The following is a 56,669-nucleotide window of genomic DNA, read 5'->3' on the forward strand; positions in this document are numbered from 1 at the left end:
CGGCGAAGACGGTTTCGAAATCTCGGTGCCGGCGGCAAACGCCGAAACCCTGGCCCGTGCCCTGCTGGCCGAACCGGAAGTGGCCGCCATCGGCCTCGGCGCGCGCGATTCGCTGCGCCTGGAAGCCGGCCTGTGCCTGTATGGCCATGACATGAACAGCCAGACCACGCCGATCGAGGCCAGCCTGCTGTGGGCCATCTCCAAGCCACGTCGCGCCGATGGCGCACGGGCCGGCGGCTTCCCGGGCGCCGAGCGGGTGTTCGCCCAGCAGCTCAATGGCGTCAGCCGCAAACGGGTAGGCCTGCTGCCCCAGGAACGTACCCCGGTGCGGGAAGGCGCCGAGATCGTCAACGAGGCTGGCGAGGTGATCGGTAGCGTATGCAGCGGCGGTTTTGGCCCGACCCTGGGCGGTCCGTTGGCGATGGGTTACCTCGATAGCGCTTATGTCGCTCTCGATACGCCAGTTTGGGCAATTGTTCGTGGGAAAAAGGTACCAATGCTTGTAAGCAAAATGCCATTCGTTGCACAACGCTACTATCGCGGTTGATCGATTGTTTCTATAAGTAACGCGGTTGCGTTAAAAGTGCACTAATCTGTAACGCAACCGCCATAAAACAGTGCATATTTTCGATATTGAACTTGCCTTATAACAGTTGAAAACAATTGAACAACTCTATCGAATAAGCCTGCGCGGCTAGTATCGGCAAACAGCGCCGAGCTGAGGAAAACCGGGCTTTCGCAGGGCTTGTTTTTTCTCCCGTAGTTGGCGTAGAGTTTCCCCACTGTGTTTGCATGGGTCGCTTGGAATCGTGACCTGGGCAGTAGCTAACAAGTTTGCTACAACCCGTTCGACGTCTCTTACTTTCCTGCAACCCAGCCCAGTACTCTTTCACGAGAAAGAGACTGTCATTAATTTTTTAGCGTCAAAGGAAATAAGAAATGTCCCAACGTCAGAGCGGTACCGTCAAGTGGTTTAACGACGAGAAAGGTTTTGGTTTTATCACTCCAGAAAGCGGTCCGGATCTGTTCGTACATTTCCGCGCTATTCAGGGCAACGGCTTCAAGAGCCTGAAAGAAGGCCAGAAAGTGACCTTCATCGCCGTGCAGGGCCAAAAAGGCATGCAGGCTGACGAAGTACAAGCCGAAGGCTGATCGTCGGTAAACTAAAAGCCCCTGATGCTGACATCAGGGGCTTTTTTGTGCGCGCAATTCCGTAAAATGGCTTCTTTTTTCAATCGAGAGGCCTGTGATGCCCAAGCACCTGCTAACCCCCCAGGGTGATTACCCCGCCGCTGGCCTGGGCCGTCGTCTGGCAGCGATGTTCTACGACTTCCTGCTGTGCACCGCATTGCTGATCGTCACGGGCGGCATCTACAAGTTCATCCAGTTGCAGATCCTCGGCGAAACCCGGATGCGCACGCTGACCGAGTCCGGCGCGCTGGACGGCGACCCGCTTTACTCGACGATCCTGCTGTTTGTGTTGTTCGCCTTCTTCGCCAAGTTCTGGACCCATTCCGGGCAGACATTGGGCATGCAGGTCTGGGGCATTCGCGTGCAGAACGCCGATGGCAGCAGCATCAGCCTGTGGCAGGCTCTGCTGCGCTTCATGGTGTCGATCGCTTCGTGGCTGTGCGCCGGGCTGGGTTTTATCTGGATCCTGGTGGACAAGCACAAGCGCAGCTGGCACGACATCTACTCTTCCAGCCAGATCGTGCGCATCCCCAAACAGAAAAAATAATCCGCCACACACAAAAACGCCCCGGATGTCGGGGCGTTTTTGTCTGCGCGCAAAGGCGATCAGGCATTGCCCGCCAGCTTCATCCGCGCGGCCTGGGTGAAATCCAGCATGCGCTTGAGCGGACGAATGGCCTGGGGAATCAGCGCCGGGTCGACGAATATCTCGTTGCTGCCCTCTCGCAGGCACTGCAAGGTGCGCTCCAGCGTATTCATGGCCATCCATGGGCAGTGGGCGCAGCTACGGCACGCCGCGCCGTTACCGGCCGTTGGCGCCTCGATAAACACCTTGTCCGGGCACAGCTGCTGCATCTTGTAGAAAATGCCGCGGTCAGTGGCCACGATCAGCGTCTTGTTCGGCAAGCGCTGCGCAGCGGCGATCAGCTGGCTGGTCGAACCCACCGCATCGGCCAGTTCGATGACCGACGTCGGCGACTCCGGATGCACCAGAATGGCCGCATCGGGATAAAGCGCCTTCATGTCTTCCAGCTGCTTGGACTTGAACTCTTCGTGGACGATGCACGCGCCGTCCCACATCAGCATATCGGCACCGGTCTGGCGCTGAATGTAGGTCCCCAGGTGCTTGTCCGGCCCCCAGATAATGGTTTCGCCGTTATCCATCAGGCTTTCGACGATTTCCAGCGCGCAACTGGAGGTCACCACCCAGTCGGCACGGGCTTTGACCGCCGCCGAGGTATTGGCGTAGACCACCACGGTGCGTTCCGGATGCTGGTCGCAGAATGCCGAGAACTCTTCTACCGGGCAGCCCAGATCGAGGGAGCAAGTGGCTTCCAGCGTGGGCATCAGAATCCGCTTCTCGGGGTTGAGGATCTTTGCGGTCTCGCCCATGAACCTGACACCGGCGACCACCACGGTCTTGGCCGGATGAGCGTTGCCGAAGCGGGCCATCTCCAGGGAGTCGGAGACACAGCCGCCCGTTTCTTCGGCCAGGGCCTGAATCACCGGGTCACAGTAGAAGTGAGCCACCAGCACGGCGTCCTGAGCCTTGAGCTCGGCAGCGATTGCGGCACGGTAATGGGATTCCTCTGCGGCCGTCAGCGGCTTGGGCTGCTTGGCGTCGAGGTGGGCCTGAACCAGAAGGCGTTCGGAAATTTGCGTCATGTTCGCAAGACCTGCGGGCGCTTATGCGCGAAAGTCGAGTATACACCCGGCTCCGGACCCGTTGAGGGTACCGCCGGGAGAGTGAGTATTCATCAGGTAGGTGCAGCATTGAAGCTGCGCAAGGCTACAGAATATCCCCTTGATGTAAAAGATGATTCTGACCTGTGTCATGCCCGTTCGCCCTGTCTTGGAGCAGGCCCCCGCCAAGGGCATGAAGCCGCGGATCGAAGCCTCTGCGCATAGCAAAGAATTCAATGGTGCGCCAGGCGAAAACGCACCATTGATGGGCATTCGCGTACAGAGCGAGCCTTGCCCCGCTGGCTCGCCCTCGATCGGCCGAAGGTTTTTTTACACTTCATAGCAATTTTATCTTTCTGCGCTAACGTCATTTACAGAAACAGCTAACTGCTGGTTGGTTGCAGCAACACTTGGCGGGTTCTGGCTCAGGTGACGAAAAGATGCCCCCTGTTGGCCGGACCTCGCGGTTTCCCCAGCCCAAACAAGGAAGCAGTGCATGAACAGTGATTGTGTACAGGTGCTCAGGCGAGTGGCATGGACATTGATTATCGCTGGCCTTCCCACCGGGATCGCCGTGGCGGCATCAAATAACTGCGCAGGATTGCAACCCTTGCCGCCCACGGTGGAAGTGGGCGAAGGCCAGCAGACGGTCATGCACTCAACCGTTGCCATTACGCGATTGGCGGTTGGCGATCCCAAAATTGCCGACGTGTATCTCAATGGACGGGATTCCTACCTGCTGACGGGCATTGCGCCCGGCGCGACCAGCCTGATGGTCTGGACGGCCTGCGACAAGGAACCTCGCCAAAGCATGGTATTTGTCCAGGGCAAAGGCCCCCATTCGATGGTGAGTTCGCTGCTGCCTCCTTCCGACGACCCGGGACTGGCCAGCCAGGTGCAGACGGATATCCGCTTTGTCGAAGTCAGCCGCACCAAGCTGAAAGAGGCCGGTACCTCGATCTTCGGCAAGAGCGGCAACTTTTTGTTCACCTCCCCGGGCACCACCCCGTTTGGGACGACGGTGACGCCCGGCAATATCGGTGGCCTCAGACCGAACATACCGCTCAACAACGGCATGTTTAATATCGGCATTGGCGGCGGTAACGTCCTTGGGCTGATCAACGCCCTGGAAGGCAGTGGGTTTGCCTATACCCTGGCGCGTCCGAGCCTGGTGGCACTGAGCGGACAGAGCGCAAGCTTCCTGGCCGGTGGTGAAGTGCCGATCCCGGTCCCCAGCAGCGGCAGCGACAGTATTACCATCCAGTACAAGGAATTCGGTATTCGCCTGACCCTGACCCCCACAATCGTCGGAAATAACCGCATCTCCTTGAAGGTCGCCCCGGAAGTCAGCGAACTGGACTTCACCAACGGGATTACCGTCAACGATATCTCGGTGCCAGCCCTGGTTGTGCGTCGCACCGACACCAGCATCTCCCTGGCCGACGGCGAGAGTTTCGTGATCAGCGGCCTGATCAGCACCACCAATACCACGGCCGTGAGCAAGTTCCCCGGCCTGGGAGAGATCCCGATCCTGGGGGCATTCTTCCGCGATTCTTCGATCAGGCGCGAAGAGAAAGAACTGCTGATGATCGTCACTCCGCATCTGGTGCAACCGCTGGCGGTCAATGCCAAGCTGCCAGTACTGCCTGGCGAGCCACTGCGCAACTACGACCCGAACTGGTTCCGTCTGTACTTCCTGGAAAACGGCAATTTTGACCAGGCCGCCAGCGGGCTTTCGCAATGAACCAGACGCCTGGTTCGTTGCTCGCCACGCTCAGGCTCAATCACACCGGACTCGGCAAGTCCGGTGTTAGCCATTCCTCGACAATCGGATTGTTCCAGGAGGGAAAAATGAAAGTAGTCATTGCGGCGTTAGGGCTGCTCATGCTCAGCGGCTGCGCCACGAATGGCGGCGGTAGCTGGTCGAAGCAGGCCTGCAGCAAGCTGGATTCGGATCAGGAACTGTCGCTGAGCCTGGCCGACGACATGATCGACGAAGGCAAGCTGCACGCCGGCCTGGCCAATCTGCAACGCCTGCCGGAAGACCTGCCACAGGTGCGCATGCGCAAGGCCAAGATCTATCGCCAGCTCGGCCAAAGCGAGGCCGAACCGCTGTACCGCAGCCTGCTCAGCACCTGCCTGGTCGCCGAAGGCGAGCATGGCCTGGGCCAACTGGCAGCCTCACGCAACAATAACGCGCTGGCCCTGGAACACCTGACACGAGCGGCGCGCCTATCCCCCACCGACGAGAAAATCCGCAACGATCTGGGGGTGGTCTACCTCAACCAGGGGAATACCAACCAGGCCCGCTTTGAGTTCCTCACGGCCATGGAGCTGAAACAGGACAACCAGCTGGCAACCCTCAACCTGGTGACCTTGCTGATTTATCAAGGCAACTGGAAACAGGCCTCGGACCTGGTCAATCGCGCCGGGCTGAAGCCTGAGCAAGTCACCAGTGCGCGGGAGCGGGCCGAAAGGCTCAGGGGCGCGGCGAAGAGCAAGGCCCCTGCCGGCCAGGCAGTATCAGCAACGGATTCGTCGCCATCGAGTGTCAACCCACCAATAACGCAGAGGTAGTGATGAAACACCAAACGCTTAGCTGCCTGGGGCTCTTGCTTCTTCCGCTCATGGCCCAAGCCATCGAACCCGGCCCGGCATCGCTGTCACAACAATCGACCGAAACCTGGCTGCTGCTGCAGAGCCGTAACCAGGTCAAGTCGCCTATCCCGCAGAATGCCTCGCCCAGCGAACGGGAACTTGCCCTGCAACGCTGGCTGGACAACTACAAACACCCGATCCCCGAGTACTACAAGGAGTACGTAGGTTCGGGTGGCGGTGGTTCCCAGGGGCAATAGATCGCGATCAACTCAGAGGGGGCGATGCCATTCATGCAAATGGCTCTGCCCCCCTCCCCCCTCTTATATCTTCCCGAATACTTTGAACACGCCGATGATCGCCGGGCCTATGGCTACCAGGAAGAAGCTTGGCCACAGGCAGAAGATCAGCGGAAACACCAGTTTGGTGCCGATCTTCGCGGCTTTCTCTTCGGCCTGCTGCGTGCGCCGGTCGCGAAACTCCTCGGCATAGATGCGCAAGGTCGTACCGACACTCGTACCGAAGCGAATACTCTGCGCCAGCAAGCTCACCAACCCGCGAATATCCTCCAGCCCGGTGCGCTCGGCCAGGTGCTTGAGCGCTTCAGTGCTGGGCACCCCGGCACGGACCTCGGAGTTGACCAGCGCCAGCTCCGTGGCCAGCTCAGGCTGGCTGACGGCGATCTCTTCCGACACCCGCTCGATGGCCTGGGGCAAGGCAAGGCCTGACTCCACGCAGACCACCATCAAGTCCAGCGCATCCGGAAAGGCCACGAGCAAGCGGGTCATCCGCGCGTTCTTGCGCGCGTCGACGTAGATGGCCGGCACCAGCCAGCCCACCCCCAGCGCCAGGAGCACCAGGCCCATGCCCAGCATCAGTGAGACCTTGGACATCAGCGGCAGCGCCAGGATCGCCAGCGCCATCAAGGCCAGCGGCGTCAGCAAGCGCACGGCCCAATACATCTGCACCGCCGCCGGGGAGCGAAAGCCCGCATGGGTCAGCAGGGTCCGGGTTGCGGAAGCTTGCTCCTGCTCGCCAGAGACAAAGCGCTGGCCAACCTGCTCCAGCATCAATTGCAGATTGCTGGGCGTGCCCTGCCTGCGACCGTCGCCATGGCCGCGCTTGATCAGCATGAGACGGCGCTGTACCGGGTCCTGCAGCCCTTGCAGCAGCAACACCAGGGTCGCCACGGCCAGCACCACGCTGAGGCCAATGGCCGCGGCGAACAGCAGGCGCGCCAGTTCTTCGTTACCGACCAGACGATTGATCAGACTCAGTAGATATTCCATGACCTCACCCCCTACGAGTGATTGTGCTCAGACCTGGATGCGGATGATTTTGCGTATCCAGAAAATCCCTATCAGCATCGCCATAAACGCGCCCAGGACCATCTTCTGCCCCAATGGCTCATTGATGAGCAGCGGCAGGTAGGTGGGGCTCGACAACACAATCCCCGCAGCCAGTACAAACGGCATCGCCACCAGGATCCAGCCCGACAGGCGACCTTCGGCCGAGAGCGTCTTGACCTTGCGCTGAAAGCGGAAACGACCGCGAATCAGGCTGCTCAAGCGCTCCAGCACTTCTGTCAGGTTGCCGCCCGTCTCGCGATGGATCAGCACGGAAGTCACCAGCATCATCACGGTCATGCTCGGCATGCGCTCCAGCAGGCCGAGCATGGCCCGACGCACATCGTTGCCGTAGTTGATGTCGGAAAAGGTCAGGCCGAACTCGTGGGCCACCGGCCCCTTATGCTCGTCGGCCACCAGTTGCAGGGTCTCGTTGAACGGATGCCCGGCCCGTAGCGCCCGGCACATGGCGTCCAGTGCATCGGGCAATTGCTCCTCGAACTTGGCAAAGCGCTGGGTACGGTCCCGGGAGATTTTCAGCACCGGCAGCCAGAACGCCACAACCGCCGCCGGCAGCGCCACCCACCACAATTGGGTGAATATCCACAGCGTCATGCCCGTCCCCAGCATCAGGACCAGGCTGAGCATCAGCACCCGATAAGCGCGGTATTCATGCCCGGCCTGCTCGATCATCTGCGCCAGGGCTTCCATCGCTGGCAACTGCTCCAGGCGCGCCTCCAGCGGCGACAGGCGGCGCAGGTATTTCTGGCGCAGAACCGACTGCATGTTCTCCAGGTTACTGGCCCGCTCCAGCAGGTCGAGGCGGCTGCGAATACGCTTGCGCACCTTGCCCGCTTCGCCGAACACCGGCACCGTCAGGCTCTGGCTGAGCAGGAATATGGCGGTGAACACCATCCCGAGAAATGCCAGGATAAATTCACTGGGGATCTGGTTCATGGCTAGCCCTCCATCCAGTCAGGCCGGAACAGGCTGAGCGGCAGCTCGATGCCTCGCTTGGCCAGCACATCGCGAAACGCCGGCACCATGCCGGTGGGGCGGAATTCGCCGATGACTTCGCCTTTCTCGCCCAGGCCGCTGCGCACGAAAGAGAAGATCTCGGTCATGGTGATGATTTCACCTTCCATGCCGTTGATTTCCTGCACGCTGACCAGCCGGCGCGTGCCGTCTTCCTGCCGCTCCAGCTGGATCACCACGCCGATGGCCGACGCGATCTGCTGGCGCAGGGCCTTGATCGGAAAGGTCGCCCCCGTCATCGACACCATGTTCTCGATCCGGCCCAGGGCATCGCGGGCGGTGTTGGCGTGGATGGTGGTCAAGGAGCCGTCGTGGCCGGTGTTCATCGCCGTCAGCATGTCCAGCGCCTCGGCGCCACGCACCTCACCGATCACGATGCGGTCCGGGCGCATGCGCAGGCTGTTGCGCACCAGCTCCCGCTGGCCCACTTCGCCACGGCCCTCGATGTTCGACGGACGGGTTTCCAGGCGTACCACATGCGGTTGCTGCAGTTGCAGCTCGGCCGAGTCCTCGATCGTCACGATCCGCTCGTTGTGCGGAATGAAACTGGACAACACGTTGAGCATGGTGGTCTTGCCGCTGCCGGTCCCGCCGGAGATCAGCACATTCAGCCGGCCGCGGACGATGGCCTTGAGCATCAGGGCGATGGCCGGGGTCAGGGTGCCCATTTGCACCAGGCTCCCGGTGTTGAGCAAATCCACGGCGAAACGGCGGATCGACATGCTCGGCCCGTCGATGGCCAGCGGTGGAATGATCGCGTTGACCCGCGAACCGTCCTTCAGGCGGGCGTCTACCAGCGGCGAGGACTCATCAATGCGCCGCCCCAGGCTGGAAACGATGCGGTCGATGATGTTCAGCAAGTGGTGGTCGTCGCGAAAATGCACGTCCGTCCTTTGCAGCTTGCCGAAACGCTCGACGTACACCGAGGCATGGCCGTTGACCAGGATGTCGGACACGCTCGAGTCGTTCAGCAGTGGTTCCAGGGGCCCGAGACCAAGCACCTCGTCGGTGATCTGCTTGAGGATCAGCTGGCGGCTGCTGGCATTGATCGGCGCCGAATGTTCGTCGAGCAGGCGCTGGCAAATGTCACGGATCTGCCGCCCGGCCTCGGCGGGTTCCAGGGAGTCGAGCAGCGACAGGTCCATGACCTTGAGCAACTGCTGGTAGATCCTCTCCCGCCACTCGACCTCCATCGAGCCGAGCTTGGTTTTGGTTTCATAGAGCAGGTCCGGCACGCTGGCCTCCCAGGCCATGAGTACGTTGGCGCACTCTTCACTGGCGCCGGATGCGTCTTGTTTCTCTGCCGGTGCCTGTTTGCCGGGTTGCTGGCGCAGGCGATTACGAAAGTCGCTGAGCATGATCTAGCCTCCGAACAGACGATTGAAAGTACGTTTGAACAGACTCTTCTCGGCGACCTCGATCCCGATCAGGTTCTGGGTCACTTCGCGCAGGGCCAGGGTCACGCCCGAACGGGGCGCGTGCAGCTCCAGCGGCACGCCGGTGTTCTGGCTTTCGCTGACCCCCGCGTAGTCGTTGGGCAGGGCTTGCAGGGTCGGGCAGCGCAGGGCATCGGAGATGTCCTTGAGGCTCACCGGCGAGGTCTTGTTGTAGCGGTTGACCACCACCTGTATCCGGTTGCCATGCACATTCAGGTCTTCGCGCAGGATACGGGTCAGGCGGGTGCCGTCCTTCAAGTGGCTCAGGCTCTGCTGCAACACGACGTAGATGCGGTCGGCCTGCTCGAGCGTGACACCGCTGAGGTGATCGATCTGCCGCGGCAGATCCACCACCACCCAGTCGTAGGTACCACGGGCCAGGCGCAGCAGCTTTTCCAGCTGGTCGTGGTGCACATCCTGCGTCAGGCACAGCTCACCGGTGCGCCCGCCCAGCACATGCAGGGTCGGGCTGAAATGGTTGCAGTAGCCACGCAGGGCGATGCTGTCCAGGGACTCGACCTGCTTCAGCACATCCACATGACTGTGCGCCGGCACCACGTCCAGGCAATGCGCCACGCTGCCGAACTGCAGGTCCAGGTCCAGCAGCAGGGTCCTGCCCCCGCGGGTGGAGAGCTGATGGGCCAGGTTGCACGCCAGCATCGAGGCGCCCGAACCGCCCTTGGCGTTCATGACCGCAATCAGCTTGCCACCGGTGCCCTGCTCGGCATTGGCTTCCATGAGCATCCGGCCGATCGCCGCTTGCAGGTCTTCCGCCGCCACCGGTTCGGGCAGGAAGTCCCGGGCGCCGGCCTGCATCGCCAGGCGCATGCCTTCACGCTCGTCCAGCGGGCCGCACACCAGCAGCGGTGGGCGCTCCTTGAGCGGATGCTGCAACAAGGCCGCCAGCTCTTCGCGCCACAGGTGGCTGACGCGCAACAGCAGGAAGTCGGGCATCTGCTCCAGGCCGTACAGCGGATCGGTATGGCCGTTGCTGACCAGGCGAGTGCTTACCTGCAGGTTCGGCAAACCCTGGCTCAACGCTTTCAGATAGTTCAAGGTCGTCACGTCGCGCCCACTGATCAGCAGGCGTTTGCCTTGCTTTTCAGTAGCAGCGGCGACGGGCGCTTCTCGTGTACTTAGCATGGCGTGATCTCCGGAGTGACTGCTGCCTGGGGATGCCGACCGAGGCTTTCACGCGGCACGGTCGCCCTGAATACCGGCAGGACAAACACCCCGCCGAACCCAGGAATCAGAAAGTTGAAGTTGAAATTGGATACCTGCAGCTGGACATAGCGAATGGCGACGAACCCGCCGGTGCCGCTCAAATCGTTGGGGCTGGCGACGTTCGCACCGTTGGCGTCCAGATAGACCAGGTTCAGGTTGGCGGTGGTCAGGTTATTGAGCAGGCTGCTCGCGCCGCTGTCGGCGGCTGTGTTGAACATCGCGCGACGCAGGATCACCGGGTCGTTGATGTCGCACACCGCCGCCAGGCGGGCGCCGCGGCGCACCGTTTCATTCAGGGCATTGACCGTGAAATACAGCCGCCCCATTTCCAGCACGCCAAACAACATGACGAACAGCACCAGGCTGGTGATCGCGAATTCGACGGTGTACAGCCCGCGCATACCTTTGACATTCATCACAAGGCCCTCATCACGACAGTGGAAGTCAACGCCAGGCCCAGCGGTACGCTGCTGCCATACAAGGCCGGCAAGGCGCTGCCGATCACCGGCACGTAGGTGTAGGTAATGCTGACCTGGACATGGTTGGTACCGACCGCGGAGACCGCGACATTCGCCGGCGTCAGCCCCGACACCACCGCCGGGTAGCCATTGGGATTGGACGGCACGCCATAGACCGCGACGTTCTTGGTCTGCGTCTGCAGCGTGCCGCTCAGTTCAAGCGTGCCCAGGGTGGCGTTCCACGCCTGGCTGGCGACAAAGCGCCCGGCGTCGCGACTGGCCTGCATCAGGCTGTTGTACTGGAACAGCATGCGGCCGAACTCGGCGAAGGCCAGCATCAGCAACAGCAACAACGGCAGCGTCAACACCAGCTCCACCAACGCCAATCCGCCTTGACGCCGCGGCGACCTGAATCCTGTGCGTCCCATAAAGCCTCCTAAGAGTCGGTGCTGGGGGTCTGGTTGTTATCGATGTAGGTCTTGTACAGCTGGATGATCTGCGGTCCGGTGGTAGTGGTCGGGGTCGGGCCGGGGACGTTGTCGCCCTCGCATACGCTCTGGAACTGGCCGAATATCTGCGCCGAGTTGCCCTGTTGCGAGGCCGGTTGCAGGACGAAGTAGCAGCCGAAACCCAGCACCGGTATCGAGGACGTCCCGTCGTTCTTGCCGCTGCAGTCACCGATCACGATCTTGATGATCCGCCGCTCGAACGCCCCGCCGTTCTGGCAGCTGCCACCGCCGCCGGCGACGCAGTTGGCGGCGTCCTGTACCCAGTCGTTGTAGTCGTACAAGGCATTGCCACCCGCGGACAGGTTGCCGCTGTTGGACGTAACCAACTGATTTTCGTACTGGATCTGCGCCAGCGTATTGTCGTAGGTGAACGACTTGGAATTGACCGTCACCACCAGGTCCGGTGGATAGTCCGCCGAGCTGAGACCGCCGGAATACTGGTTGAAGCGCGTGTTGAGCCCCTGCGAGGCAGGCCCGACGGTATTCCCCGGCTTGGTCTGGACATTCGAACCGACGTTGTTGCACTGGTTGATACCGCCCGCCAGCCCCTGCCTGACGGTGTTGCCGCCGGAACCGAAATCGAGCAGCTGAAAGTTGCCCGGGCCAATCGGCGAGCTGTTGCCTGCGGCGGTTTTCAATACCTGCGGATCGCCGAACCTGAACCCCCAGAACATCCCGGTGGCCGGGCTGTTTTGCGTTGGATCGCCACACACCATCAGCGGTGTGAGGTCGCAAGGGCTGGTGGGGCTAGGCCCGGCGGTGGCAACGGCGGTCACGAACTTGTTGCCGACGCCGTTGCCCAGGGTCTGGAACACGCCCCAGAAGAATCCGGCCAGGGAATAGTTCGAAACCGTCACTCGCACATAGCTCGCGTTAGCGGGCCCCGGGAAGGAAAACGGTCCATAGACGCTGGACGCCAACTCCACCGTGGCAAAAGCACCGGGATTGTTGCCGATGGCGGTGGCCAGTTCCTGATTGCCGGTGGCATTGGCGTTGAGGCTCAGGGTGTTGAGCGCAGCGGTTTGCGTCAGGCTCGCGGAGCCGGTCGTGCCCATGACCATGCTGAGGGTCTTGGCACCGCTCAGCGCCGCCGCGTCCACCGCATTCTGCAAGCGGGACTTGTTCACCAGCATATGGCTGCCATCCAGCGCCAGGGCCCCCATTAACAGCATCGAAGCCAGGGCAATCACCACCAGTACGAGCATGGCTCCGCGCTGCTGCTGTGGAAATGCACTCAATGGCTGTTGGATACGCATGCTCATCATCAAGCCCTCATGGTTGGCCTTTGTGCTGCCCGAGCATTTACAGCTGGGACTTCACGACGTTGACCTCGATGCCACGGATTACGGTGATACCGCTATCGCCGCTGGCGCGCTGGCGCACAATCGGCCGGGCCACCGGAGGCACCGGCACCTCCTGGACCATCGCCACCGGCTCGACCAGCGCGGCGGGTTGCTTCTGGTTGTCCAGCGGGTTGCGCAGGGCCAGTTGCAGCTTGCCGGCGGTCATGCCCTTGACCAGTGCCTCGGCCTGGAACGGGGTCATTTCCAGGGTGACGGCCCGCACGACTACCGGCTGGGTCTTGTCGGTACTGGCCGTCTGGTCCACCGCCAGCACCCGCAGGTCCTCGAGAATGGTCTTGGATTCGGCAGTGCCATTGCCGGTCTGCCGCGTGGCCAGTACGTCGACCCGGTTGCCCGGCAACAGGAACCCGCCCACGCCGACCACGTCGTCCACCCTTACCGAGATGGCACGCTTGCTGGGCTCGATCAGCGAGGCCAGGGTGCTGCCGCCCAGGTGTTCGGCCAGGCGCGCACCGCGCAGGATGTCGCCGCGCAGCATGGAGAACGTGGCGATCTTGCCCACCACCTTCTCGGTCGCGTCGAAAGCATCCTCGGGCACGGTCTCCTTGGGCATGCGGACCAGTGCGACCTGCTGTGGCTCGACCATTTGCCCGAAGGCGATCTCCACGGTCGCCACCACCACGTTCTGCTGGTTGTCGTCGGGGCTGGCATTGAGCCTTGCGTTGAGCCAGTTGTTGGCCATCCAGGCTGCGCCCAGGCCCAGGACCACGGACAAGGCGACCAGAGTGAAAGTACGAGAACTCATGTCGATATCTCCTTACTCAAAGAAAATCGAGCTGGACGAAATAGCTGTGCCAAGCCCATTCCAGTTCCAGGGGTGACAGCGGTCCGCTGGCGCCCAGGTAGCGCTGGCGATCGAGCGCCATGCTCAAGAGATCCCGTGGGTGGCAAGGCACCAGCGGCATGTTCTCGGCGCCATAGAGTTCCTCCACGACGTAGCGCAACAGCTGCGGGTCATACGGGATGTTCAAACGCTCGGTCTCTTGAATCCAGATGCGTTCGTACTCCTCGGGCTTGAGGTAGCCGAACTGCAGCTTGTAGCCGATACGCCGCAGGAACGCCTCGTCGGCCAGTTCCAGCGGGTTCAAGTTGGTGGAAAACACCAGGATCAGGTCGAACGGCAATTCGCAGTGCCGCCCGCCGCCCAGGTTGAGGAAGTCACGCTTCTCTTCCATCGGTACGATCCAGCGGTTGAGCAGCTCCGCGGGGGCCATGCGCTGGCGCCCCATGTCGTCGATGACGAACAGGCCATTGCTGGCCTTGAGCTGCAAAGGTGCCTGGTACTGGCGGGTGAAAGGGTCGTAGCGGATGTCCAGCTGTTCCATGGTCAGCTCGCCGCCGGTGATCACGATCGGCCGCTCGCAGCACAGCAGACGGCGGTCGATTCCCTCATTGAGCAGTAAGCTGTTCTGCTGGTCGCCGGCCTCCGTACGCCGATGGACTTGAGGGTCGTAGACCTCGATCACCGCATCGTTGATCGCAATGGCATGGGGAATCCAGATGGACTCGGAGAACAGCCGGATCAAGCGGCTGCTGACATAGGTCTTGCCCGTGCCCGCCGGCCCGTAAATCATGATTGCGCGCCCGGAGTTCAGGGCCACGCCCAGTTGGTCGAGCATGTTTTGCGCCAGCACCATGGAGCCGAAAGAAGCCTGCATGTCGCGGGCACTGATCCGCCCATGGTGAATGGTCTGGACCTTGAGCAGCGCGCGGTAAGCGCTCACCGGAAAGGGCGCGGCGCCGATATAGCCACTGCGCGACAACGCATCGCGGGCGGCATTGCGGCCACGCTCGGTCAGCCCATAGCGCAAGCCCTGGCCGCTGGATTGGCCAAGGATCTCGACCCGATGATCCTGGCGCAGGAAACTGAGGATTTCTTCAATGACCGCCCCCGTCAGCGCCAGGCGCTCGACCAGTCGAGGCATGTCCAGCACGCCGGCATCGTGCAAGTGCTTGCAGACCAGGTCGCCGAGGAAGTTCTCCGCCAGGCCGGTCTCAAGGATCGTGCGCGGCTGTGGAGCCAATTGCTGCACTGCTTTGCGGTCATTGCCGGCCAGGCGGCTATTGCTAATGGCGTACATAACGTTCTCCTGAGCTACTGGCCAAGGGGCAACCAGAGGTAAAAGCTGGCCAATGTGCCGAGCAGGATCGCAATCGAATAGGGAAAGGGTTTGCCGGCCACTTCGTCATCCGCCGGAGACAAATAGGCCCTGGCTCTCATCATTTGCCAGTAACGCCCCATGGTCTGTTGCACCTGGCCACGTACCAGCACAAACAGCGCCCCGCATACGCCACCGGCAATCAGGCTGAAAAACGCTGCCCAGAGAGCGTGCTGCGGGGTAAGAAAGGCCCCCACCATGGCCATCAGCTTGACGTCGCCGGCCGCCATTCCTCCCAAGGCGTACAAGGGAAGAAAAACGCTAAAACCGATCAACATGCCCAACAGCCCATGACCCAGCCCGGCAACGCCGGAGGAAACGACCTGGCCGGCAATCCCCAGCCCCAGCCCCACCACAATCAGGAGATTGGGAATACGGTTGCGGCGAAGGTCACTGACCACCGCTATTCCCAGCAGTCCCAGCATCAATGCAACAGCGAGTAATTGCTCTTTGCCCATGACTGCGGCCCTCGGCAGAAGTTGGCGTACCAGCAGGTTTACCTGGACAGCGCATCCCGGGCGGGCGATGGCTGTTTTCATTAGTAACCGGGTATAAACGCGGCGACAGCGCCTGAAGTGAACAAACCACCTGTCATTGCATATTCGACAATAACCAGGCCATCGCAGATTTATTTCCCACTAACTGTTTTGTTTTAGATCAGCACTTTCGTACTGCCTGTTGAAACATTAGTCAGGTGACCCTTGAAGGGGTTAGGAGTTTTTTGCCGATCGTTAGGACTTTATTGCCGTTGTTAAAACAATAAAAACACTAACAACAATATTCCAATTAATAGAGCGGCTTATCTCCGGAAGGAATAATAGAAAAGTCTCTTTTGAAATCGTCTCATTCTCACCAAGAAACATCCGTTCCCAAAGCAATGGCAAAAACCCGCTTTTATTCGCTACGCAGGGCATAGTGCGCATCGAACTAAACAGAGGTTTTGATATCAGGATTTGATCTTCAGGCGGGCCATACAACGACAATACTGCTGAAGCTGGAAAGAGATTCTGGAGGGCACGCCAGCGCGGTGAAAAGCTGCCTGGGCAAAGGGGCATTCAACGATTCGATCTCGTTCCAGAGCAGGTGCTAGAGCCTCCCTCATGCATGCGCTCTCGCTGCAAATGCTGATGGAAAGGCTTCACCTCATCGGCGTGAGATCAAACGGAAAACGGTAGAACGCATATGCAGTTTGATCCTGACGACAGGCACAACCCCAGCCTGAGGGGAACCGCTCATCGGTGCCTGGCCCGAGAAATCCGGCCAGTAAGGGGTAATGAGCTGCTCCTGCCCAGGACTGGGAACTCAGCGCAACGCTCGCCGTTAGCACACCACGCCCGTAACAGCGCAACCCAGGCTGGTAATGGCAGCGGAAACGTTGCCTCCCAGGGTTACGAATGCAGCGACGGCGCCGAGCGTAATCAGACCACCTGCGACGGCATATTCAACGATGGTCAGACCGTCTTCATCTTTAATGAACGCCACCACCAAAGTTTTGATCGATTGCAGTTTCATGTCACCACCTCACATAAATAAAGTTGTCTTAAGGCGATCAGTATTTATGCCGCCTGAGGTGAATCCTAGTCAGTAGCTAGCAGAGAGAGTTAGGAGTTTATTGCCGAACCCTAGGATTTTTTTGCGGCCCGTGGCCAGGTAGGAAAAACACTAATGAAAACGCCCGGCAGATGGGGACTTTCTAGAAGGGAGCTATCCTCAGATAGCGCAAGAACTGACTCTGGCGTGTCCGCCGGGGCAACAAAGGCGATCGCAACTGCAAGGGAGCTGCAGGTCGATTTAAATTTTCGCTGTCAGCCATAGAAGGTAATCAAGAGAATCCTATGAAGCGTTATCAGAACTTGATCCTTCGCCCGCACGGCACAGTGACAATACTGACAGCTCAGGAAGTGACAGTGAGACACCAGGAAGGAATAGGGAAATGAAATCCGAGTCGACCCCCAAACCCTCTCTTTTATGGTTCGACCTCACCCGCAATCGATCATCCGAAGAACTGATCGAGCTGTTTCGTCCAGCCTGCGATTGCCGGATGGCGAAAGAGCCGTCGCTGTCGGAAAAGGAGGTTGCTCCTCCACCCGACATGATCTGCATGCACTATGACCGCCCGGACATGCGCGGGCTCAATCTGCTGCTGGAGATCAAGCACAAGCTTCCCTCCATTCCCATCGCCATGTTCACGGTGCAGCATTCCGAAGAACTCGCCGTCTGGGCAATGCGCTCGCGCGTCTGGGAATACATGGTGCTGCCCCTCTCGAGCGCCGAGATCCGGCGTTTCCTGCATGCGCTGAAACAGCTCTACGACTTGCGCCACAGCAGCGGCTCCAGCGGTAAAACCTTGCAGATCGAACATGGCCCGTCCCTGCCCGACAGCATCCGCCTGACCACCGAGCACCAGAAACACCAGGCGCTCAGCGATGTGCTGCTGTACATCGAGCAGAATTTTCGTGAAAACATCGACCAGAAAGAGTTGGCTAAACGTTGCGGCATGACCACGTTTCGCTTCAGCCGCCTGTTCAAGGAAGTCCATGGCCTGGGCTTCATGGATTACATCCTGAGCAAACGCATGGACAGCGCCAAGAACCTGCTCGACAACAGCCAGATGCCCATCACCAGCATCGGTTACGAGGTCGGCTTCAAGGACCCGTCTTACTTTGCCCGTGCCTTCAAGCAATTCACCGGTTCCAGCCCCAGCGAATTCCGACAACGCCGAAGAAGCGCGGAACCGCTGAAAGAGGAGCAGGAACTGGAGCAAACGCTGTCCCAGGTGATCGACAGCCTGCCACTGCGCATCGAGGGCCGATGAACAGCATTGGCAAAAAGTGGCGGTGCGCAGTGCGCGAGTGATCCGATCATTTTTGATCGGCTCGCCTCTTCAAAATCGGCGCTGGATGAAGTCGGCGGCGGACTGATCAGGCGCAAAAGAACGTGCGCCAAAACCTTCTTTTATAGCGAATACCTTTGCACTTCAGGATGTTAATTCGGAAACGGAATTTGCATCGCTTTTCCGGCAGTCTAGAGTCTCTAACAGCACATTGATGTGCCTCTTGCATGGATGCACGAAGACTGGCGGCCTCCCCTCGTCACAGGCGGCCCGCCTTTGAAACAAGGAGTGTTATGAACAAGCCGATCAAGAATATCGTCATCGTGGGCGGCGGCACTGCGGGCTGGATGGCCGCCTCGTACCTCGTCCGGGCCCTCCAACAGCAGGCGAACATTACGCTCATCGAATCTGCGGCGATCCCGCGGATCGGCGTGGGCGAAGCGACCATCCCAAGTTTGCAGAAGGTGTTCTTCGATTTCCTCGGGATACCGGAGCGGGAATGGATGCCCCAAGTGAACGGCGCGTTCAAGGCCGCGATCAAGTTCGTGAATTGGAGAAAGTCTCCCGCCCCCTCGCGCGACGATCACTTCTACCATTTGTTCGGCAACGTGCCGAACTGCGACGGCGTGCCGCTTACCCACTACTGGCTGCGCAAGCGCGAACAGGGCTTCCAGCAGCCGATGGAGTACGCGTGCTACCCGCAGCCCGGGGCACTCGACGGCAAGCTGGCACCGTGCCTGTCCGACGGCACCCGCCAGATGTCCCACGCGTGGCACTTCGACGCGCACCTGGTGGCCGACTTCTTGAAACGCTGGGCCGTCGAGCGCGGGGTGAACCGCGTGGTCGATGAAGTCGTGGACGTTCGCCTGAACAACCGCGGCTACATCTCCAACCTGCTCACCAAGGAGGGGCGGACGCTGGAGGCGGACCTGTTCATCGACTGCTCCGGCATGCGGGGGCTCCTGATCAATCAGGCGCTGAAGGAACCCTTCATCGACATGTCCGACTACCTGCTGTGCGACAGCGCGGTCGCCAGCGCCGTGCCCAACGACGACGCGCGCGATGGGGTCGAGCCGTACACCTCCTCGATCGCCATGAACTCGGGATGGACCTGGAAGATTCCGATGCTGGGCCGGTTCGGCAGCGGCTACGTCTTCTCGAGCCATTTCACCTCGCGCGACCAGGCCACCGCCGACTTCCTCAAACTCTGGGGCCTCTCGGACAATCAGCCGCTCAACCAGATCAAGTTCCGGGTCGGGCGCAACAAGCGGGCATGGGTCAACAACTGCGTCTCGATCGGGCTGTCGTCGTGCTTTCTGGAGCCCCTGGAATCGACGGGGATCTACTTCATCTACGCGGCGCTTTACCAGCTCGTGAAGCACTTCCCCGACACCTCGTTCGACCCGCGGCTGAGCGACGCTTTCAACGCCGAGATCGTCCACATGTTCGACGACTGCCGGGATTTCGTCCAAGCGCACTATTTCACCACGTCGCGCGATGACACGCCGTTCTGGCTCGCGAACCGGCACGACCTGCGGCTCTCGGACGCCATCAAAGAGAAGGTTCAGCGCTACAAGGCGGGGCTGCCGCTGACCACCACGTCGTTCGACGATTCCACGTACTACGAGACCTTCGACTACGAATTCAAGAATTTCTGGTTGAACGGCAACTACTACTGCATCTTTGCCGGCTTGGGCATGCTGCCCGACCGGTCGCTGCCGCTGTTGCAGCACCGACCGGAGTCGATCGAGAAAGCCGAGGCGATGTTCGCCAACATCCGGCGCGAGGCCGAGCGTCTGCGCACCAGCCTGCCGACGAACTACGACTACCTGCGGTCGCTGCGTGACGGCGACGCGGGGCTGTCGCGCGGCCAGCGTGGGCCGAAGTTCGCAGCGCAGGAAAGCCTGTAGTGGAACGCACCTTGGACCGGGTAGGCGTATTCGCGGCCACCCACGCTGCCGTGGCGGCCTGCGATCCGCTGCAGGCGCGCGCGCTCGTTCTGCAACTGCCGGGCCTGAACCGTAACAAGGACGTGCCCGGCATCGTCGGCCTGCTGCGCGAGTTCCTCCCGTTGCGCGGCCTGCCCTGCGGCTGGGGTTTCGTCGAAGCCGCCGCCGCGATGCGGGACATCGGGTTCTTCCTGGGGTCGCTCAAGCGCCACGGACATGAGCCCGCGGACGTGGTGCCCGGGCTTGAGCCGGTGCTGCTCGACCTGGCACGCGCGACCAACCTGCCGCCGCGCGAGACGCTCCTGCATGTGACGGTCTGGAACCCCACGGCGGCCGACGCGCAGCGCAGCTACACCGGGCTGCCCGACGAAGCGCACCTGCTCGAGAGCGTGCGCATCTCGATGGCGGCCCTCGAGGCGGCCATCGCGTTGACCGTCGAGCTGTTCGATGTGTCCCTGCGGTCGCCCGAGTTCGCGCAAAGGTGCGACGAGCTGGAAGCCTATCTGCAGAAAATGGTCGAATCGATCGTCTACGCGTACCGCTTCATCTCGCCGCAGGTCTTCTACGATGAGCTGCGCCCCTTCTACGAACCGATTCGAGTCGGGGGCCAGAGCTACCTCGGCCCCGGTGCCGTAGAAATGCCCCTCTTCGTGCTGGAGCACGTCCTGTGGGGCTCGCAATCGGACGACCAAACTTATCGAGAATTCAAAGAGACGTACCTGCCCTATGTGCTTCCCGCGTACAGGGCGGTCTACGCTCGGTTCTCCGGGGAGCCGGCGCTCATCGACCGCGCGCTCGACGAGGCGCGAGCGGTCGGTACGCGGGACGAGCACGTGCGGGCTGGGCTGACAGCCCTCGAGCGGGTCTTCAAGGTCCTGCTGCGCTTTCGGGCGCCTCACCTCAAATTGGCGGAGCGGGCGTACGAAGTCGGGCAAAGCGGCCCTGAAATCGGCAGCGGGGGGTACGCGCCCAGCATGCTCGGTGAGCTGCTCACGCTGACGTATGCCGCGCGGTCCCGCGTCCGCGCCGCGCTCGACGAATCCTGATGCGCGCGACCCAGTGTTATCTCACAAGGAGAGTTTGCCCCCATGACTCAGAAGAGCCCCGCGAACGAACACGATAGCAATCACTTCGACGTAATCATCCTCGGCTCGGGCATGTCCGGCACCCAGATGGGGGCCATCTTGGCCAAACAACAGTTTCGCGTGCTGATCATCGAGGAGTCGTCGCACCCGCGGTTCACGATCGGCGAATCGTCGATCCCCGAGACGTCTCTTATGAACCGCATCATCGCTGATCGCTACGGCATTCCGGAGCTCGACCACATCACGTCGTTCTATTCGACGCAACGTTACGTCGCGTCGAGCACGGGCATTAAGCGCAACTTCGGCTTCGTGTTCCACAAGCCCGGCCAGGAGCACGACCCGAAGGAGTTCACCCAGTGCGTCATTCCCGAGCTGCCGTGGGGGCCGGAGAGCCATTATTACCGGCAAGACGTCGACGCCTACTTGTTGCAAGCCGCCATTAAATACGGCTGCAAGGTCCACCAGAAGACTACCGTGACCGAATACCACGCCGATAAAGACGGCGTCGCGGTGACCACCGCCCAGGGCGAACGGTTCACCGGCCGGTACATGATCGACTGCGGAGGACCTCGCGCGCCGCTCGCGACCAAGTTCAAGCTCCGCGAAGAACCGTGTCGCTTCAAGACGCACTCGCGCAGCCTCTACACGCACATGCTCGGGGTCAAGCCGTTCGACGACATCTTCAAGGTCAAGGGGCAGCGCTGGCGCTGGCACGAGGGGACCTTGCACCACATGTTCGAGGGCGGCTGGCTCTGGGTGATTCCGTTCAACAACCACCCGCGGTCGACCAACAACCTGGTGAGCGTCGGCCTGCAGCTCGACCCCCGTGTTTACCCGAAAACCGACATCTCCGCACAGCAGGAATTCGATGAGTTCCTCGCGCGGTTCCCGAGCATCGGGGCTCAGTTCCGGGACGCCGTGCCGGTGCGCGACTGGGTCAAGACCGACCGCCTGCAATTCTCGTCGAACGCCTGCGTCGGCGACCGCTACTGCCTGATGCTGCACGCGAACGGCTTCATCGACCCGCTCTTCTCCCGGGGGCTGGAAAACACCGCGGTGACCATCCACGCGCTCGCGGCGCGCCTCATCAAGGCGCTGCGCGACGACGACTTCTCCCCCGAGCGCTTCGAGTACATCGAGCGCCTGCAGCAAAAGCTTTTGGACCACAACGACGACTTCGTCAGCTGCTGCTACACGGCGTTCTCGGACTTCCGCCTATGGGACGCGTTCCACAGGCTGTGGGCGGTCGGCACCATCCTCGGGCAGTTCCGGCTCGTGCAGGCCCACGCGAGGTTCCGCGCGTCGCGCAACGAGGGCGACCTCGATCACCTCGACAACGACCCTCCGTACCTCGGATACCTGTGCGCGGACATGGAGGAGTACTACCAGTTGTTCAACGACGCCAAAGCCGAGGTCGAGGCCGTGAGCGCCGGGCGCAAGCCGGCCGATGAGGCCGCGGCGCGGATTCACGCCCTCATCGACGAACGAGACTTCGCCAAGCCGATGTTCGGCTTCGGGTACTGCATCACCGGGGACAAGCCGCAGCTCAACAACTCGAAGTACAGCCTGCTGCCGGCGATGCGGCTGATGTACTGGACGCAAACCCGCGCGCCGGCAGAGGTGAAAAAGTACTTCGACTACAACCCGATGTTCGCGCTGCTCAAGGCGTACATCACGACCCGCATCGGCTTGGCGCTGAAGAAGTAGCCGCTCGACGACGACATAAAAACGATGAACGACATTCAATTGGATCAAGCGAGCGTCAAGAAGCGTCCCTCGGGCGCGTACGACGCAACCACACGCCTGGCCGCGAGCTGGTACGTCGCGATGCGCTCCAACGAGCTCAAGGACAAGCCGACCGAGTTGACGCTCTTCGGCCGTCCGTGCGTGGCGTGGCGCGGAGCGACGGGGCGGGCCGTGGTGATGGACCGCCACTGCTCGCACCTGGGCGCGAACCTGGCTGACGGGCGGATCAAGGACGGGTGCATCCAGTGCCCGTTTCACCACTGGCGGTACGACGAACAGGGCCAGTGCGTTCACATCCCCGGCCACAGCCAGGCGGTGCGCCAGCTGGAGCCGGTGCCGCGCGGGGCGCGTCAGCCGACGTTGGTCACCGCCGAGCGATACGGCTACGTGTGGGTCTGGTACGGCTCCCCGCAGCCGCTGCACCCGCTGCCCGAAATCTCCGCGGCCGATGTCGACAACAGCGACTTTATGCACCTGCACTTCGCGTTCGAGACGACCACGGCGGTCTTGCGGATCGTCGAGAACTTCTACGACGCGCAGCACGCAACCCCGGTGCACGCGCTCCCGATCTCGGCCTTCGAACTCAAGCTCTTCGACGATTGGCGCCAGTGGCCGGAGGTTGAGTCGCTGGCCCTGGCGGGCGCGTGGTTCGGTGCCGGGATCGACTTCACCGTGGACCGGTACTTCGGCCCCCTCGGCATGCTGTCACGCGCGCTCGGCCTGAACATGTCGCAGATGAACCTGCACTTCGATGGCTACCCCGGCGGGTGTGTCATGACCGTCGCCCTGGACGGAGACGTCAAATACAAGCTGCTCCAGTGTGTGACGCCGGTAAGCGATGGCAAGAACGTCATGCACATGCTCATCTCGATCAAGAAGGTGGGCGGCATCCTGCGCCGCGCGACCGACTTCGTGCTGTTCGGGCTGCAGACCAGGCAGGCCGCGGGGTACGACGTCAAAATCTGGAACGGAATGAAGCCGGACGGCGGCGGCGCGTACAGCAAATACGACAAGCTCGTGCTCAAGTACCGGGCGTTCTATCGAGGCTGGGTCGACCGCGTCGCAAGTGAGCGGTGATACGTGAAGCCGAGCCGCTCTCGACCGCGTCGCTCGGCCTGGCGCTCGCGAACCTGGCGAGCGGCGTGACGATCACGGCCTACGGCGCGCCGGGTCCGCTTGGGCTCGCGGCCACCAGCTTCGTGTCGGAGTCGCTCTTTGCGAGGTATTCATGACTATCTGGCTGTTGCAACTCGTGCTGGTGATCGCGCTCTGCAACGTCTGCGGCCGCATTGCCGAACGGCTCGGCCAGTGCGCGGTCATCGGCGAGATCGCGGCCGGTTTGCTGCTGGGGCCATCGCTGTTCGGCGTGATCGCACCGAGTTTCTACGACCTGTTGTTCGGCCCCCAGGTGCTGTCAGCGATGGCGCAGGTCAGCGAAGTCGGCCTGGTACTGCTGATGTTCCAGGTCGGCCTGCATATGGAGTTGGGCGAGACGCTGCGCGACAAGCGCTGGCGCATGCCCGTCGCGATCGCAGCGGGCGGGCTCGTCGCACCGGCCGCGATCGGCATGATCGTCGCCATCGTTTCGAAAGGCACGCTCGCCAGCGACGCGCCGACGCTGCCCTATGTGCTCTTCTGCGGTGTCGCACTTGCGGTATCGGCGGTGCCGGTGATGGCGCGCATCATCGACGACCTGGAGCTCAGCGCCATGGTGGGCGCGCGGCACGCAATGTCTGCCGCGATGCTGACGGATGCGCTCGGGTGGATGCTGCTTGCAACGATTGCCTCGCTATCGAGCGGGCCCGGCTGGGCATTTGCGCGCATGCTCGTCAGCCTGCTCGCGTATCTGGTGCTGTGCGCGCTGCTGGTGCGCTTCGTGGTTCGACCGACGCTTGCGCGGCTCGCATCGACTGCGCATGCGACGCGCGACCGCTTGGCCGTGTTGTTCTGCTTCGTAATGGTGTCGGCACTCGCGACGTCGCTGATCGGATTCCATAGCGCTTTTGGCGCACTTGCCGCAGCGCTGTTCGTGCGCCGCGTGCCCGGCGTCGCGAAGGAGTGGCGCGACAACGTCGAAGGTTTCGTCAAGCTTGTGCTGATGCCGGTGTTTTTCGCGTATGCGGGGCTGCATGCGTCGATCGGCACGATCGACGACGCGGCATCATGGATGTGGTTCGGTGTATTCCTCGCGGGCGGATTCATCGGCAAGTTCGGCGGCAGCTATCTGGGCGCGCGTGCCACCGGGCTTGCGCCACCCGATGCGATGCTGGTGAGCTCGTTGATGAATACGCGCGGCTTGATGGAGCTAATCGTCCTGTCAATCGGTCTGCAGATGCAGATCCTTCCGCCAAAGGTCTACACGATCCTCGTGGTGTTCGCGCTGGTGACGACGGCGCTGACCGCCCCGCTGGTTCGATTCACGCTGCGCGTGCAATCGCGCGCAATGAGCCAACAGGCTGCCTGAGCCAGCTTGAGGGGAGAGATCACCATGAATGCCGCCACCAAAACCAAGGCTCACCCTTTGCTCGATGCCGAGGGCCGCGATGTCCGCGAACTGCGCAACTTGCTGGGGCAGTTCGCTACCGGTGTGACCGTGATCACCACGCGCACCGCTGACGGCCGCAACGTCGGAGTGACCGCCAACTCGTTCTCCTCACTGTCGCTGTCGCCGGCGCTGGTGCTCTGGAGCCTGGCACGCACGGCACCGAGCCTGAAGGTTTTTTGCTCGGCGAGCCACTTCGCCATCAACGTGCTGGGGGCGCACCAGTACCACTTGTCGGAGCAGTTCGCACGGGCTGCAGCTGACAAGTTCGCCGGTGTAGCCCATTCCTATGGCAAGGCGGGAGCCCCGGTGCTGGACGATGTGGTGGCAGTGCTGGTGTGCCGCAACGTCACCCAGTACGAAGGCGGTGACCACCTGATCTTCATTGGCGAGATCGAGCAATACCGCTACAACGGTGCAGAACCGCTGGTCTTCCATGCCGGCCAGTACCGGGTTACCGCCGCGCATCCGGCACTGGCCGGCTGACACTGCCGATCGTTTGCCGCAAAAGGGGGGAGACTGCCAAAGGCCCAGTCAAGGGCCGGGTGGTGTGCAGCGATCGCTTCCGCGAGATAGCTACTCTTCCACGTCTTCCTCATGGATAAGCCCCTGGACGAACGCCATAAAGTCCGAGCAGATCGGCGTCTGGGATTTCGTTTGGTTGTTTCTTCAGCATCAACTGATAGGAAACCCGGGGCGATTCAAAGCGCTTATTTCATCGAGGCCCACCAAGGCACCGGCATGAGATGGTTTGCCGATCGAAAGAAGGCATTTATTCGCGACTAGTTCTCATTTACACTCTCCCCACTTCTTCGGAGTCAAGCTCTCTTCCTAGGTGCATCGTGTCGTCCGATCCCGCCAAACCGACGCTGCTGTCCACATTGGTCCGACATTACGACGAGCTGGTGGACCACATTCGCCGACGCTTCGGCGACAGGGGCATGGCGCGCGATGTAGTGCATGACGTATGCGTGCAGTTGCTCGAACGCGGTGAGACAGAAGACGTTCGGACTCCACTGGCCCTGCTGCGAAAAATCTCCAACGACACCGCCATCAGTCGCTATCGTAGCGATCGCCGCCGAGCTGTCTGGGTGCAGACAATCTCCGAATTGCCCGAGGTAGCCTGTACAGCAGCCACCCCCATGAGCAGGTATGACGCCGAGCGTGAATTTCAACTGCTCGTCGACGCCATCGCAGGTCTCCCGCCTCGCTGCCAGGCCGTTTTTGTCATGCACAAAATTCACGAAATCCCTCAGGTGGAAGTCGCCGAGCGTCTCGGTATTTCCATCAAGACAGTGGAAAAGCACCTGCGCCTGGGGTTGGCGGCGTGCAGGAAACGACTTGGACGTGAGCAGGTGAATACATGACGAATAAGGCCGAACAGCCGCCACTGGACGAGGCTCTAGGGCGACATCGTGAAGAGCTGAAGCAGCTGTTTCCTGTCCCTCCGTCCAAGCCAGCACCTCGGAAACCGGCAAAGACAGCAGGTATCACACTAGTGGTTGCGATCGCCTTTGGAGCCCTGGCCTGGCTGAACCCCGCCTACAAGAGCGAGCATTTCGCTACCGCCATTGGTGAGCGGCGTGCTGTGGTACTGAGCGATGGAAGCGAACTGCTGCTCGACAGTGGCAGCCAGGTCGATATCAACTGGCGTTTGCTTAGCCGCGAGGTCGACCTGCGCTCTGGGCAGGCCCTCTTCGAGGTGTCCTCGGCCGTGTATCGCCCCTTCGTGGTGTCGGCGGGCTCTGCGAAAGTTCAGGTGCTCGGCACGCTGTTCAATGTTCGTCGCCTGGATAACGACGACGTTCGTGTGACGTTGGCCCGTGGACGCGTGGAAGTTGACGCAACGGCCGCACCGCAAACGTCTGTCCTCCTCATGCCAGGGCAACAGGTCGACTTGATTCGCGGGCAACTGATGCCGGTCGCCAAGGCCGACGCCTCCAAGGCGATGGCCTGGAAAAATGATCGCATCGTGTTCGAGCAGACGCCGCTGGACGAAGTGGTCTCTTTGCTGCGCCACTATCGAAAGGCGCCTATTCATCTGAGCAACCCAAGCTTGGCCGCGCTCAAGGTGACAGGGGTCTTCGAGGCGCACAATGTCGACTTGCTGCTGGATCTGCTCCCGAGCATCCTGCCCGTTTCCGTGCTGCGGCAAGAGGATGGCAGCGTCCAGATCCAACGCAAACCGACAAGAAAATAATTCTCAGGCGCAGGTAGGGTTTCTTGACTCCCATGACGGCTATTGAAAAAAGCCCACCCAAAAAGGATTCGAGAAGTGCATTTTTCCCTCCGCAGTCGTCATCTACGCGTGTCATTGCTTGCCAGCAGCCTGCTCATCGCAGTGTCGGCCCAAGGCAGGGAAAAAGTGAGCGTGGACTTGCCAGCCGCCCCGCTGGGTGAGGCCATCAACGCCCTTGCGCAACAGTCTTCAGTACAGATCATCTTTGCCGGCGACCTCGGTGCAGGCCGGAAAACCCCTGCGGTGAAGGGCCGTTTCACGCCGCAGGAAGCACTTCAGAAGCTACTCAAGGACAGTGGCCTGCAAGCGCAAGCCAAGGACGAGCGCACGTTCATCATCGTCCCGTCCAGCGCCGCTCAGCCTGCCCCGATGCCCACTCCCGAGCGCGCCCCCGTGGAAATGGAGCAGTTGGAAATCACCGCTTCACGCACCAGCAGCAGCCTGGTCTCCGCGACGCGGCAATCCACCGTTATCGAACACGAACAACTCCAGGAGCTGCGCCAGGGCTCCGAGAGCCTGGCCACGGTGCTGGCCAAGGCGATTCCGGGGATGTCCGATTCCAGCCGTACAGTCACCGAGTACGGGCAGACCCTGCGCGGGCGCAGCCTGTTGGTCATGGTCGACGGGGTGCCGCTCAACACCAACCGCGATTCCTCGCGCAACCTGGCCAATATCGACCCGGCACTGATCGAGCGGGTCGAAGTCATCCGTGGCAGCAGCGCCATTTATGGTAGCGGCGCCACGGGCGGCATCATCTCCATCACCACACGGCCCGCTGGCGGTGAAAACCGTGCCGAAACCAGCCTGAGCGCCACCTCGCCGCTTACCCGCCTGGGCAGTGATGGCCTGGGTGGCCAGGTCCAGCAGCACTTCGCAGGCTCCAAGGGAGCGGTGGACTACTCGTTCGACTTCGGTACCCGCCACATCGGCGCCTCGTACGATGCGCATGGCGACCGCATCGCGCCGGAGCCCAGCCAGGGTGACCTGTTCGATTCGAACATCTACAACATTGGCGGGAAGCTCGGGCTTCACATCGACGAAAACCAGCGTGTGCAGCTTGCGCTCAGCCACTACGACGCCCGCCAGGACACCGACTACGCCACGGACCCACGCGTAGCCAGACTCCCGGCAGGCTCGGTGCCGGCCAATGCGATCAAGGGCTTGGATCTCGAGGAGCAGAACCGCATTCGCAACACGTTGGTGAATCTGGAATACGAGAACCTCGACATTCTCGGAAGCCGACTCTCTGCACAAATGTATTACCGGGACTACTTCACCCGCTTCACGCCTTTCGACGCCCGCGCCGTTTCCACCCGCGGCGGCAACGTGGACCAGATCATGCAAAACAGCGAAGTGTTCGGCAGCCGACTGACCTTGCGCACGCCACTTGGCGACAGCGGTGATACCGAATTGGTCTGGGGTGGCGACTACAATCAAGAGCGCAGCGACATGCCGCTCGATGTGTTCGACCCGGCCGCTTACGACGCCAGTGGCGGCCTGGTCTTCGACAAGACCGGCAAACTCACCTACATGCCGCCGCTCAAGACCCGTAGCGCCGGTGCGTTCGCACAACTGCAGCATCGCTTCGATGAGCATTGGTCGATCGACGGCGGCCTGCGCTACGAGTATTCCACCGCTGAATTCGACGACTTCGTTCCGTTGTCCGAATCCAAGGCTGCCTCCCCCGTGGCGGTGAAGGGGGGCGAGATCCACTACGACGCGGTGCTGTCGAACCTTGGCATCGTCTATTCGCCGGTGCTCGGCCAGGAAATCTATGCTTCCTTCAGCCAGGGGTTCCAATTGCCCGACGTGGGCATTCAGCTGCGAAATGCGCGCCGGGGCTTCGACCTCGGCGCTTCGAACCTGGAGCCGGTCAAGACCAACAATTATGAGCTTGGCTGGCGAGGAGAGCTGGGTAGCAACACGCTAGGCACCCTGGCGCTGTTCTACACCACTTCCAAGCTGGGCGACGTGCAAAGCTTCAACAATGGCCTGATTCTCACCCGAACCAAGGAGCGCATTTACGGCGTTGAAGCCAGTGCCGACTGGCTTTCTGACGATGCAGTGTGGGGCACAGGTGGTAGTGCGACCTGGATGCGCGGTCGCGAGAAGCCGGAAGACAAGGGCTGGCAAGACATGACGGGCTATCGCGTCCCACCGCTGAAACTGACTGCGTATATCCAGTACAAGCCGACTGTGGATTGGAACAACCGCCTGCAAGCCACGTTCTTTGACTCCAAGGACTATCGACTCAATGGCGTCGACAGCTTCGGCCGCCATGAGGTGAGCACCTACACCACGGTGGACCTGATCAGCCAGTACCAGGTCTCCCCTGACGACAAGGTGAGTGTCGGCATCCAGAACCTGTTCAACCGCGACTATTACCCGCTCTACAGCCAACTGTTGCGCAATAACAACAACACCAGCCACCTTCCAGCACCGGGGACCGTGGTGACTGCCAGCTATACGCACAATTGGTAAGGCCGAGAAGAGCCGCTAGCTCGTGCTTGCCACAGGTTACGGCTGCAGCGCCGTAGTAATGGCATCTAGGTTCGGTGCTGGCCGACTGCGGCCACCGAGGGCTTGTCATGGTTCGACAGGCCCTGCGGCGCATTGAACTGCAGTTGCCAGGCGTGACCGAAGTAGCTGAAGGCGCCATGGCTGGTCACGACCTTGCGCTGGCTCGCAGCGCTGGAGGCGTAGTCGAACCATGGTTCGCCACAGACGGCTGCATGTCTATACGTGATAAAGCGCTAAGCCCCTTCCAGGCCAGCGCCCACACGTTTCTGCAGGCAAAAAAAAACCCGAAAATCCTCACTTTCGTGGGCCTTTCGGATTTTAAATACTGCTAGAAAATGGTGGGTCGTGTGGGATTCGAACCTACGACCAATTGGTTAAAAGCCAACTGCTCTACCAACTGAGCTAACGACCCGCTGTGTGGTGGCGCGTATAATACTGATTTATAAAAAGAATTCAACACCCAATATGAAAAAAATCAAAAATAAGCTGTTGGGTCACTAACACCGGCCGCGGCAAAACCTTCTGCACGCAGGCGGCAGCTGTCGCATTTGCCGCAAGCACGCCCTTGATCATCGGCCTGGTAGCAGGACACGGTCAGGCTGTAATCAACCCCGAGCTTGACGCCCGCCTTGACGATATCGGCCTTGCTCAGGTTCTGCAGCGGTGCCTGGATACGGAACCCCTGCCCCTCTACCCCAGCCTTTGTCGCCAGGTTGGCCATGCACTCGAAGGCCTCGACGAATTCCGGACGGCAATCCGGATACCCCGAGTAGTCCACGGCGTTGACACCAATAAAAATGTCCCGCGCGCCCAGCACTTCCGCCCAGCCCAGCGCCAGGGACAGGAACACGGTGTTACGCGCCGGCACGTAGGTGACCGGAATGCCTTCGCTGGGGGCCTCAGGCACGTCGATCGAGCTGTCTGTCAGAGCAGAGCCACCGATTCCGTTGAGGTTGAGACCGATCACCTTGTGCTCGACCACACCCAGGTCACGAGCGACACGTTCGGCCGCCTGCAATTCGGCACGATGACGCTGGCCGTAATCGAAGCTCATGGTGTAGCAGCTGTAGCCTTCGGCGCGGGCCATGGCCACCACGGTGGCCGAATCCAGGCCGCCGGACAGCAAAATTACCGCACGCTTTTCAGTGGAGCCCTGGTTCTGTGCTTGTTCGGTCATATCAGCGCCCCGGCTCGTCATTCCAAAGATATTTATGCAGCTGTAATTGCAGGCGCACCGGCAGGTTGTCCGCAACGATCCAATCGGCCAGGTCGCGCGCATTCAAGTCGTGATGGCTTGGCGAAAACAGCACCTCGCCGGCCCGTCGCTCCAGACCGTACTGAATCAGCTTGGAAACCGCCCAGTCATAATCCTCACGGGAACAGATGACAAACTTGACCTGGTCATTGGGTGTCAACAGCTCAATGTTTTCATAACGATTGCGCTGGACCTCCTCCGAACCCGGGGTCTTCAAGTCGAGGACACGACTGACGCGCGGATCGACCGCGGAAATATCCAACGCCCCGCTGGTTTCCAGCGAGACCTCGTAACCGGCGTCACACAGCTGCTTGAGCAAGGGGATGGCGTTAGGTTGCGCCAGGGGCTCGCCCCCGGTCACACAGACATAACGCGGGCGGAAGCCGGCAACCTGCTCGAGAATGCTCTCGAGGGAGCGGATGGTGCCGCCGCTGAAGGCATAGGCACTGTCGCAATATTGGCAACGCAACGGACAACCGGTCAGGCGCACAAATACCGTGGGCAGGCCGGCAGTCCGAGTTTCACCCTGCAACGAGTAGAAAACTTCGGTAATTCTCAATGTGTCTTGCATAGTCGCCACGGGCGTAACAGCTAAACAGGCTGTCCGCCTCCGTCAGGCACCTCAAGGAATCCCGCAAACGCGATAATCCCAGGAAGCGTGTTTCATAAAAAGGGCATGGATTCTAACGAAAAAACCCGCGGCAAGCGCGGGTTTCTTCAAAACAGCTCAATTCGACTACATGCGTTGCAGATCGCGCTGAGCCAGCTGGGCAGCGGAGGTACCCGGATATTGGGCCACCACCTGCTGCAGAATGCCCTTGACCTTGTCAGTGTGGCCCAGGCGGCGCTCCACGTCAGCCAGCTTGTACAGCGAGTCCGGGACCTTGGCATGCTTCGGGTACAGCTGGGAAACCTTGGCAAATGCCTGGCCGGCACCCTGCAGGTCACCTTTGGCCAGGTTCACTTCGCCCAACCAGTACTGGGCATTACCTGCGTACTGGCTGTTCGGGTACTTACGCAGGAACGCGGCGAAAGCCTGGCTGGCCTTGTCGAAGTCCTTGGCCTTGATCAGGTCGAAGGCAGCGTCGTAATACAGCTTTTCCTTCGCCGGATCGCCCGGTTCACTGCTTGCCACTGGAGCTTGCGAGGCAGCCCCGGCAGCTGCACCGGCGGCACTTGCGTCGCCACCGGCAGAAGAATTATCAGGAGTCGCGGCAGGTGCACCGCCCGCTCCAATGCGCCGATCAAGATCCTGGTAACGCTCCAGGCTTTCCTGCTTCATGCGCGCAACATCGTTTTGCAGAACTTCAATCACACCTTGTTGCCGTGCGATTTGCTCCTGCATTTGCTGCAGTTGCTGGAACAGCTCGCCCTGTGCCGAGACAGGGGTCGAAACCCCTCCCCCGGCATAGGCGCCGTTCGTGCCATAACCCGCTGGCGGATAACTGCCTCCGCTATTGTTATAGCCCGAGTTGTTATCGACCACAGGAACCGCAGCCCACGCCGAGAGCGGCGCGAGGCTGAGAGCCAAGACAGTTAGAGCACGACGGCACGTTCGCATGACGAATTACTTACGCAGTTCGACGCGACGGTTTTGAGCCCAGGACTGCTCGTCGTTGCCGGTAGCAACTGGACGCTCTTCGCCGTAGGAAACCAGTTCCAGCTGAGCTGGGGAAACACCTTGCAGAACCAGGTAGCGCTGAACGGCTTTCGCACGACGCTCGCCCAGAGCCATGTTGTACTCACGAGTACCACGTTCGTCGGTGTTGCCTTCCAGAACAACGCGAGCGCCGTTTGCTTTCAGGTCTTTGGCGTGAACGTCCAGAGCGCGCATGGCTTCTGGCTTCAGGTCCGAGCTGTCGTATTCGAAGTAGAAGGTGGTGATTGCGCGCAGAGCTGCTTCTTCGCTCAGGGAGCCGTCAACTGCACCGGTGTTAGCGCCGTAACCAGCGTTTGGATCAACAGCGCCTTCACCAGCGTTGTCGCCGCCTTTGGAGGAGCAACCTACTGCTACAGCCATGGCCAGAGCCAGCGCAGCAAACTTACCAAACTTCAGCATTTCCATCGTGAAACTCCTAATGAACCCCAATGTGTTAAGTAAAACGTAAAGCGCCGCGTCAGTTCAGGTAAGGGGACCAGGACGGTTCTCTGACTTCGCCTTGAGCGGTAGGAAGCGGGAGCCTCACGCGTCCATTAATGGACACGAGCATCAAGACTCCCCGGCCCTGCTGGCGGGTGGCGTAGATTACCATGGTGCCGTTGGGCGCAACAGTAGGCGACTCATCAAGTGTGCTGTCGGTAAGGATTTTTACGTTGCCACGCTGCAAATCCTGAGCAGCTACCTTGAAGTTGGTGAAGCCGTCCTGCCGGTGAATCATGACCAGGGTTTTTTCATCCGCGGACAGTTTCGGGTTGGCGTTGTAGTTGCCTACAAAAGTCACGCGCTCCGCACCGCCACCACCAGCACTGGTCTTGTAGATCTGTGGCTTGCCGCCACGGTCCGAGGTGAAGTAGATGGTCGAGCCATCCTTGCCCCAGAACGGTTCAGTGTTGATGCCAGGCCCCGCGGTCACACGCGAGATCTGACGCGACCCCAGGTTCATCACATAGATGTCCGGGTTGCCGTCCTTGGACAGCACGAACGCCAGGCGCTGGCCGTCCGGCGACCAGGCAGGCGCGCCGTTCAAGCCTTCGAAGTTGGTGATCTGCTCGCGACGGCCAGTGTCGATGTGCTGGACGAAGATGCGCGGACGCTTCTGTTCGAACGATACATAGGCAATGCGCTTGCCGTCCGGTGCAAAGCGTGGCGACAGGATCGGCTCACGGGATTGCAGCAGGGTCACCGCGCGCGCACCGTCGTAGTCGGAGCGTTGCAGGGTATAGCGTGTGTTCTTCTCGGAGAAACGCTCTGCCGTGACGTACAGCATGCGAGTCGAGAAGGCGCCCTTGATACCGGTGAGCTTTTCGAACGACTGGTCGGAGATGTAGTGAGCCATGTCGCGCAACTGGTCGACGCTGCCCGAGACGCTGCCGGTCAGCACTTGCTGCTCGGTGGCGACGTTGAACAGAGCGTATTGCACCTGCAGGCGACCGCCAGCCGGGACAATGCTGCCGACCATGATGTACTGGGCGCCCAGTGCCTTCCAGTCACGGTAGATGACTTCGCTGGCCTGGGTCGGCAGGCTGATCATGTTCTGCTTTGGAATCGGCGAGTAGTAACCCGAGTTGCGCAGGTCGTTACCGATGATTTCCGCCATGTCGTCGGGCAGCACGCTGCCCCCTTGCCAACCGAATGGCACAACGGCGATTGGCGTGGCCCGGTCACTGCCACTGGTGACCAGGATGTTCTTTTCTTCCGCCGTCGCTATCCCTGCCATACAGCAGATAACGACAAGCAATCCTCGAAGAAGGTTTCTCACAAGGCTAGATCCTCAGGTGTGAATGTCATCTTGAATGAACGATACGGAGCGAAATCGCTCGGCTTCATTCCCTGCATTTCTGTCAAACGTCCAATGTTCTTGACCGCAGCTACCGCCGAGGCGTCGAACGGACCATCGCCGCTGGACTTGGCCACCGACACGGAAGTCACCGTACCATCAGGCAACATGCCGATTTGCAGCACGACAGTCATGTTGTTGCGCGCCGAAGGAGGACGAGCCCAGCCTTCCGCCGCGCGAGCACGAATCAGATCGTCGAAACTGCCCGCGACTTCATCGCCCTGCTCGTCCGCCAAGGCCTGCTGACGCTGCGGCGTGTCGGAAAGCAAATCTGCCAAGGCCTGGGCCTTTTTCTCTTCGGCGGATTTACGCGCTGCTTCCTGAGCCTTTTTCTTGGCTGCATCGGCGGCGGCTTTCTTCTTCGCGTCCTCGGCGACCTTCTTCTTCGCCTCGTCTGCTTCAGCTTTTTTCTTGGCGTCTTCCGCGGCTTTCTTCTTCGCGTCTTCGACTATCTTTTTCTTCGCCTCTTCAGCGGCCTTTTTCTTGGCCTCTTCTTCAGCGGCTTTCTTGGCTTCTTCTTCGGCTTTCTTCTTGGCTATATCAGCCAATTGTTTCTCTTCAGCCTTTTTCGCTTCCGCAGCCTTCTTCGCGTCATCGGCTTTCTTGGCTTCATCAGCCTTCTTCGCCTCGTCCGCTTTCTTGGCTTCGTCGGCCTTTTTCGCTTCCTCGGCTTTTTGAGCCGCCTCTTCTTTCTTTTGTTCCGCAGCCTTCACCGCTTCCTGCTCGACCTTTTTCTGCTCCATCTGCTCGACTTCGGTCTGGCGCGCGGCGGATTTCTTCGCTTCACCCGCAATCTTCTGATTGGTCTGGGTGGTCGCCTGACTTTTCGATTTCAGCTGATACAGGGTCGCCTGGACGATCGGCTTGGACGGCGGCAACTCCGGTGTCATGGCAAAACTGACGAACAGCATGCCGAACACCAGAACGTGCAGGGCAATTGCCCACACGCTAGGCCAGAAGTAGCTTTCCGAGGCGGACGGCTCTCGCTGTTGCTGCATCAGGGCGCCTCGGTAATCAAGCCAACGTTACCGACGCCGGCCTTCTGCAGCCCGCCCATGGCGCCCATGACGGCGCCGTAGTCAACGGACTTGTCGCCGCGAATGAACACCTGGGTATGCTTGCCGCCTTCATTGCCGGCGCGAATGATCTTGGTCACGGCGTCGGTCATCTGCGGCAAGGTCATGGCCTTGTCCATCTGCTTGTCGGTGTCGACTTCGCTGCCAAGATTCCAGTAATAGGTCTTGTCAGCCTTGATCGAAATGGTCAGGACCTGGGTGTTGTTGTCTTGCGGCAAGGCTTCGCTGGAAACCTTGGGCAGATCGACTTTCACGCCCTGATTGAGCATCGGCGCGGTCACCATGAAGATAACCAGCAGTACCAACATCACGTCGATGTAGGGCACCACGTTCATCTCGGCAACCGGCTTGCGTTTGTGGCGAACTCGGGCCATGGGGATTTACCTGCTCACTCTTCGCTGGTGTGCACTTTACGGTGCAGGATCGCCTGGAACTCGTCGGCGAAGGTGTAGTAACGGCTGATCAGGGTCTCGCCACGGGCCGCAAAACGGTTGTAGGCGATAACCGCAGGGATCGCGGCAAACAGGCCGATCGCGGTGGCGATCAGGGCTTCGGCGATACCCGGGGCCACGGTGGCGAGGGTCGCCTGCTGGGCGCTGGCCAGGCCGCGGAAGGAGTTCATGATCCCCCAGACGGTACCGAACAGACCAATGTATGGGCTGACCGAGCCGACAGTGGCAAGGAACGGCAGGCTCTGCTCGAGTTTCTCTTCTTCGCGGGAGATGGCGACACGCATGGCACGCGCGACACCTTCCATGACCGCCTCGGGATCAACGCCCGATTGCTGGCGCAGACGCGAAAATTCCTTGAAGCCGGCACGGAAGATCTGTTCCACGCCCGAATCCGGGTCCGGGTTGCTGCCCGCTTGACGGTACAACTTGGACAGGTCGATACCCGACCAGAAGCGCTCTTCGAAGCTCTCCAGGGCGCGTCGACCGGCACGCAGCAGGTTGCTGCGCTGAAAGATCATGATCCATGAGGTCACCGATGCGGCTACCAGGGTCAGCATTACCAACTGCACAACGATGCTGGCATTGCTGACCAAGCTCCACATGGAGGAATGGTCGACGACGTTAGCTTCCACGCTTTATCTCCTGCTCTGAGTGTGTACCCGCGCCGCTCACGTCGGCGAAGGCCGTACGTAGAGCTTCGGGAATGGCCCGGGGTTTCAAATTATCGGTGCGCACACAGGCCACCAGAAACTGCCCCTCACAGAGCAGTGCATTATCCGTGGCTCGCCTGACCTGCTGTTTGAAGCGCAGGCTGGCCCGGTTCAATTCGATGACTTCTGCACTTACCAGAAGCTCGTCGTCCAGTCGCGCCGGCGCGTGGTAGCGCGCTTCGCTGGAATGCACGACGAACAACAGGTTCTCCCCTGCCAGCTGCGATTGGGCAAAGCCCAGGTGTCGAAGCCGCTCGGTTCGAGCCCGTTCCATAAACTTAAGGTAATTAACGTAATACACGATGCCGCCGGCATCGGTGTCTTCGTAATAAACGCGACACCGATGTGCGAACGGCTCAAGCCCGTTTTGCGCGCGCATACTCTAGTGCTTACTCCTCAGGTTGCCAATCCGGCCAGACAACTGTTTTTTCATTCTCGAACGCCATTCTGGCGAAATAACGGCAATGCCAGCCCCTAGGACCACGCAACCTGCGAATAAATCGCTGCCGAAGCGGTGGTTAATCGTCCACGGCATCGAGGAATTCGTCTACCACGGGCATCTCCCCCAATCGTGACGGGATGTTTAGACCGAAATGCAAATAGGCGTGCCGGGTCACCACACGGCCCCGCGGCGTACGCATGATATAGCCTTGCTGGATCAGATAGGGCTCGAGCACATCCTCGATGGTATGCCGCTCTTCGCTGATGGCGGCGGCCAGACTGTCGACCCCCACCGGCCCGCCGTCGAACTTCTCGATCATGGTCAGCAGCAAGCGCCGATCCTGGTGATCGAAGCCTCGCTCGTCGACATCCAGCAGGTTCAGGGCCAGGTCGGCAATGGGTTTGGTGATGTGGCCTTTGGCGCGAACCTCGGCAAAATCCCGTACCCGGCGCAACAAACGGTTGGCGATACGCGGCGTCCCGCGTGCGCGGCGGGCGATTTCAAAGGCACCGTCCGGGTCCAGCGGCAAGCCCAGAATGCCAGCGGAGCGCCCGACAATGGTTGCCAGGTCCGCCGTGCTGTAGAACTCCAGGCGCTGGACGATACCGAAGCGATCGCGCAGCGGGTTGGTCAGCATGCCCGCGCGGGTCGTTGCCCCCACCAGGGTGAAGGGCGGCAGGTCGAGCTTGATCGAACGGGCCGCCGGGCCTTCGCCGATCATGATGTCCAGCTGGAAATCCTCCATGGCCGGATACAGCACTTCCTCGACGATTGGCGACAGGCGATGGATTTCATCGATAAACAGCACGTCGTTCGGTTCGAGGTTGGTCAGCAGCGCCGCCAAGTCCCCGGGACGCTCCAGCACCGGGCCCGAGGTGCTCTTGATCGACACCCCCATTTCCTGGGCAATGATGTTGGCCAGCGTGGTTTTACCCAGGCCCGGCGGCCCGAAGATCAGGGTATGGTCCAGCGACTCGTTGCGCCCGCGGGCAGCCTGGATGAACAGCTCCATTTGCTCGCGCACCGTCGGTTGGCCGATGTATTCGGCCAGGCTGACGGGGCGAATTGCACGGTCCTGGACTTCCTCGCGCTCACGGGGGCCCGTGGCGGCGATCAGACGATCTGCTTCTATCACTTAAATCATTCCCTTCAGGGCGCGGCGAATCATGTCTTCACTGCTCAGGCCTTTTTCCTTGATGGCGGAGACGGCCTTGCTGGCTTCCTGCGGCTTGTAGCCCAGGGAGATCAGGGCACTGACCGCATCCGTCTCGGCACTGGCCACCGGAACCGGCGCGTCCGGCTGGTTCGGCACCAGGGCAAACATGCTCGGTACGGTTTCCCAGGCCTTGAAGCGGTCCTTGAGTTCGACCAACAGACGCTCCGCGGTCTTTTTACCGACGCCCGGTACCTTGGTCAGCGCCGAAGTGTCCTGCGCCTGCACGCAACGCACCAGCTCATCGACCTCCAGGCTGGACATCAACGCCAGCGCCAGCTTCGGCCCCACGCCATTGAGACGGATCAGCTCACGAAAAAAATCGCGCTCGCGCTTGCTGGCAAAGCCATAGAGTAACTGGGCATCTTCACGCACGACCAAATGGGTATGCAGGGTTAGCGGTTCACCGACCGACGGCAGGCGATAGAGGGTTGTCATGGGGACTTCCACCTCGTAACCCAGACCGTTTACATCAAGAATCAGGTGCGGCGGCTGTTTTTCAGCCAAGGTGCCGCGCAAGCGTCCAATCACGTTTCAGATCCTTAGCTCAGGCCAGGCCAGCGGCCGGCGAGTAACAGAGCGGAGCCCAGGCCGGGCAAACAGGCGCCAGCCGCTCCACTCATCAAATGTTTGCGCAGATGCTATCAGAGACGCAGGCGGCCGCCACGACTGCGTGCGGTCCCCAGGCCGTGGGGCAACAGGCTGGATCGCGTGTGGGCATGACAGATGGCGATCGCCAGGGCATCCGAGGCATCGATTTGCGGCTTGCTGGTCAACTTGAGCAAATGCATGACCATCATTTGCACCTGCTCCTTATTGGCCCCGCCGGTGCCAGCAACGGCCTGCTTGACCTGGGTGGCGGTGTATTCGGCAATTTCCAGGCTTTCCTCGGCCCCCGCAACGATCGCCGCGCCACGGGCCTGGCCGAGTTTCAGGGCCGAGTCGGCATTACGCGCCATGAACACCTTTTCGATGCCCATGGTCACCGGACCGTAGGTCTGGATGACCTCACGAACCCCGCGATAGACGATTTGCAGCCGCTCATGCAGCTCGCCGGCACCCGTTCGAATGCAGCCCGAAGCCACGTACACGCAACCACGCCCGGTGTCACGCACCACGCCATAGCCGGTGATACGCGAGCCCGGATCGATACCAAGAATAAGAGTCATAACGCCTGCAAAGAAAATTCGGTTGCTTAAGGTAACGCCGCCAGAAGCCGGAAAAACAAAAAATCGCAGCCTTCGACAGCTCCCCTACAGGTACAGCCTAACCCTGGGAACTGCCGAATGCTGCGATCTTTTATCGCGCTATCAGCCGAGTTGCTCGGCAACCGACTCGGGAATATCCGCGTTGGAGTAAACGTTTTGCACGTCGTCCAGGTCTTCGAGCATGTCGATCAGCTTGAGGACCTTCTCGGCGCCCTCCAGATCCAGCTCGGCGCTGGTGGTCGGCTGCATGACGATTTCCGCGTCATCGCCCTTGAAACCAGCCTCTTCGAGCGCATTGCGTACCGCATAGAAACCGGTGAACGAGGTAAACACATCGATCGAGCCGTCTTCATGAACGACCACGTCATCGGCGTCGGCTTCCAGCGCCGCTTCCGTCAATGCGTCTTCATCGACGCCCGGCGCAAAACTGATCTGCCCCTTGCGCTCGAACAGATACGCCACCGAACCGTCAGTGCCGAGGTTGCCGCCACATTTGCTGAACGCATGGCGCACCGCCGCGGCGGTACGGTTGCGGTTATCGGTCATGCATTCGACCATCACCGCCACGCCGCCCGGGCCATAACCCTCATAGGTCAGCTCTTCGACATTGTCGGCCTCGGTCGCACCGGCACCGCGCGCGATGGCGCGATCAATGATGTCGCGGCTCATGTTGGCGCCCAGGGCCTTGTCCAGGGCCAGGCGCAGACGTGGGTTGGAACCAGGATCGCCACCGCCCTGACGCGCGGCGACGGTCAGCTCGCGAATCCACTTGGTGAAGATCTTGCCTCTCTTGGCATCCTGGCGTTCTTTGCGGTGCTTGATGTTCGCCCACTTGGAATGACCTGCCATAACTCGCTCCGAATTCTCTTTGAAACAATGCCCGTCACACGCTCGGCGCGACGGGCCAACCAAAAACTTGAACACTGCAGAAAGAAAAAAGGCGCATCCGAAGATGCGCCTTCAGGCCCGTCTTACTCGGCCTTTGGCGTTTCGCGCAAACGAATGTGCAGTTCGCGCAGCGCCTTGGCATCCACCACACCTGGAGCCTGCGTCATGACATCGGCAGCACTCTGGGTTTTCGGGAACGCGATCACTTCACGGATCGACTGGGCGCCGGTCATCAGCATCACCAGGCGATCCAGGCCGAAGGCCAGGCCACCATGGGGCGGCGCACCGTATTTCAGCGCGTCGAGCAGGAAGCCGAACTTCTCTTCCTGTTCGGCTTCGTCGATACCCAACAGGCGGAACACCGACTGTTGCATTTCCTTGCGATGGATACGGATAGAACCGCCACCCAGCTCGGTGCCGTTCAGGACCATGTCGTAGGCGCGGGACAGCGCGCCGGCCGGATTGGCTTCCAGCTCCTGCGGTGTGCACTTGGGCGCGGTGAACGGGTGGTGCAGTGCGGAGAAGCTGCCGTCGTCGTTCTCTTCGAACATCGGGAAGTCGACAACCCACATCGGTGCCCACTCGCAAGTCAGCAGCTTGAGGTCGTGACCGAGCTTGATACGCAGCGCGCCCAGGGCTTCGCTGACGATCTTGGCCTTGTCGGCGCCGAAGAACACGATGTCGCCATCGACCGCACCGACGCGATCGAGGATCACGTTCAGGTTGGCTTCCGGGATGTTCTTCACGATCGGCGACTGCAGGCCGTCAACACCGGCAGCACGCTCGTTGACCTTGATGTACGCCAGGCCCTTGGCACCGTAGATGCCGACGAACTTGGTGTAGTCGTCGATCTGCTTGCGCGGCATGCTCGCGCCGCCAGGAACGCGCAACGCCGCGATACGGCATTTCGGGTCGTTGGCCGGGCCGCTGAACACCTTGAAATCGACTTCCTTGAGCTGATCGGCAACGTCGACCAGTTCCAGCGGATTGCGCAGGTCCGGCTTGTCGGAACCATAGCGACGCATGGCCTCTTCGAAGGTCATGTGCGGGAACTCGCCGAATTCCAGGCCCAGCACTTCCTTGAACAGGTTGCGGATCATGCCTTCGGTCAGGCCCATGATGTCTTTTTCATCGAGGAAGCTGGTCTCGATGTCGATCTGGGTGAACTCAGGCTGGCGGTCTGCGCGCAGGTCTTCGTCGCGGAAGCACTTGGCGATCTGGTAGTAACGGTCGAAGCCGGCCACCATCAGCAGTTGCTTGAACAGCTGCGGCGATTGCGGCAAGGCAAAGAAGGAACCGGCATGGGTACGGCTCGGCACCAGGTAGTCACGGGCGCCTTCAGGGGTCGCGCGGGTCAGGATCGGCGTTTCCACATCGAGGAAGCCGTTTTCGTCGAGGTAACGACGGATGCTGGTGGTCATGCGCGAACGCAGGCGCAACTTCTCGGCCATTTCCGGACGGCGCAGGTCCAGGAAGCGATAGCGCAGGCGGGTTTCCTCGCCGACGTCGGAGAATTCGTTGAGCGGGAACGGCGGGGTTTCCGCTTCGTTCAATACTTCCAGCTCGTAGCCCAGGACTTCGATCATGCCCGACGCCATGTTGGCGTTGGTGGCACCGGCCGGACGCAGGCGAACCTTGCCGGTGATCTTCACCACGTACTCGCTGCGCACGCGATCGGCGGCGGCGAAGCTCTCCGCGCGATCCGGGTCGAACACCACCTGGGCCAGACCGTCACGATCACGGATATCGAGGAAAATCACCCCGCCATGGTCACGACGACGGTGGACCCATCCGCAAAGGATAACTTCCTGGCCTTCCAGGCTTTCGTTCAGTTGGCCGCAATAATGGCTGCGCATCATGGTAGTGGTTTCACTTCTCGTAATTCGAAATTCGATGGGAGGCCTTGCGCACCTCGGGATACCGGATGGTGCAAGAGCTCGCGCGTGTCGTTCAACTTAATCAGCTTTGTCGCCACCGGCCAGATTCTTCTTGGCGCCGGTCTTGAAGTCGGTCTCATACCAGCCCGAACCGCTGAGGCGGAAACCTGGCATGGACAGCATTTTTTTCAGCTCGGGCGCCTGGCAGGCGGGGCAATCGACCAACGCAGGCGCGCTGATCTTTTGAATGGCTTCCAGCTGATGACCACAGGAAGCACATTGGTAGTCGTACATGGGCATGAGAGCGTCTCGGCGTACTTAACGTCTGTCTTAACCCGCGCCAAGGCCCGGGTTATATAGCAAAGAGCGGGATTATATCCATTAAATCGGCCCTGTGCAGCCGTATGACCGCACCAATGGACCGCTAGCCGTCAAAACCAAGCCGGGCGCCCCCGCCGCCCTATAGGGCCCATCGGCATTGAGCGTGAACCGCCTGATCGGCCAGTCACGCCTCATAAAAGCAAATGGCGCCGATAAAGACGCCATTCGGTCTGCGAGACTACTGCTCGCTCAACAGCGAGCGCAGCATCCAGGCGGTTTTTTCATGTACCTGCATCCGCTGGGTCAGCAAGTCCGCAGTGGGTTCGTCGCTGACCTTGTCGATGATCGGAAAGATGCTACGAGCGGTACGGGTCACAGCCTCCTGCCCCGCCACCAGTTGCTTGATCATCTCTTCGGCGCTCGGTACGCCCTCTTCTTCCTTGATCGAAGACAGACGCGCATAGATGGAATAGGCACCGGGCGCCGGAAAGCCCAGTGCGCGGATACGCTCGGCGATCAGGTCCACCGCCAGCGCCAGCTCGTTGTATTGCTCTTCGAACATCAGATGCAGCGTACGAAATTGCGGACCTGTGACGTTCCAGTGGAAATTGTGGGTTTTCAGATACAGCACATAAGTATCTGAAAGCAGGCGAGAGAGACCTTCCACGATGGATTTGCGATCTTCTGCGCTGATACCGATATCGATTGCCATGTCTATCTCCGTTAACACATTGAATTCAACAGATCAGGTACCGGACCACTCTAGCAAGACTGCTCAGTACCCGCAGCCCGGAGCTGCCTGAGTTGCTGCGACAGCATGCTCCCCGAGCGGGCGACCCGGCTCCCGCAAGGAAAGCCCACGCTCGTTGTGACCCGCCTGAAGAGCCGCCGTTCCGGTTTTTTGGGAAGCTGGCTCTCTAGAACAAGGCTTTGCCCGATTGTCCGGTATTCCTTAAAGACACTCAGGGCATTCTCCTTCCATCCGGCCGCAGCGCTTGATTTGAGAAGGCCTGGGCTTTGCTGTTAAATAGAGGCCGTGTCGTTGTTGCCTATTCCTCGGCCTCAGCGCATAGGCTGATCCCGCGCACGTGCCCACCGCCTCCCATTGTTCAGAAGCGAACCGTGCACGCTCAGCTCTTCCTTGTGATCCGTCTTAACGTGAGTTCATTAAAATGTTGAAAATCGTCCACCTGCTAACGGGCGCAGCAGCCTTGCTGCTGTCCTTTATCCCTAGCCTGAGAGCCGAAGCCGTTCCCTTCCTGCAACAACCCGATGCTCTTTACCTGGCCTTTTTCGGCCTGCTCAACCTGACACTGGCTCCAGTTATCCCCTACTGGAACAAAGGCCCGCGTCACCAACTGCAAAACCTGGTCAGTGCACTTCTGGTGCTGGCGGTGGTCTTGCAGACCTTGACCCTGCTGGCACCGATGCCGGTTATCGCAGGTCAACCGGCTGTTCTGTTCAGCCTGCTGACCGCAGCGCTTGCCGTTCTTCTGCACCTGGCTGTCAGCTTCTACAAATCGTCTCCTTCGGCCAGTACTTCGCAAACCTACGACATGAGCAATCGCGATACCGGCACCGTCAAGTGGTTCAACACCTCCAAGGGTTTCGGCTTCATCTCTCGCGACTCCGGCGATGACATCTTCGTGCATTTCCGTGCCATCCGTGGCGAAGGCCATCGCGTTCTGGTCGAAGGCCAGCGCGTGGAGTTCTCCGTCATGAATCGCGACAAGGGCCTGCAAGCCGAAGACGTGATCGCAGCATTGCCGCGTCGCTGATTCGCCCATAAAAAAAACCGCGATGCAGCCTGGCTGCTCGCGGTTTTTTATTGCCTGAATGGCAAGGCCAAGCGGCGCTCAGTAATGCGGCGGCGGAGCCTCTTCTTCGAATGACTCGAACTGCCCCACCATTTCCTCCTGACGCTTGAGCAAGGCGGCCATTTGCAGCTGCAGACGCTCGACCACCCGCTGCTGCTCTACCAGCACGTCGTTCAGCGCTTGAATGGTGTCATCCTGAAAAGCCAATCGGCTCTCCAGATCGGTTACCCGCTCTTCCAGCTTCATGACTCAGCCCTCCAGGAACTTGAAATCATCAGTCAGGACCAATCGTAACCGCTCACGAATCGCGGCCACCTGTTCGGCGTTATAAGGCTTGGCAGGCAACTTGCCCCATACCGGAGCAGGCCAGGCCGCATCGTCACGCTTGCGGACGATAACGTGCATGTGCAATTGGCTGACGACATTACCCAAGGTCGCCACATTCAACTTGTCCGCATCGAACGAGTCTTTAAGCAACTCCGCCAGCGCCGTGGTTTCTCGCCATAGTTGCTGCTGGTCCGCGTCATCCAATTGAAACAATTCGCTGATATCTTCCCGGCGCGGTACCAGGATGAACCACGGGTAGTTGGAATCGTTGGACAACAGCAGCCGGCAGAGGGGGAAATCCCCAATAGGCAATGTGTCTTGTTGAAGTCGTGGATCTAAAGCGAACACCGCGCGCACTCCCGCTCAGCTCATCAAGTTTCAGCTTAGCGAACGCCATGACCGGCTGCCCGCCAAGCGACAGAACGGCAGCATACCTGCGAAAGCTCTTCCGTTCATCGCTCTGCTGCACAGACCTGCGCCTCGACATTCATCCTCGATACCCGCAGCAAAGCGCCCTGGCTTGGAACACTTTTCCAGCAAACCGCACCATGACTGAACGAAGCGCATGAAAAACAACAAGGAAACGCATGCAAACCTCTTCCTTACGCATCCTTCAGCACTCAGCGCCAGGTGATTGATTTGAGTCATATGAAGAAGTTTTTGCACCAAAACCGTACAGGGCGTCTACGCTCAGTGCGTTGACCATCCGCCATCTACTCACTCGGCAGGGTGAACCGGTAACGTTTTGGAATGTCGTGTGTTTTTTTCCAAGGATCAACACCAGGAGGACAGGGAACGTCAAGCCCAAACAAAACGACCTTAAAACCCGTGTTTTATGAGGTTTTTACAGCCTGAAGGGCTATCGCCGAAAAAAAATCGGTGCCTTTGCGTTTTGTGCACGCTTGTTGCATTAACACCCACATTGTCTCCAGAGAGGCCATCGGAATAAGGCCGCTCCAGAGACTAATAACAATAGTGGCAGGGCTGCCCCATGGAGATTTGACTGCTTGACCAAAGTTCTTTTTGTTCCTGGTTCAAGCCTTCGAAAACAGCGCTGAAGTTGTCAGTCCGGATACATGCGGACTGCGGATTTGCGACATTGACCGAGCATTTTGCGACAGGGTCGTAAAGAAGCTGAAAGGACTGATACGCAAGTATCGCCAACATTGTCGGCGTGATATAAGTTTGCGCCGACACAAAAAGAAAGAGCCGCCCAGATAATAAAACAGGTGGGACGGCAGTACTCTTCTAAAAACCAAAGGAGCAAATCACGATGCGCGTGATGAAGTGGAGCATGATCGCACTGGCCGTTGCTGCAGCCGCCAGTACCCAGGTAGCTATGGCCGCACCTTTCGTAAGCGACCAATCTGAAGCAAAGGGCTTTGTTGAAGACGCCAAGTTCGACGTATTGCTGCGGAACTATTACTTTAACCGTGACAACAAAGACCACTCCAACGATCAGAAAGACTGGACTCAAGGTATCTGGGGCAACTTCAGCTCCGGTTACACCCAAGGCACCGTAGGCGTCGGCGTCGATGCGTTCGGTTATCTGGCGATCAAACTGGACGGTGGCGACGGCACTGGCGGCACCGGCAACATGAGCCGCGACTCCGATGGCGACGTCAACGACAGCCAGGGCAAAGCAGGCGCAGCTGTCAAATTCCGCGTCTCCAAAACCGAGCTGAAAGCCGGTGACATGCAGCCAAGCACCTCCCCAGTATTCGCAGTTGGCGGCTCCCGGATCCTTCCTCAAACTGCCAGCGGTTTCCAACTGCAAAGCAGTGAGATCAAAAACCTTGATCTGGAAGCCGGTCACTTCTACTCGGCCACCAGCCAGGACCGAAATGCCCGTGATGGCGGCCTGTACGCTAACTATGCTGGCGTGGAAGCCAACACCATCGACTACTTCGGTGGCAAGTACGGCATCACCGACAACCTGAGCGCATCGCTGTACGGCTCCAAGCTGGAAGACATCTGGAACCAGTACTACGCCAACCTGAACTACACCATCCCAATGGGTGGCGATCAGTCGCTGAACCTGGACGGTAACATCTACCGCACCACTGACTCCGGCAGCGCCAAGGCTGGTGATATCAGCAACACCACGTTCTCCCTGGCAGCTGCTTTCTCGTTCCTGAGAGCGCACACCGTTACCCTCGCTTTCCAGAAGGTCAACGGTGATACCCCGTTTGACTACATCGGTGTGGGCAAGAACAACCGTGGCGGCGACTCGATCTTCCTCGCCAACTCCATCCAGTACTCTGACTTCAACGGCCCGAACGAGAAGTCCGCACAGATCCGTTACGATCTGAAAATGGCCGAGTACGGCATTCCTGGTCTGAGCTTCATGACCCGCTATGTCAAAGGCTGGGATATCGATGGCACCGGTCTGGCTGCCAACAGCATGTACCGTAATAAAGACACCGGTGCTCCGCTGTACGGTGCCGATGGCAAACACAACGAGACCAACTTCGAAGCCAAGTACGTTGTTCAGTCTGGCCCGGCAAAAGATCTCTCCTTCCGCGTTCGTCAAGCTTGGCACTTCGCTAACAGCGACCAAGGTGAAGGCGATATCAAAGAGTTCCGCCTGATCGTCGACTACCCACTGTCGATCTTGTAATAGCGGTTACTTAGCAAGTTAATAAAAAGGCCCATCGAACGATGGGCCTTTTTCTATTGGGAGCCAGCAACTCGCTGAGCTCCGATTAAAAGCTTGACCATTCGATCAAGCTTTCCACTCTATCCGCCACTATTTACTCAAACAGCCGCTTCCTGAACCACACGAATCACTCGCTGTGGGAACGGAATATCAATACCCGCTTCCTTCAAGCGATCACGGGACAACTCGTTGAAGCGGAACATCACGTCCCAGTAATCCGCAGTCTTCACCCAAACACGCAGCGAAAGAGTAATGGCGCTGTCACCCAGCATGGAAACCACCGCGACGGGTTCCGGATCGGCCAGCACACGCTCGTCCTTGGCCAGATCCAGCAAAACTTCACGGGCTTTTTGCAGATCAGCCTCGTAGTTCACGCCGACATCGAAGATCACTTTACGGGTCAGCTGGCGGTTGTGGTTGGTGATGATGCCGTTGGACAGGTTGCCGTTAGGCACGATGACAGTCTTGTTGTCACCAGTACGCAGCACCGTATGGAAGATCTGGATGCTATCGACCGTACCGCTGATGCCCTGGGCCTCGATCACGTCGCCGATGCGGAATGGGCGGAACAACAGAATCAGCACGCCACCGGCGAAGTTGGCCAGGCTGCCTTGCAGGGCCAGGCCAATGGCCAGGCCCGCCGCACCGATCGCGGCAACGAACGAAGTGGTTTCGACACCGATCATCGAGGCCACGCTGACAATCAGCAGCACCTTGAGAATGATGTTCGCCAGGCTGCTGATAAAACCCTGCAAAGCCTGGTCTGCATTACGCAACGCCAGCAGTTTGCCTACCTTCTGCGTCAGCCTGTTGATCAGCCACCAGCCGATGGCCAGCGTGATGACTGCCAGCAATACCCGACTACCGTATTCCATGATCATTGGAATCCAGGCTTGGGAAGCCTTGACCAGGTTGTCCACTTCAGCATTCAAATCCATCTATCTCTCCTGATTCCCGGCGGTCGGGCATACAAAAAACAAGGGCAGAACGAGCGAATCCACGCGGGCTCGGTCGTTTGTGCCCATTACTCGGGCCTCGGACGCCAATAACCGTGCGAGGTTCCCGAAAAACCCGATCAATCGCGGAAGTTGTTGAACTGCAGCGGCATGCCGAACTCTTTCGCACGCAGGGCTGCGATAGCTTCCTGCAAATCGTCGCGCTTCTTGCCGGTAACCCGTACCTGCTCACCCTGGATGGCTGCCTGGACCTTGAGCTTGGCGTCCTTGACGTGGGCAACAATCTTTTTCGCCAGTTCCTTGTCGATACCTTCCTTGAGGGTCGCTTCCTGCTTCATTACCTTGCCCGAAGCGTAAGCGTCCTTGACCTCAAGGCACTGCACATCGATCTTGCGCTTGACCAGCGCCAGCTTGAGGATCTCGATCATCGCTTCCAGCTGGAATTCGGCTTCCGCGGTCAGGTTGACGGTGAGTTCCTTTTCCTTGAACTCGAAGCTGCCCTTGCCCTTCAAGTCATAGCGGCGGTCCAGCTCCTTGACGGCGTTTTCCACGGCGTTGGTGACTTCGTGTTTGTCCAGTTCGGATACCACGTCGAACGACGGCATGTAATTTCTCCAATAAAAAAGGGGCGCAGCTCGATAAAGATGGAGCACGCCCGGTTTGCGGTTAAAATCCGGGCTCATTATAACGGGTCTTTCCCCTCCTTCACTGCGAGCCGCGCATGCGCCTGCCAAACCGAGCACAACGCTGATGTCGACTACCTGGCACATTCTGGGCGCAGGCAGCCTCGGCACCCTGTGGGCGACACGCCTGGCCCGCGCCGGCTTGCCGGTACGCCTGATCCTGCGCGATCAGGCCCGCCTGCAGGCCTATCAGGCCACGGGGGGGCTGACACTGGTGGAGCAGGGGCAGGCCAGTTTTCATGCCATTCCCGGCGAAACCGTCGACAACCCTGAACCCATTGCCCGCCTGCTGGTGGCCTGCAAGGCCTATGACGCGCAGCAGGCTGTCAGCCAGCTGGCTGCGCGCCTGGCCCCCGATGCAGAGCTGATCCTGCTGCAGAACGGCCTGGGCAGCCAGGACGCCGTGGCTGCCCAGGTTCCACAGGCCCGCTGCATTTGTGCCTCGAGCACCGAAGGCGCGTTTCGCGATGGTGACTGGCGCGTGGTGTTCGCCGGCCACGGCTACACCTGGCTGGGAGACGCCAGCCACCCGGCCCCACCGCTCTGGCTCGACGAACTGAGCGCCAGCGGCATTCCCCACGAATGGAGCGCCGATATCCTGACCCGCCTCTGGCGCAAGCTCGCGCTCAACTGCGCGATCAACCCACTGACGGTCCTGCATGATTGCCGCAACGGCGGCCTGCTGGAGCATCATTGCGAAGTGGCAATGCTCTGCGTCGAGCTGACCGAACTGCTGGAACGTTGCGGCCAGCCCGTCGCGGCCCAAAACCTGCAGCAGGAGGTGGAGCGGGTAATCCAGGCAACCGCCGCCAATTACTCGTCCATGTACCAGGACGTCGCCAGCCGGCGCAGAACCGAAATCAGCTATTTATTGGGGCATGCCTGCGACATGGCCGCCAGGCACCAACTGAAGCTCCCCAACCTCAGCCGCCTGCGCCGGCTATTGGTAGAACACCTGCAACAGCGCGGATTGCCCAGCGACTGAGCAGCGGCTACGCTGCCCACGTGTTCCTCTCTAGCGACGTCCCCGATGCCATTGCGCCAGCGCCTTGAAAACCTGCCGGTCGGCCAAAAACTGCTGGCAGCCCTGCTCGTCCTGCTGACTACCGTGTTACTGGTTGCCAACCTGACCTTCATCAGCGCCGCTTACTGGATCTCGCAGGAAAGCATGGCGCCGCAAGCCTTGCAGACCATTGGCCGGCTGGTATCCAACCCGACCCTGGCCGCACAAGCGCTGGACTCGCCACAAAACGCCGAGAAACTGCTCAACGAGCTCAACAGCTACTCGCCCCTGCGCGCCGCAGCGATCTATGACAGCAAGGGCGCGCGCCTGGCCCAGCTGCAACATGGCGAACACCTGACGCTGCCAGAGCGCTATCGGCATATCGAAGCCTGGCAACTGACCGAGTTTCGCAGCAACCAGATCATCGCCCTGCCCCGCGCCGGCCAGCCTCCTGGCCATCTGTTGCTGGTGGCCAGCAGCGAACTGCCGATGGCCTTCTACACCGGCACCCTGACTGCAAGCCTGGGCATCCTGATCTTCAGTGTGCTGCTGTGGCTGATCATTGCCCGGCAGATCAAACGGTTGATCACCCAGCCCATCCATCAGCTGGAAGAACTGTCCCGGCAAGTGACCCGCGAGGAAAACTATTCCCTGCGCGCCGCCCGCGGCAACCATGACGAGATCGGTAGCCTCGCCGAGGCGTTCAACACCATGCTGTCTCGCATCGAAGCACGAGAACAGCAGCTCAAGCGCGCCCGAGACGACTCCCAGGCCGCCTATGACCAGGCCCAGGGCCTGGCTGAAGAAACCCGCCACACCAATCGCAAACTGGAACTGGAAGTCCAGGTGCGCAGCAAGATCGAAAAGAAACTCACCGGCTTCCAGAACTACCTCAACAGCATCATCGACTCGATGCCCTCGGCCTTGATCGCCCTGGACGAGCAGCTCTATGTCACCCAATGGAACCAGGAGGCCAGCGCTCTCTCGGGAACCCGCCTGGACGAGGCGCTGAATCAGCCGATCTTCCTCGCCTTCGAACCGCTCAAGCCGTTCCTGCCGCAACTCAAGGAAACCGTGGAGCAACATACGGTCACCAAGGTCGAGCGAGTCACCTGGGTCAAGGATGACGAGGCCCGGCATTACGCCCTCACGTTCTACCCCCTGATGGGAGGGGCCGGGCGTGGCGTGGTGATCCGTATCGACGACATCACCCAGCGCCTGTCCCTGGAAGAAATGATGGTGCAGTCGGAAAAAATGCTCTCGGTTGGCGGCCTGGCCGCCGGCATGGCCCATGAAATCAATAACCCGCTCGGGGCCATCCTGCACAACGTGCAGAACATTCGCCGGCGCCTGTCCCCCGATCTGCCGAAGAACCTGGAGCATGCCGAACAACTGGGCATCGAGCTGGAAACCGTCAACCGCTACCTGCAAAGCCGCGAAGTGCCGCAACTGCTCGACGGCATTCAGCAGGCCGGCGCCCGGGCGGCGAAAATCGTGACCCACATGCTCAGTTTCAGCCGGCGCAGCAACCGGCAAATGGCGCCCTGCGACCTGCCGGCGTTGATCGACCAGGCCGTGGAGATTGCCAGCAACGACTTCGACCTGGCCATAGGCTTCGACTTCAAGGGCCAGGCCATCATCCGTCAGTTCGACCCTCAGCTAGGCCCGGTCCCCGGTACCGCCAACGAACTGGAGCAGGTCCTGCTCAACTTGCTGAAAAACGCCGCCCAGGCCATTCACCAGCGCGTGGACGACAGCGAACCCGGGCGTATCATCCTGCGCACCCGGCTGAACCCGCCCTGGGCGGAAATCCAGGTCGAGGACAACGGTATCGGCATGACGGAAAACGTGCGCAAACGAACCTTCGAGCCGTTCTTCACCACCAAGGAAATCGGCCAGGGTACCGGCCTCGGGCTGTCGGTTTCATACTTCATCATCACCAACAACCACAAAGGCCAGATGGAAGTGCAGTCGACGCAGGGCCAAGGCACTTGCTTCACCTTGCGCTTGCCATTGGCGGGCAGTCAGCCGCCACCGCTGGAACATTCCCCACTGTAGAGGTAAGCATGGGCTTTCGCTTGTCGAAGATTTACACCCGCACCGGCGACAAAGGCGAAACCGGGCTGGGTGATGGGCGCCGGGTTCCCAAGGACCATCCGCGGGTCGAGGCCATTGGCGAAGTCGATACGCTGAATAGCCAATTGGGGCTGCTGTTGGCCGGCCTGGCTGAACAGCGTCTTGAGCATTCGGGGCTGCAAGAACTGATCGATGTCCTGGCACCTTGCCAACATCGACTGTTCGACCTGGGCGGCGAATTGGCGATGCCTGCGTACAAGGCACTCGATATCGCGGAAATCGAACGCCTGGAAGCCGCCATCGATACCTGGAACGAAGAGCTGGGGCCGCTGGAGAATTTCATTCTGCCGGGCGGTTCCGCCCTGATCGCCCAGGCCCATGTCTGCCGCAGCCTGGCGCGCAGCGCCGAGCGACGCTGCCAGCATCTGAATGCCGTGGAGCCGCTGGAAGGCGTCGGCCTGGCCTATATCAATCGCCTGTCCGACTTGTTGTTCGTGGCGGCGCGCCTGATTGCCAGGCGCCAGGGTGTTGCCGAGATTCTCTGGCAGGCGGCGGCGAAACCCGAATAGCGGGCGATTGAGGTCCGCTGAAGGCCAGCCTGGCCGCCTCTGTACCAGCGGACAGGCTGGCGAATGCCCTCAGGGCCAGAACGCGCGAATCCCCGCCACCCCTTGCGCGCCGGCTTGCCAGGCCTGCTCGCGCTGGTCCGGACCGACGCCGCCCAGCAGGTAGACCGGCTTGTTGAAACCACCGATCAATTGCGCGGCCTGCTCCCAGCCCAATGGCTGCGCGCCAGGGTGGGTCTGGGTCGGCTGGACGGGCGATAGCGTCACGAAGTCCACGTCCATCTGCTGCGCCAGCGACAGCTCTTCAGCATCATGGCAGGATGCCGCCAGCCAACGTTCCTTACCAAAAGGCCGTCCGGCGCTGGCGTATTTGCGCAGCTGCGCCGAGGTGATGTGCCAGCCCGCCGACGGGAAATCGCCCAGCCATTCGAACGGCCCCTTGAGCATCAATTGCGCCTTGCCCGCACACAGGCCTACCGCATCCACCGCCAAGTCGCGGTATTGCGGGTCGTAGCCGTTGGGCGCGCGCAGCTGGATCAACTTGATGCCCCCGGCGATGGCTTTCTGCATGCCTCGCAACAGCGCCGGTGTTTCCAGGCCTTCCGGGGTAATCAAGTAGTCGCTGGGCAAACGTGCCGCTGCCACGATCGGCTGGTTGGCCGCCGGGAACTCGTAGTTTTCCAATTCACGGGCCGTGACCCAGGCCAACGGCTGGCCCTCGGCGCCATGAGGCTCGCCGGTAAAACCGCTGACTTCCCAGACATCCAGCAAGACCTGCTTGTCCGAGTAATCATGCTGGACCTTGATCAGCGGCCGCGCCTCGGACACCAGGATGCCCAGCTCCTCCTGCAGCTCACGGGTCAGCGCCGCCGCCACCGCTTCGCCCGCCTCGACCTTGCCGCCGGGAAACTCCCAGAGACCGCCCTGATGCTGGGTATCGGCGCGTCGGGCAATCAGAATCTTGCCGTTGGCATCGCGGATAACAGCCGCCGCCACATGTACTCGTTTCACCGCACTGCTTCCTCTAAACCGGCTTTCTGCCAGGCCTTGAAGGCTGGCCATTGATAAATCGTTTCCACATACGCCGCGTCGACAGCCGGCAGCGCCACCCGATAGGTGCGCAGGCGCACGGCGACGGGCGCGAAAAAGGCATCTGCCAGGCTGACCGGGCCAAACAGGAAAGGGCCTGGTTCGGCCGCGGCCGCACGACACTCGGCCCACAGCGCCAGCATCCGCTCGATATCGGCCTGGGCCTCGGGTGGCATGGGCGACAGCGCGGCATCGCGGCTCAGGTCGAATGGCAGGTTGCCGCGCAGGCCGAAGAAACCGCTGTGCATCTGCGCACAGGCGGAGCGAGCCTGGGCTCGAGCGGCGACGTCACACGGCCAAAGCGCGGCCTCGGGAAACCGCTCGACCAGATACTCGGCAATCGCCAGCGAGTCGGCGATGGTGCCGTGCTCGGTCTTCAGCAGCGGGACCTTGCCGGTCGGCGAATGCTTGAGGATCAGCTCGCGGGTATCGGGCTGATTCAGCCTGATGAGTTCTTCGGTGTAAGTCGCGCCAGCCAGTTCAAGCGCCAGGGCGGCGCGCAGCGACCAGGAGGAGTAAAGCTTGTCGCCGATGATCAGGTGAAGATTCATGTCGGGCACCTTTCAGAGGGGATGGAGGCCCTAGGCCTCCATCGCGAGCAGGCTCGCTCCTACACGTGATGCATCGCGTCCATGTAGAAGCGGTTTGCTCGCCGTAGCGATGAAGTCAGGTACGGTATTCCGCGTTGATTTTCACGTACTCGTGGGACAGGTCGGTGGTCCAGATGGTTTCGCTGCAATCGCCGCGACCCAGTTCGATACGGATGGTGATTTCTTCCTGCTGCATCACCGCCGCGCCCAGGGCTTCGGTGTAGCTGGCAGCACGCGCACCACGGCTGGCGATACACACTTCGCCGAGGAAGACGTCGATCTTGCTCACGTCCAGGTCCGGCACGCCGGCACGGCCAACGGCGGCCAGGATACGCCCCCAGTTCGGATCGGAAGCGAACAGCGCGGTCTTGATCAATGGCGAGTGCGCCACGGTGTAGCCGACGTCCAGGCATTCCTGGTGATTGCCGCCGCCGTTGACTTCGACCGTCACGAACTTGGTCGCGCCTTCGCCGTCACGCACGATGGCCTGGGCCACTTCCATGCACACTTCGAATACTGCCTGCTTCAACGCCGCGAACAGCGGGCCGCTGGCTTCGGTGATTTCTGGCAGGGCGGCCTGGCCAGTGGCGATCAGCATGCAGCAGTCGTTGGTGGAGGTATCTCCGTCGATGGTGATGCGGTTGAACGACTTGTTGGCGCCGTCCAGCAGCAGGTTTTGCAACACCTCACGGGAGACTTTGGCGTCAGTGGCAATGTAGCCGAGCATGGTCGCCATGTTCGGACGAATCATGCCCGCCCCCTTGCTGATGCCAGTGACCGTGATGGTCACGCCATCATGCTGGAATTGGCGGCTGGCGCCCTTGGGCAGGGTGTCGGTGGTCATGATGCCGGTAGCGGCGGCTGCCCAGTTGTCCACGGACAGATCGTCCAGTGCGGCTTGGAGCGCGCCTTCGATCTTTTCGACGGGCAGTGGCTCGCCGATTACGCCGGTGGAATATGGCAGTACGGCGCTGGCATCGACGCCCGTCAGCTCGGCCAGCTTGGCGCACGTACGGGTCGCGGCGGCCAGGCCTGGCTCACCGGTGCCGGCGTTGGCGTTGCCGGTGTTGGTCAGCAGGTAACGCACAGGACCTTGCACACGCTGCTTGGCCAGGATCACCGGAGCGGCGCAGAACGCGTTCAAGGTGAACACACCGGCCACCGTAGAACCTTCGGCACAGCGCATGACCACAACATCCTTGCGCCCGGGGCGCTTGATGCCCGCCGAAGCGATACCGAGTTCAAAACCGGCAACCGGGTGCAACGTTGGCAAAGGACCAAGACCAACAGCCATGAATGCGCTCCTCTTTAACGTGATGTGCGCACTGCCGTCGCAAAAGGCAGTGCTGCGAATGGAAAAACGCCGCGACGGCTGATGCCGGTCGCGGCGCGGGTATTTCAGTGTCTGGCGGAAATCTTAGTTGATCTGGCCATGACAGTGTTTGTACTTCTTGCCCGAACCGCAGTAGCACAGTTCGTTGCGGCCCAGTTTCTGCTCGTTGCGCACTGGAGCCGAGGCCAGGGCCACGTCGACCCCCTCTTCCAGCGCTTCCGGCTGATTCAGGCCTGGAGCTTCAGCGTGCTCGAACTGCATGCGCTGGGCCAGTGCCTCGGCTTCCTGACGCAGGCGCGCCTCTTCCTCGACCGGGTCCTCGCGGCGAACCTGAACGTGTGACAGCACACGGATCGAGTCGCGCTTGATGGAGTCCAGCAGCTCGGAGAACAGGGTGAACGACTCGCGCTTGTATTCCTGCTTCGGGTTCTTCTGCGCATAGCCACGCAGGTGAATACCGTGGCGCAGGTGATCCATGGTCGACAGGTGATCTTTCCACAGGTCGTCCAGCACACGCAGAACGATTTGTTTCTCGAAGCTGCGCAGTGCTTCGGCACCGGCCTGGTCTTCTTTCTCGTTGTACGCCGCCACCAGCTCGTTCAGCAGCTTCTCGCGCAGGGTTTCTTCGTACAGGTGATCGTCTTCGTCGAGCCACTGCTGGATCGGCAGGGTCACGCCGAAATCGCTCTGCAGCGCAGCCTCCAGGCCAGCCACGTC

The 56,669-nt window shown here is 60.5% G+C and carries 59 protein-coding genes and 1 tRNA gene (1 of these 60 running past the window's edge); 22 read left to right on the forward strand and 38 right to left on the reverse strand.

What is annotated here, in order from left to right; genetic code table 11:
- From BLV20_RS13100 to BLV20_RS13110, 3 genes are all read left to right on the forward strand, one after another.
- Positions 1-547, forward strand: a 547-nt coding sequence (locus BLV20_RS13100) for a glycine cleavage T C-terminal barrel domain-containing protein (RefSeq protein ID WP_305883264.1), incomplete at its 5' end; no start/stop codon positions are given.
- A gap of 392 nt (positions 548-939) precedes the next feature.
- Entirely contained in the window at positions 940-1,152 is a 213-nt protein-coding gene (locus BLV20_RS13105; protein ID WP_007931076.1) for a cold-shock protein, read from the forward strand.
- 97 nt (positions 1,153-1,249) lie between these two features.
- A complete protein-coding gene (locus BLV20_RS13110) occupies positions 1,250-1,738 on the forward strand; it encodes an RDD family protein (protein ID WP_092302074.1) in 489 nt (162 codons plus the stop codon).
- Positions 1,739-1,797: 59 nt separating this feature from the next.
- Here the strand turns inward: BLV20_RS13110 and nadA are convergent, their stop codons facing one another.
- A complete protein-coding gene (gene nadA, locus BLV20_RS13115) occupies positions 1,798-2,856 on the reverse strand; it encodes a quinolinate synthase NadA (RefSeq protein ID WP_092302076.1) in 1,059 nt (352 codons plus the stop codon).
- Positions 2,857-3,370: 514 nt separating this feature from the next.
- Here nadA and BLV20_RS13120 point away from each other — a divergent pair.
- The 3 genes from BLV20_RS13120 (at position 3,371) to BLV20_RS13130 (ending at position 5,729) form a co-directional block, all read left to right on the forward strand.
- Positions 3,371-4,618, forward strand: coding sequence for a type II and III secretion system protein family protein (locus tag BLV20_RS13120; RefSeq protein ID WP_092302078.1), 1,248 nt, complete (start codon positions 3,371-3,373; stop codon positions 4,616-4,618).
- Positions 4,619-4,725: 107 nt separating this feature from the next.
- Positions 4,726-5,451, forward strand: a complete 726-nt coding sequence (locus BLV20_RS13125; RefSeq protein ID WP_092302080.1) for a tetratricopeptide repeat protein — start codon at positions 4,726-4,728, stop codon at positions 5,449-5,451.
- 2 nt (positions 5,452-5,453) lie between these two features.
- Positions 5,454-5,729 carry a DUF3613 domain-containing protein gene (locus tag BLV20_RS13130; protein ID WP_092302082.1) on the forward strand — a complete coding sequence of 92 codons (276 nt, stop codon included), beginning with the start codon at positions 5,454-5,456 and terminating at the stop codon, positions 5,727-5,729.
- A gap of 63 nt (positions 5,730-5,792) precedes the next feature.
- Here BLV20_RS13130 and BLV20_RS13135 read toward each other — a convergent pair whose 3' ends face one another.
- The 11 genes from BLV20_RS13135 to BLV20_RS13185 all read right to left on the reverse strand — a co-directional run bounded on the left by BLV20_RS13135 (position 5,793) and on the right by BLV20_RS13185 (position 16,512).
- Positions 5,793-6,758, reverse strand: coding sequence for a type II secretion system F family protein (locus BLV20_RS13135; RefSeq protein WP_092302084.1), 966 nt, complete (start codon positions 6,756-6,758; stop codon positions 5,793-5,795).
- Between the two features lie 27 nt (positions 6,759-6,785).
- Positions 6,786-7,772, reverse strand: coding sequence for a type II secretion system F family protein (locus tag BLV20_RS13140; protein ID WP_092302086.1), 987 nt, complete (start codon positions 7,770-7,772; stop codon positions 6,786-6,788).
- Positions 7,773-7,774: 2 nt separating this feature from the next.
- The gene (locus tag BLV20_RS13145; RefSeq protein WP_092302088.1) at positions 7,775-9,208 is read right to left on the reverse strand and encodes a TadA family conjugal transfer-associated ATPase; all 1,434 of its coding nucleotides are present in this window, start codon (positions 9,206-9,208) and stop codon (positions 7,775-7,777) included.
- 3 nt (positions 9,209-9,211) lie between these two features.
- Positions 9,212-10,429 carry an AAA family ATPase gene (locus BLV20_RS13150; RefSeq protein ID WP_092302090.1) on the reverse strand — a complete coding sequence of 406 codons (1,218 nt, stop codon included), beginning with the start codon at positions 10,427-10,429 and terminating at the stop codon, positions 9,212-9,214.
- The gene (locus tag BLV20_RS13155; protein ID WP_092302092.1) at positions 10,423-10,926 is read right to left on the reverse strand and encodes a TadE/TadG family type IV pilus assembly protein; all 504 of its coding nucleotides are present in this window, start codon (positions 10,924-10,926) and stop codon (positions 10,423-10,425) included. The genes BLV20_RS13150 and BLV20_RS13155 overlap by 7 nt, the downstream gene beginning before the upstream one ends.
- Positions 10,926-11,396 carry a TadE/TadG family type IV pilus assembly protein gene (locus BLV20_RS13160; protein WP_092302094.1) on the reverse strand — a complete coding sequence of 157 codons (471 nt, stop codon included), beginning with the start codon at positions 11,394-11,396 and terminating at the stop codon, positions 10,926-10,928. The genes BLV20_RS13155 and BLV20_RS13160 overlap by 1 nt, the downstream gene beginning before the upstream one ends.
- 8 nt (positions 11,397-11,404) lie before the next feature.
- On the reverse strand, positions 11,405-12,742 hold the full coding sequence (locus tag BLV20_RS13165; protein ID WP_092302096.1) for a TadE/TadG family type IV pilus assembly protein: 1,338 nt from the start codon (positions 12,740-12,742) through the stop codon (positions 11,405-11,407).
- Positions 12,743-12,779: 37 nt separating this feature from the next.
- Positions 12,780-13,586, reverse strand: coding sequence for a Flp pilus assembly protein CpaB (cpaB, locus tag BLV20_RS13170; RefSeq protein ID WP_092302098.1), 807 nt, complete (start codon positions 13,584-13,586; stop codon positions 12,780-12,782).
- A 16-nt stretch (positions 13,587-13,602) separates the two neighbouring features.
- Positions 13,603-14,922, reverse strand: coding sequence for an AAA family ATPase (locus BLV20_RS13175; protein ID WP_092302100.1), 1,320 nt, complete (start codon positions 14,920-14,922; stop codon positions 13,603-13,605).
- A 14-nt stretch (positions 14,923-14,936) separates the two neighbouring features.
- Positions 14,937-15,458, reverse strand: coding sequence for an A24 family peptidase (locus BLV20_RS13180; protein WP_092302634.1), 522 nt, complete (start codon positions 15,456-15,458; stop codon positions 14,937-14,939).
- A gap of 862 nt (positions 15,459-16,320) precedes the next feature.
- Positions 16,321-16,512 carry a Flp family type IVb pilin gene (locus BLV20_RS13185; RefSeq protein ID WP_092302102.1) on the reverse strand — a complete coding sequence of 64 codons (192 nt, stop codon included), beginning with the start codon at positions 16,510-16,512 and terminating at the stop codon, positions 16,321-16,323.
- A 421-nt stretch (positions 16,513-16,933) separates the two neighbouring features.
- Here BLV20_RS13185 and BLV20_RS13190 point away from each other — a divergent pair, with 421 nt between their 5' ends.
- From BLV20_RS13190 to BLV20_RS13240, 11 genes are all read left to right on the forward strand, one after another.
- Positions 16,934-17,815, forward strand: coding sequence for a helix-turn-helix domain-containing protein (locus BLV20_RS13190; RefSeq protein WP_092302104.1), 882 nt, complete (start codon positions 16,934-16,936; stop codon positions 17,813-17,815).
- A gap of 311 nt (positions 17,816-18,126) precedes the next feature.
- Positions 18,127-19,743 carry a tryptophan halogenase family protein gene (locus tag BLV20_RS13195; RefSeq protein ID WP_092302106.1) on the forward strand — a complete coding sequence of 539 codons (1,617 nt, stop codon included), beginning with the start codon at positions 18,127-18,129 and terminating at the stop codon, positions 19,741-19,743.
- Positions 19,743-20,828, forward strand: a complete 1,086-nt coding sequence (locus tag BLV20_RS13200; protein WP_092302107.1) for a monodechloroaminopyrrolnitrin synthase PrnB family protein — start codon at positions 19,743-19,745, stop codon at positions 20,826-20,828. The genes BLV20_RS13195 and BLV20_RS13200 overlap by 1 nt, the downstream gene beginning before the upstream one ends.
- 42 nt (positions 20,829-20,870) lie before the next feature.
- The gene (locus BLV20_RS13205) at positions 20,871-22,574 is read left to right on the forward strand and encodes an NAD(P)/FAD-dependent oxidoreductase (RefSeq protein WP_092302119.1); all 1,704 of its coding nucleotides are present in this window, start codon (positions 20,871-20,873) and stop codon (positions 22,572-22,574) included.
- A 24-nt stretch (positions 22,575-22,598) separates the two neighbouring features.
- Positions 22,599-23,690, forward strand: a complete 1,092-nt coding sequence (locus tag BLV20_RS13210) for a Rieske 2Fe-2S domain-containing protein (protein WP_092302121.1) — start codon at positions 22,599-22,601, stop codon at positions 23,688-23,690.
- A gap of 151 nt (positions 23,691-23,841) precedes the next feature.
- Positions 23,842-25,077, forward strand: a complete 1,236-nt coding sequence (locus BLV20_RS13220) for a cation:proton antiporter (RefSeq protein WP_092302123.1) — start codon at positions 23,842-23,844, stop codon at positions 25,075-25,077.
- A 24-nt stretch (positions 25,078-25,101) separates the two neighbouring features.
- Entirely contained in the window at positions 25,102-25,641 is a 540-nt protein-coding gene (locus BLV20_RS13225) for a flavin reductase family protein (protein ID WP_092302125.1), read from the forward strand.
- A 111-nt stretch (positions 25,642-25,752) separates the two neighbouring features.
- The gene (locus BLV20_RS30950; RefSeq protein WP_139192697.1) at positions 25,753-25,941 is read left to right on the forward strand and encodes a hypothetical protein; all 189 of its coding nucleotides are present in this window, start codon (positions 25,753-25,755) and stop codon (positions 25,939-25,941) included.
- A gap of 56 nt (positions 25,942-25,997) precedes the next feature.
- Positions 25,998-26,522, forward strand: coding sequence for an RNA polymerase sigma factor (locus tag BLV20_RS13230; RefSeq protein ID WP_092302638.1), 525 nt, complete (start codon positions 25,998-26,000; stop codon positions 26,520-26,522).
- Positions 26,519-27,355, forward strand: coding sequence for a FecR family protein (locus BLV20_RS13235; RefSeq protein ID WP_092302127.1), 837 nt, complete (start codon positions 26,519-26,521; stop codon positions 27,353-27,355). The genes BLV20_RS13230 and BLV20_RS13235 overlap by 4 nt, the downstream gene beginning before the upstream one ends.
- 75 nt (positions 27,356-27,430) lie before the next feature.
- Entirely contained in the window at positions 27,431-29,875 is a 2,445-nt protein-coding gene (locus tag BLV20_RS13240) for a TonB-dependent receptor (RefSeq protein ID WP_092302129.1), read from the forward strand.
- Positions 29,876-29,940: 65 nt separating this feature from the next.
- On the opposite strand, the gene BLV20_RS32040 is transcribed toward BLV20_RS13240, so the two are convergent.
- The 18 genes from BLV20_RS32040 to BLV20_RS13325 all read right to left on the reverse strand — a co-directional run bounded on the left by BLV20_RS32040 (position 29,941) and on the right by BLV20_RS13325 (position 43,565).
- Complete coding sequence (locus tag BLV20_RS32040) at positions 29,941-30,063, reverse strand: hypothetical protein (protein WP_371914317.1); 123 nt, start codon at positions 30,061-30,063, stop codon at positions 29,941-29,943.
- Between the two features lie 187 nt (positions 30,064-30,250).
- Positions 30,251-30,326, reverse strand: a tRNA-Lys gene (locus BLV20_RS13245).
- 63 nt (positions 30,327-30,389) lie between these two features.
- The gene (queC, locus tag BLV20_RS13250) at positions 30,390-31,091 is read right to left on the reverse strand and encodes a 7-cyano-7-deazaguanine synthase QueC (RefSeq protein ID WP_092302131.1); all 702 of its coding nucleotides are present in this window, start codon (positions 31,089-31,091) and stop codon (positions 30,390-30,392) included.
- Between the two features lies 1 nt (position 31,092).
- A complete protein-coding gene (gene queE, locus BLV20_RS13255; protein WP_092302133.1) occupies positions 31,093-31,740 on the reverse strand; it encodes a 7-carboxy-7-deazaguanine synthase QueE in 648 nt (215 codons plus the stop codon).
- A gap of 165 nt (positions 31,741-31,905) precedes the next feature.
- Positions 31,906-32,730, reverse strand: a complete 825-nt coding sequence (gene ybgF, locus BLV20_RS13260) for a tol-pal system protein YbgF (RefSeq protein ID WP_092302135.1) — start codon at positions 32,728-32,730, stop codon at positions 31,906-31,908.
- A gap of 6 nt (positions 32,731-32,736) precedes the next feature.
- Positions 32,737-33,234 carry a peptidoglycan-associated lipoprotein Pal gene (gene pal / locus BLV20_RS13265; RefSeq protein WP_003178634.1) on the reverse strand — a complete coding sequence of 166 codons (498 nt, stop codon included), beginning with the start codon at positions 33,232-33,234 and terminating at the stop codon, positions 32,737-32,739.
- 52 nt (positions 33,235-33,286) lie between these two features.
- Positions 33,287-34,546: a Tol-Pal system beta propeller repeat protein TolB gene (tolB, locus tag BLV20_RS13270; RefSeq protein ID WP_218190301.1), complete on the reverse strand. Its 1,260-nt coding sequence runs from the start codon at positions 34,544-34,546 to the stop codon at positions 33,287-33,289.
- Between the two features lie 38 nt (positions 34,547-34,584).
- Entirely contained in the window at positions 34,585-35,664 is a 1,080-nt protein-coding gene (gene tolA, locus BLV20_RS13275) for a cell envelope integrity protein TolA (protein WP_025805901.1), read from the reverse strand.
- Entirely contained in the window at positions 35,664-36,116 is a 453-nt protein-coding gene (gene tolR, locus BLV20_RS13280) for a protein TolR (RefSeq protein ID WP_007931110.1), read from the reverse strand. Before tolR ends, tolA begins: the two co-directional genes overlap by 1 nt.
- 14 nt (positions 36,117-36,130) lie before the next feature.
- Positions 36,131-36,826: a protein TolQ gene (gene tolQ / locus BLV20_RS13285; protein ID WP_007931111.1), complete on the reverse strand. Its 696-nt coding sequence runs from the start codon at positions 36,824-36,826 to the stop codon at positions 36,131-36,133.
- Positions 36,816-37,283 carry a tol-pal system-associated acyl-CoA thioesterase gene (gene ybgC / locus BLV20_RS13290; RefSeq protein ID WP_092302139.1) on the reverse strand — a complete coding sequence of 156 codons (468 nt, stop codon included), beginning with the start codon at positions 37,281-37,283 and terminating at the stop codon, positions 36,816-36,818. Before ybgC ends, tolQ begins: the two co-directional genes overlap by 11 nt.
- 139 nt (positions 37,284-37,422) lie before the next feature.
- Positions 37,423-38,481, reverse strand: coding sequence for a Holliday junction branch migration DNA helicase RuvB (gene ruvB / locus BLV20_RS13295; protein WP_009050468.1), 1,059 nt, complete (start codon positions 38,479-38,481; stop codon positions 37,423-37,425).
- Entirely contained in the window at positions 38,482-39,090 is a 609-nt protein-coding gene (gene ruvA / locus BLV20_RS13300) for a Holliday junction branch migration protein RuvA (RefSeq protein WP_092302141.1), read from the reverse strand.
- 113 nt (positions 39,091-39,203) lie between these two features.
- Positions 39,204-39,728 (reverse strand): crossover junction endodeoxyribonuclease RuvC, encoded by a 525-nt coding sequence (ruvC, locus tag BLV20_RS13305; protein ID WP_007931118.1) that lies wholly within the window; start codon positions 39,726-39,728, stop codon positions 39,204-39,206.
- 141 nt (positions 39,729-39,869) lie between these two features.
- Complete coding sequence (locus tag BLV20_RS13310) at positions 39,870-40,616, reverse strand: YebC/PmpR family DNA-binding transcriptional regulator (protein ID WP_092302143.1); 747 nt, start codon at positions 40,614-40,616, stop codon at positions 39,870-39,872.
- Positions 40,617-40,738: 122 nt separating this feature from the next.
- Positions 40,739-42,514: an aspartate--tRNA ligase gene (aspS, locus tag BLV20_RS13315; protein WP_092302145.1), complete on the reverse strand. Its 1,776-nt coding sequence runs from the start codon at positions 42,512-42,514 to the stop codon at positions 40,739-40,741.
- 96 nt (positions 42,515-42,610) lie between these two features.
- On the reverse strand, positions 42,611-42,832 hold the full coding sequence (locus BLV20_RS13320) for an FmdB family zinc ribbon protein (RefSeq protein ID WP_007931131.1): 222 nt from the start codon (positions 42,830-42,832) through the stop codon (positions 42,611-42,613).
- Positions 42,833-43,091: 259 nt separating this feature from the next.
- Complete coding sequence (locus BLV20_RS13325) at positions 43,092-43,565, reverse strand: Dps family protein (protein ID WP_092302147.1); 474 nt, start codon at positions 43,563-43,565, stop codon at positions 43,092-43,094.
- 460 nt (positions 43,566-44,025) lie between these two features.
- Here BLV20_RS13325 and BLV20_RS31930 point away from each other — a divergent pair, with 460 nt between their 5' ends.
- On the forward strand, positions 44,026-44,631 hold the full coding sequence (locus tag BLV20_RS31930; protein ID WP_092302148.1) for a cold-shock protein: 606 nt from the start codon (positions 44,026-44,028) through the stop codon (positions 44,629-44,631).
- Positions 44,632-44,709: 78 nt separating this feature from the next.
- On the opposite strand, the gene BLV20_RS13335 is transcribed toward BLV20_RS31930, so the two are convergent.
- Positions 44,710-44,916, reverse strand: coding sequence for a SlyX family protein (locus BLV20_RS13335; RefSeq protein ID WP_092302150.1), 207 nt, complete (start codon positions 44,914-44,916; stop codon positions 44,710-44,712).
- A 3-nt stretch (positions 44,917-44,919) separates the two neighbouring features.
- Entirely contained in the window at positions 44,920-45,345 is a 426-nt protein-coding gene (locus tag BLV20_RS13340; protein WP_092302640.1) for an HIT family protein, read from the reverse strand.
- A 925-nt stretch (positions 45,346-46,270) separates the two neighbouring features.
- Here BLV20_RS13340 and BLV20_RS13345 point away from each other — a divergent pair.
- The gene (locus BLV20_RS13345) at positions 46,271-47,617 is read left to right on the forward strand and encodes an OprD family porin (protein ID WP_092302152.1); all 1,347 of its coding nucleotides are present in this window, start codon (positions 46,271-46,273) and stop codon (positions 47,615-47,617) included.
- A 137-nt stretch (positions 47,618-47,754) separates the two neighbouring features.
- Here BLV20_RS13345 and BLV20_RS13350 read toward each other — a convergent pair whose 3' ends face one another.
- Entirely contained in the window at positions 47,755-48,594 is an 840-nt protein-coding gene (locus BLV20_RS13350; RefSeq protein ID WP_092302154.1) for a mechanosensitive ion channel family protein, read from the reverse strand.
- A gap of 137 nt (positions 48,595-48,731) precedes the next feature.
- Positions 48,732-49,217, reverse strand: coding sequence for a YajQ family cyclic di-GMP-binding protein (locus BLV20_RS13355; protein WP_092302156.1), 486 nt, complete (start codon positions 49,215-49,217; stop codon positions 48,732-48,734).
- A gap of 145 nt (positions 49,218-49,362) precedes the next feature.
- On the opposite strand from BLV20_RS13355, the gene BLV20_RS13360 reads away from it, so the two are divergent.
- From BLV20_RS13360 to BLV20_RS13370, 3 genes are read left to right on the forward strand one after another with little or no spacing between them, the layout of a single operon-like run.
- Entirely contained in the window at positions 49,363-50,280 is a 918-nt protein-coding gene (locus BLV20_RS13360) for a putative 2-dehydropantoate 2-reductase (protein ID WP_092302158.1), read from the forward strand.
- 45 nt (positions 50,281-50,325) lie between these two features.
- Positions 50,326-52,356 (forward strand): sensor histidine kinase, encoded by a 2,031-nt coding sequence (locus BLV20_RS13365; RefSeq protein ID WP_092302159.1) that lies wholly within the window; start codon positions 50,326-50,328, stop codon positions 52,354-52,356.
- Between the two features lie 8 nt (positions 52,357-52,364).
- On the forward strand, positions 52,365-52,943 hold the full coding sequence (locus BLV20_RS13370; RefSeq protein WP_092302161.1) for a cob(I)yrinic acid a,c-diamide adenosyltransferase: 579 nt from the start codon (positions 52,365-52,367) through the stop codon (positions 52,941-52,943).
- A gap of 69 nt (positions 52,944-53,012) precedes the next feature.
- On the opposite strand, the gene BLV20_RS13375 is transcribed toward BLV20_RS13370, so the two are convergent.
- The 4 genes from BLV20_RS13375 to secA all read right to left on the reverse strand — a co-directional run.
- A complete protein-coding gene (locus tag BLV20_RS13375; RefSeq protein ID WP_092302163.1) occupies positions 53,013-53,951 on the reverse strand; it encodes a Nudix family hydrolase in 939 nt (312 codons plus the stop codon).
- A complete protein-coding gene (locus BLV20_RS13380) occupies positions 53,948-54,580 on the reverse strand; it encodes a glutathione S-transferase (RefSeq protein ID WP_092302165.1) in 633 nt (210 codons plus the stop codon). Before BLV20_RS13380 ends, BLV20_RS13375 begins: the two co-directional genes overlap by 4 nt.
- A 115-nt stretch (positions 54,581-54,695) precedes the next feature.
- Positions 54,696-55,913, reverse strand: a complete 1,218-nt coding sequence (gene argJ, locus BLV20_RS13385) for a bifunctional glutamate N-acetyltransferase/amino-acid acetyltransferase ArgJ (protein ID WP_092302167.1) — start codon at positions 55,911-55,913, stop codon at positions 54,696-54,698.
- A 123-nt stretch (positions 55,914-56,036) separates the two neighbouring features.
- On the reverse strand, positions 56,037-56,669 hold the end of the coding sequence (gene secA / locus BLV20_RS13390; protein ID WP_092302169.1) for a preprotein translocase subunit SecA. Its footprint extends 2,103 nt past the window's final position; 633 of the gene's 2,736 nt are visible here — the last part of the coding sequence; its start codon lies off the right edge, out of view; the stop codon is at positions 56,037-56,039.

The organism is Pseudomonas sp. NFIX28, assembly GCF_900107395.1.
Lineage (GTDB): Bacteria > Pseudomonadota > Gammaproteobacteria > Pseudomonadales > Pseudomonadaceae > Aquipseudomonas.

Coding starts and splice junctions, on each gene's coding strand:
- nadA (WP_092302076.1), bottom strand. CDS start 2,856: ATGACGCAAATTTCCGAACGCCTTCTGGTTCAGGCCCACCTCGACGCC.
- BLV20_RS13125 (WP_092302080.1), top strand. CDS start 4,726: ATGAAAGTAGTCATTGCGGCGTTAGGGCTGCTCATGCTCAGCGGCTGC.
- BLV20_RS13105 (WP_007931076.1), top strand. CDS start 940: ATGTCCCAACGTCAGAGCGGTACCGTCAAGTGGTTTAACGACGAGAAA.
- BLV20_RS13155 (WP_092302092.1), bottom strand. CDS start 10,926: ATGAATGTCAAAGGTATGCGCGGGCTGTACACCGTCGAATTCGCGATC.
- cpaB (WP_092302098.1), bottom strand. CDS start 13,586: ATGAGTTCTCGTACTTTCACTCTGGTCGCCTTGTCCGTGGTCCTGGGC.
- BLV20_RS31930 (WP_092302148.1), top strand. CDS start 44,026: ATGTTGAAAATCGTCCACCTGCTAACGGGCGCAGCAGCCTTGCTGCTG.
- ybgC (WP_092302139.1), bottom strand. CDS start 37,283: ATGCGCGCGCAAAACGGGCTTGAGCCGTTCGCACATCGGTGTCGCGTT.
- BLV20_RS13175 (WP_092302100.1), bottom strand. CDS start 14,922: ATGTACGCCATTAGCAATAGCCGCCTGGCCGGCAATGACCGCAAAGCA.
- tolA (WP_025805901.1), bottom strand. CDS start 35,664: ATGCAGCAACAGCGAGAGCCGTCCGCCTCGGAAAGCTACTTCTGGCCT.
- BLV20_RS13140 (WP_092302086.1), bottom strand. CDS start 7,772: ATGAACCAGATCCCCAGTGAATTTATCCTGGCATTTCTCGGGATGGTG.
- BLV20_RS13195 (WP_092302106.1), top strand. CDS start 18,127: ATGAACAAGCCGATCAAGAATATCGTCATCGTGGGCGGCGGCACTGCG.
- pal (WP_003178634.1), bottom strand. CDS start 33,234: ATGGAAATGCTGAAGTTTGGTAAGTTTGCTGCGCTGGCTCTGGCCATG.
- BLV20_RS13345 (WP_092302152.1), top strand. CDS start 46,271: ATGCGCGTGATGAAGTGGAGCATGATCGCACTGGCCGTTGCTGCAGCC.
- BLV20_RS13325 (WP_092302147.1), bottom strand. CDS start 43,565: ATGGCAATCGATATCGGTATCAGCGCAGAAGATCGCAAATCCATCGTG.
- BLV20_RS13120 (WP_092302078.1), top strand. CDS start 3,371: ATGAACAGTGATTGTGTACAGGTGCTCAGGCGAGTGGCATGGACATTG.
- BLV20_RS13350 (WP_092302154.1), bottom strand. CDS start 48,594: ATGGATTTGAATGCTGAAGTGGACAACCTGGTCAAGGCTTCCCAAGCC.
- BLV20_RS13110 (WP_092302074.1), top strand. CDS start 1,250: ATGCCCAAGCACCTGCTAACCCCCCAGGGTGATTACCCCGCCGCTGGC.
- queE (WP_092302133.1), bottom strand. CDS start 31,740: ATGCAAGACACATTGAGAATTACCGAAGTTTTCTACTCGTTGCAGGGT.
- ybgF (WP_092302135.1), bottom strand. CDS start 32,730: ATGCGAACGTGCCGTCGTGCTCTAACTGTCTTGGCTCTCAGCCTCGCG.
- BLV20_RS13370 (WP_092302161.1), top strand. CDS start 52,365: ATGGGCTTTCGCTTGTCGAAGATTTACACCCGCACCGGCGACAAAGGC.
- queC (WP_092302131.1), bottom strand. CDS start 31,091: ATGACCGAACAAGCACAGAACCAGGGCTCCACTGAAAAGCGTGCGGTA.
- BLV20_RS13210 (WP_092302121.1), top strand. CDS start 22,599: ATGAACGACATTCAATTGGATCAAGCGAGCGTCAAGAAGCGTCCCTCG.
- BLV20_RS13380 (WP_092302165.1), bottom strand. CDS start 54,580: ATGAATCTTCACCTGATCATCGGCGACAAGCTTTACTCCTCCTGGTCG.
- BLV20_RS13220 (WP_092302123.1), top strand. CDS start 23,842: ATGACTATCTGGCTGTTGCAACTCGTGCTGGTGATCGCGCTCTGCAAC.
- BLV20_RS13360 (WP_092302158.1), top strand. CDS start 49,363: ATGTCGACTACCTGGCACATTCTGGGCGCAGGCAGCCTCGGCACCCTG.
- BLV20_RS13165 (WP_092302096.1), bottom strand. CDS start 12,742: ATGATGAGCATGCGTATCCAACAGCCATTGAGTGCATTTCCACAGCAG.
- aspS (WP_092302145.1), bottom strand. CDS start 42,514: ATGATGCGCAGCCATTATTGCGGCCAACTGAACGAAAGCCTGGAAGGC.
- BLV20_RS13205 (WP_092302119.1), top strand. CDS start 20,871: ATGACTCAGAAGAGCCCCGCGAACGAACACGATAGCAATCACTTCGAC.
- BLV20_RS13145 (WP_092302088.1), bottom strand. CDS start 9,208: ATGCTCAGCGACTTTCGTAATCGCCTGCGCCAGCAACCCGGCAAACAG.
- BLV20_RS13235 (WP_092302127.1), top strand. CDS start 26,519: ATGACGAATAAGGCCGAACAGCCGCCACTGGACGAGGCTCTAGGGCGA.
- BLV20_RS13335 (WP_092302150.1), bottom strand. CDS start 44,916: ATGAAGCTGGAAGAGCGGGTAACCGATCTGGAGAGCCGATTGGCTTTT.
- BLV20_RS13320 (WP_007931131.1), bottom strand. CDS start 42,832: ATGCCCATGTACGACTACCAATGTGCTTCCTGTGGTCATCAGCTGGAA.
- tolB (WP_218190301.1), bottom strand. CDS start 34,546: ATGGCAGGGATAGCGACGGCGGAAGAAAAGAACATCCTGGTCACCAGT.
- BLV20_RS13190 (WP_092302104.1), top strand. CDS start 16,934: ATGAAATCCGAGTCGACCCCCAAACCCTCTCTTTTATGGTTCGACCTC.
- BLV20_RS13160 (WP_092302094.1), bottom strand. CDS start 11,396: ATGGGACGCACAGGATTCAGGTCGCCGCGGCGTCAAGGCGGATTGGCG.
- tolR (WP_007931110.1), bottom strand. CDS start 36,116: ATGGCCCGAGTTCGCCACAAACGCAAGCCGGTTGCCGAGATGAACGTG.
- BLV20_RS13180 (WP_092302634.1), bottom strand. CDS start 15,458: ATGGGCAAAGAGCAATTACTCGCTGTTGCATTGATGCTGGGACTGCTG.
- BLV20_RS13225 (WP_092302125.1), top strand. CDS start 25,102: ATGAATGCCGCCACCAAAACCAAGGCTCACCCTTTGCTCGATGCCGAG.
- ruvC (WP_007931118.1), bottom strand. CDS start 39,728: ATGACTCTTATTCTTGGTATCGATCCGGGCTCGCGTATCACCGGCTAT.
- BLV20_RS13130 (WP_092302082.1), top strand. CDS start 5,454: ATGAAACACCAAACGCTTAGCTGCCTGGGGCTCTTGCTTCTTCCGCTC.
- BLV20_RS13310 (WP_092302143.1), bottom strand. CDS start 40,616: ATGGCAGGTCATTCCAAGTGGGCGAACATCAAGCACCGCAAAGAACGC.
- BLV20_RS30950 (WP_139192697.1), top strand. CDS start 25,753: ATGGATAAGCCCCTGGACGAACGCCATAAAGTCCGAGCAGATCGGCGT.
- argJ (WP_092302167.1), bottom strand. CDS start 55,913: ATGGCTGTTGGTCTTGGTCCTTTGCCAACGTTGCACCCGGTTGCCGGT.
- BLV20_RS13355 (WP_092302156.1), bottom strand. CDS start 49,217: ATGCCGTCGTTCGACGTGGTATCCGAACTGGACAAACACGAAGTCACC.
- BLV20_RS13135 (WP_092302084.1), bottom strand. CDS start 6,758: ATGGAATATCTACTGAGTCTGATCAATCGTCTGGTCGGTAACGAAGAA.
- BLV20_RS13185 (WP_092302102.1), bottom strand. CDS start 16,512: ATGAAACTGCAATCGATCAAAACTTTGGTGGTGGCGTTCATTAAAGAT.
- BLV20_RS13365 (WP_092302159.1), top strand. CDS start 50,326: ATGCCATTGCGCCAGCGCCTTGAAAACCTGCCGGTCGGCCAAAAACTG.
- BLV20_RS13150 (WP_092302090.1), bottom strand. CDS start 10,429: ATGCTAAGTACACGAGAAGCGCCCGTCGCCGCTGCTACTGAAAAGCAA.